This is a genomic window from Sphingomonas sp. Leaf33, from assembly GCF_001421785.1.
Lineage (GTDB): Bacteria > Pseudomonadota > Alphaproteobacteria > Sphingomonadales > Sphingomonadaceae > Sphingomonas.
Genome location: NZ_LMLB01000001.1, coordinates 1000507 through 1050102, shown reverse-complemented (window position 1 = coordinate 1050102; position 49596 = coordinate 1000507). Strand labels below are relative to the sequence as shown.

56 protein-coding genes (1 of these 56 only partly in view) are annotated in these 49596 nt (G+C 67.8%); 35 read left to right on the top strand and 21 right to left on the bottom strand.

Annotated features, from left to right (window positions below):
* Positions 1 to 1200, bottom strand: a 1200-nt coding sequence (gene glyS, locus ASE86_RS15645) for a glycine--tRNA ligase subunit beta (protein ID WP_082441686.1), incomplete at its 3' end; no start/stop codon positions are given.
* A 94-nt stretch (positions 1201 to 1294) separates the two neighbouring features.
* On the bottom strand, positions 1295 to 2134 hold the full coding sequence (locus tag ASE86_RS05280) for a glycine--tRNA ligase subunit alpha (protein ID WP_056423295.1): 840 nt from the start codon (positions 2132 to 2134) through the stop codon (positions 1295 to 1297).
* Between the two features lie 227 nt (positions 2135 to 2361).
* Here ASE86_RS05280 and ASE86_RS05275 point away from each other — a divergent pair, with 227 nt between their 5' ends.
* The 6 genes from ASE86_RS05275 to ASE86_RS05250 all read left to right on the top strand — a co-directional run bounded on the left by ASE86_RS05275 (position 2362) and on the right by ASE86_RS05250 (position 6265).
* Positions 2362 to 2565 carry a helix-turn-helix transcriptional regulator gene (locus tag ASE86_RS05275; protein ID WP_056423292.1) on the top strand — a complete coding sequence of 68 codons (204 nt, stop codon included), beginning with the start codon at positions 2362 to 2364 and terminating at the stop codon, positions 2563 to 2565.
* Complete coding sequence (locus ASE86_RS05270; RefSeq protein WP_056423289.1) at positions 2558 to 2995, top strand: hypothetical protein; 438 nt, start codon at positions 2558 to 2560, stop codon at positions 2993 to 2995. The genes ASE86_RS05275 and ASE86_RS05270 overlap by 8 nt, the downstream gene beginning before the upstream one ends.
* Positions 2996 to 3036: 41 nt before the next feature.
* Positions 3037 to 3942 carry a TraB/GumN family protein gene (locus ASE86_RS05265; protein WP_056423286.1) on the top strand — a complete coding sequence of 302 codons (906 nt, stop codon included), beginning with the start codon at positions 3037 to 3039 and terminating at the stop codon, positions 3940 to 3942.
* A gap of 338 nt (positions 3943 to 4280) precedes the next feature.
* The gene (locus tag ASE86_RS05260) at positions 4281 to 5021 is read left to right on the top strand and encodes a 50S ribosomal protein L25/general stress protein Ctc (protein WP_056423283.1); all 741 of its coding nucleotides are present in this window, start codon (positions 4281 to 4283) and stop codon (positions 5019 to 5021) included.
* A gap of 96 nt (positions 5022 to 5117) precedes the next feature.
* Complete coding sequence (pth, locus tag ASE86_RS05255; protein WP_056423280.1) at positions 5118 to 5687, top strand: aminoacyl-tRNA hydrolase; 570 nt, start codon at positions 5118 to 5120, stop codon at positions 5685 to 5687.
* Entirely contained in the window at positions 5687 to 6265 is a 579-nt protein-coding gene (locus tag ASE86_RS05250) for a TIGR02466 family protein (RefSeq protein WP_056423277.1), read from the top strand. The genes pth and ASE86_RS05250 overlap by 1 nt, the downstream gene beginning before the upstream one ends.
* Here ASE86_RS05250 and ASE86_RS05245 read toward each other — a convergent pair.
* From ASE86_RS05245 to ASE86_RS05230, 4 genes are all read right to left on the bottom strand, one after another.
* Entirely contained in the window at positions 6256 to 6924 is a 669-nt protein-coding gene (locus ASE86_RS05245) for a GntR family transcriptional regulator (RefSeq protein ID WP_056423274.1), read from the bottom strand. The two genes, ASE86_RS05250 and ASE86_RS05245, sit on opposite strands and share 10 nt — an antisense overlap.
* 73 nt (positions 6925 to 6997) lie before the next feature.
* Complete coding sequence (locus tag ASE86_RS05240; RefSeq protein WP_056423271.1) at positions 6998 to 7312, bottom strand: hypothetical protein; 315 nt, start codon at positions 7310 to 7312, stop codon at positions 6998 to 7000.
* Entirely contained in the window at positions 7309 to 7710 is a 402-nt protein-coding gene (locus tag ASE86_RS05235) for a cupin domain-containing protein (protein ID WP_414881259.1), read from the bottom strand. The genes ASE86_RS05240 and ASE86_RS05235 overlap by 4 nt, the downstream gene beginning before the upstream one ends.
* Positions 7707 to 9080, bottom strand: coding sequence for a polysaccharide lyase family 1 protein (locus ASE86_RS05230; RefSeq protein WP_156347030.1), 1374 nt, complete (start codon positions 9078 to 9080; stop codon positions 7707 to 7709). The genes ASE86_RS05235 and ASE86_RS05230 overlap by 4 nt, the downstream gene beginning before the upstream one ends.
* Positions 9081 to 9221: 141 nt before the next feature.
* Here ASE86_RS05230 and ASE86_RS05225 point away from each other — a divergent pair, with 141 nt between their 5' ends.
* The 3 genes from ASE86_RS05225 (at position 9222) to ASE86_RS05215 (ending at position 11387) form a co-directional block, all read left to right on the top strand.
* Positions 9222 to 10529 carry a UDP-glucose dehydrogenase family protein gene (locus ASE86_RS05225; protein WP_056423265.1) on the top strand — a complete coding sequence of 436 codons (1308 nt, stop codon included), beginning with the start codon at positions 9222 to 9224 and terminating at the stop codon, positions 10527 to 10529.
* Between the two features lie 95 nt (positions 10530 to 10624).
* A complete protein-coding gene (locus tag ASE86_RS05220) occupies positions 10625 to 11017 on the top strand; it encodes a hypothetical protein (RefSeq protein WP_056423262.1) in 393 nt (130 codons plus the stop codon).
* A gap of 79 nt (positions 11018 to 11096) precedes the next feature.
* Positions 11097 to 11387, top strand: a complete 291-nt coding sequence (locus tag ASE86_RS05215) for a hypothetical protein (protein WP_056423259.1) — start codon at positions 11097 to 11099, stop codon at positions 11385 to 11387.
* A gap of 39 nt (positions 11388 to 11426) precedes the next feature.
* Here the strand turns inward: ASE86_RS05215 and ASE86_RS05210 are convergent, their stop codons facing one another.
* The 6 genes from ASE86_RS05210 to ASE86_RS05185 all read right to left on the bottom strand — a co-directional run bounded on the left by ASE86_RS05210 (position 11427) and on the right by ASE86_RS05185 (position 17071).
* Positions 11427 to 12047, bottom strand: a complete 621-nt coding sequence (locus ASE86_RS05210; RefSeq protein WP_056423256.1) for a glutathione S-transferase family protein — start codon at positions 12045 to 12047, stop codon at positions 11427 to 11429.
* Positions 12048 to 12061: 14 nt separating this feature from the next.
* Positions 12062 to 12931 (bottom strand): dienelactone hydrolase family protein, encoded by an 870-nt coding sequence (locus ASE86_RS05205; RefSeq protein ID WP_056423253.1) that lies wholly within the window; start codon positions 12929 to 12931, stop codon positions 12062 to 12064.
* A 196-nt stretch (positions 12932 to 13127) separates the two neighbouring features.
* Positions 13128 to 13808: a DUF1013 domain-containing protein gene (locus ASE86_RS05200; protein ID WP_056423251.1), complete on the bottom strand. Its 681-nt coding sequence runs from the start codon at positions 13806 to 13808 to the stop codon at positions 13128 to 13130.
* 99 nt (positions 13809 to 13907) lie between these two features.
* Positions 13908 to 14927, bottom strand: coding sequence for a glycosyltransferase family 4 protein (locus tag ASE86_RS05195; protein WP_056423247.1), 1020 nt, complete (start codon positions 14925 to 14927; stop codon positions 13908 to 13910).
* 199 nt (positions 14928 to 15126) lie between these two features.
* Positions 15127 to 15990: a UDP-2,3-diacylglucosamine diphosphatase gene (locus ASE86_RS05190; RefSeq protein ID WP_056423243.1), complete on the bottom strand. Its 864-nt coding sequence runs from the start codon at positions 15988 to 15990 to the stop codon at positions 15127 to 15129.
* Positions 15991 to 16075: 85 nt separating this feature from the next.
* Complete coding sequence (locus ASE86_RS05185) at positions 16076 to 17071, bottom strand: NAD(P)H-quinone oxidoreductase (protein WP_235523993.1); 996 nt, start codon at positions 17069 to 17071, stop codon at positions 16076 to 16078.
* Between the two features lie 67 nt (positions 17072 to 17138).
* Between ASE86_RS05185 and ASE86_RS15640 the strand changes: the two genes are divergently transcribed.
* From ASE86_RS15640 to ASE86_RS05165, 5 genes are all read left to right on the top strand, one after another.
* Positions 17139 to 17333, top strand: a complete 195-nt coding sequence (locus ASE86_RS15640) for a DUF1192 domain-containing protein (RefSeq protein WP_082441684.1) — start codon at positions 17139 to 17141, stop codon at positions 17331 to 17333.
* A 132-nt stretch (positions 17334 to 17465) separates the two neighbouring features.
* Complete coding sequence (clpA, locus tag ASE86_RS05180) at positions 17466 to 19784, top strand: ATP-dependent Clp protease ATP-binding subunit ClpA (RefSeq protein WP_056423240.1); 2319 nt, start codon at positions 17466 to 17468, stop codon at positions 19782 to 19784.
* A 130-nt stretch (positions 19785 to 19914) separates the two neighbouring features.
* The gene (locus tag ASE86_RS05175; RefSeq protein WP_056423236.1) at positions 19915 to 21609 is read left to right on the top strand and encodes a sensor domain-containing diguanylate cyclase; all 1695 of its coding nucleotides are present in this window, start codon (positions 19915 to 19917) and stop codon (positions 21607 to 21609) included.
* Between the two features lie 33 nt (positions 21610 to 21642).
* Complete coding sequence (locus tag ASE86_RS05170; protein ID WP_056423233.1) at positions 21643 to 21840, top strand: hypothetical protein; 198 nt, start codon at positions 21643 to 21645, stop codon at positions 21838 to 21840.
* A gap of 37 nt (positions 21841 to 21877) precedes the next feature.
* Positions 21878 to 23578 carry an AMP-binding protein gene (locus ASE86_RS05165; RefSeq protein ID WP_056423230.1) on the top strand — a complete coding sequence of 567 codons (1701 nt, stop codon included), beginning with the start codon at positions 21878 to 21880 and terminating at the stop codon, positions 23576 to 23578.
* Here ASE86_RS05165 and ASE86_RS05160 read toward each other — a convergent pair.
* From ASE86_RS05160 to ASE86_RS05150, 3 genes are read right to left on the bottom strand one after another with little or no spacing between them, the layout of a single operon-like run.
* Positions 23558 to 23851 carry a type II toxin-antitoxin system RelE/ParE family toxin gene (locus tag ASE86_RS05160; RefSeq protein ID WP_056423227.1) on the bottom strand — a complete coding sequence of 98 codons (294 nt, stop codon included), beginning with the start codon at positions 23849 to 23851 and terminating at the stop codon, positions 23558 to 23560. The genes ASE86_RS05165 and ASE86_RS05160 overlap by 21 nt on opposite strands.
* Positions 23848 to 24102: a hypothetical protein gene (locus tag ASE86_RS05155; RefSeq protein ID WP_056423224.1), complete on the bottom strand. Its 255-nt coding sequence runs from the start codon at positions 24100 to 24102 to the stop codon at positions 23848 to 23850. The genes ASE86_RS05160 and ASE86_RS05155 overlap by 4 nt, the downstream gene beginning before the upstream one ends.
* Before the next feature lie 31 nt (positions 24103 to 24133).
* Positions 24134 to 25504 (bottom strand): NAD-dependent succinate-semialdehyde dehydrogenase, encoded by a 1371-nt coding sequence (locus tag ASE86_RS05150; protein WP_056423222.1) that lies wholly within the window; start codon positions 25502 to 25504, stop codon positions 24134 to 24136.
* A gap of 88 nt (positions 25505 to 25592) precedes the next feature.
* Here ASE86_RS05150 and ASE86_RS05145 point away from each other — a divergent pair, with 88 nt between their 5' ends.
* From ASE86_RS05145 to ASE86_RS05085, 13 genes are all read left to right on the top strand, one after another.
* Positions 25593 to 25838: an exodeoxyribonuclease VII small subunit gene (locus ASE86_RS05145; RefSeq protein ID WP_056423219.1), complete on the top strand. Its 246-nt coding sequence runs from the start codon at positions 25593 to 25595 to the stop codon at positions 25836 to 25838.
* On the top strand, positions 25838 to 26731 hold the full coding sequence (locus ASE86_RS05140; protein ID WP_056423216.1) for a polyprenyl synthetase family protein: 894 nt from the start codon (positions 25838 to 25840) through the stop codon (positions 26729 to 26731). Before ASE86_RS05145 ends, ASE86_RS05140 begins: the two co-directional genes overlap by 1 nt.
* Positions 26728 to 27240, top strand: coding sequence for a pantetheine-phosphate adenylyltransferase (coaD, locus tag ASE86_RS05135; protein WP_056423213.1), 513 nt, complete (start codon positions 26728 to 26730; stop codon positions 27238 to 27240). The genes ASE86_RS05140 and coaD overlap by 4 nt, the downstream gene beginning before the upstream one ends.
* Positions 27241 to 27327: 87 nt before the next feature.
* A complete protein-coding gene (locus ASE86_RS05130) occupies positions 27328 to 28032 on the top strand; it encodes a peptidylprolyl isomerase (RefSeq protein WP_056423211.1) in 705 nt (234 codons plus the stop codon).
* A gap of 99 nt (positions 28033 to 28131) precedes the next feature.
* Complete coding sequence (gene queA, locus ASE86_RS05125) at positions 28132 to 29169, top strand: tRNA preQ1(34) S-adenosylmethionine ribosyltransferase-isomerase QueA (protein WP_056423208.1); 1038 nt, start codon at positions 28132 to 28134, stop codon at positions 29167 to 29169.
* 59 nt (positions 29170 to 29228) lie between these two features.
* Entirely contained in the window at positions 29229 to 29639 is a 411-nt protein-coding gene (locus tag ASE86_RS05120) for a DUF2946 family protein (protein ID WP_162233309.1), read from the top strand.
* 124 nt (positions 29640 to 29763) lie between these two features.
* A complete protein-coding gene (locus ASE86_RS05115) occupies positions 29764 to 30870 on the top strand; it encodes a PepSY-associated TM helix domain-containing protein (RefSeq protein WP_056423205.1) in 1107 nt (368 codons plus the stop codon).
* A 9-nt stretch (positions 30871 to 30879) separates the two neighbouring features.
* A complete protein-coding gene (locus ASE86_RS05110; protein ID WP_056423202.1) occupies positions 30880 to 33000 on the top strand; it encodes a TonB-dependent receptor in 2121 nt (706 codons plus the stop codon).
* Between the two features lie 57 nt (positions 33001 to 33057).
* Positions 33058 to 33546, top strand: coding sequence for a hypothetical protein (locus tag ASE86_RS05105; RefSeq protein ID WP_056423199.1), 489 nt, complete (start codon positions 33058 to 33060; stop codon positions 33544 to 33546).
* Positions 33547 to 33587: 41 nt separating this feature from the next.
* On the top strand, positions 33588 to 34511 hold the full coding sequence (locus ASE86_RS05100; RefSeq protein WP_056423196.1) for a cation diffusion facilitator family transporter: 924 nt from the start codon (positions 33588 to 33590) through the stop codon (positions 34509 to 34511).
* A 163-nt stretch (positions 34512 to 34674) separates the two neighbouring features.
* Entirely contained in the window at positions 34675 to 35817 is a 1143-nt protein-coding gene (tgt, locus tag ASE86_RS05095; RefSeq protein WP_056423193.1) for a tRNA guanosine(34) transglycosylase Tgt, read from the top strand.
* A 2-nt stretch (positions 35818 to 35819) separates the two neighbouring features.
* A complete protein-coding gene (locus tag ASE86_RS05090) occupies positions 35820 to 36011 on the top strand; it encodes a hypothetical protein (RefSeq protein WP_056423190.1) in 192 nt (63 codons plus the stop codon).
* A gap of 96 nt (positions 36012 to 36107) precedes the next feature.
* Positions 36108 to 37127, top strand: coding sequence for a cell wall hydrolase (locus ASE86_RS05085; RefSeq protein WP_235523992.1), 1020 nt, complete (start codon positions 36108 to 36110; stop codon positions 37125 to 37127).
* Between the two features lie 39 nt (positions 37128 to 37166).
* Here ASE86_RS05085 and ASE86_RS05080 read toward each other — a convergent pair whose 3' ends face one another.
* From ASE86_RS05080 to ASE86_RS05060, 5 genes are all read right to left on the bottom strand, one after another.
* Positions 37167 to 37505 (bottom strand): hypothetical protein, encoded by a 339-nt coding sequence (locus ASE86_RS05080; RefSeq protein WP_056423184.1) that lies wholly within the window; start codon positions 37503 to 37505, stop codon positions 37167 to 37169.
* Between the two features lie 128 nt (positions 37506 to 37633).
* Positions 37634 to 39433, bottom strand: coding sequence for a DUF885 domain-containing protein (locus tag ASE86_RS05075; RefSeq protein ID WP_082441681.1), 1800 nt, complete (start codon positions 39431 to 39433; stop codon positions 37634 to 37636).
* Positions 39434 to 39533: 100 nt separating this feature from the next.
* Entirely contained in the window at positions 39534 to 40628 is a 1095-nt protein-coding gene (locus ASE86_RS05070) for a winged helix-turn-helix domain-containing protein (RefSeq protein ID WP_082441680.1), read from the bottom strand.
* 59 nt (positions 40629 to 40687) lie between these two features.
* Complete coding sequence (locus ASE86_RS05065) at positions 40688 to 41038, bottom strand: GntR family transcriptional regulator (RefSeq protein ID WP_056423177.1); 351 nt, start codon at positions 41036 to 41038, stop codon at positions 40688 to 40690.
* A gap of 30 nt (positions 41039 to 41068) precedes the next feature.
* Positions 41069 to 41647, bottom strand: coding sequence for a nitroreductase (locus ASE86_RS05060; protein ID WP_056423174.1), 579 nt, complete (start codon positions 41645 to 41647; stop codon positions 41069 to 41071).
* A gap of 135 nt (positions 41648 to 41782) precedes the next feature.
* Here ASE86_RS05060 and ASE86_RS05055 point away from each other — a divergent pair, with 135 nt between their 5' ends.
* From ASE86_RS05055 to ASE86_RS15635, 6 genes are read left to right on the top strand one after another with little or no spacing between them, the layout of a single operon-like run.
* Entirely contained in the window at positions 41783 to 43576 is a 1794-nt protein-coding gene (locus ASE86_RS05055) for a peptide MFS transporter (protein ID WP_056423172.1), read from the top strand.
* Between the two features lie 44 nt (positions 43577 to 43620).
* Entirely contained in the window at positions 43621 to 44304 is a 684-nt protein-coding gene (locus ASE86_RS05050; RefSeq protein ID WP_056423168.1) for an NnrU family protein, read from the top strand.
* Positions 44305 to 44344: 40 nt separating this feature from the next.
* The gene (locus ASE86_RS15910; protein ID WP_156347029.1) at positions 44345 to 44521 is read left to right on the top strand and encodes a hypothetical protein; all 177 of its coding nucleotides are present in this window, start codon (positions 44345 to 44347) and stop codon (positions 44519 to 44521) included.
* Positions 44511 to 45290 (top strand): MipA/OmpV family protein, encoded by a 780-nt coding sequence (locus ASE86_RS05045; RefSeq protein ID WP_162233308.1) that lies wholly within the window; start codon positions 44511 to 44513, stop codon positions 45288 to 45290. The genes ASE86_RS15910 and ASE86_RS05045 overlap by 11 nt, the downstream gene beginning before the upstream one ends.
* A gap of 56 nt (positions 45291 to 45346) precedes the next feature.
* Positions 45347 to 45604, top strand: coding sequence for a hypothetical protein (locus ASE86_RS05040; RefSeq protein ID WP_056423161.1), 258 nt, complete (start codon positions 45347 to 45349; stop codon positions 45602 to 45604).
* A complete protein-coding gene (locus ASE86_RS15635; RefSeq protein ID WP_162233307.1) occupies positions 45601 to 45900 on the top strand; it encodes a type II toxin-antitoxin system RelE/ParE family toxin in 300 nt (99 codons plus the stop codon). The genes ASE86_RS05040 and ASE86_RS15635 overlap by 4 nt, the downstream gene beginning before the upstream one ends.
* Position 45901: 1 nt before the next feature.
* Here ASE86_RS15635 and acs read toward each other — a convergent pair whose 3' ends face one another.
* A complete protein-coding gene (gene acs, locus ASE86_RS05035; RefSeq protein ID WP_056423158.1) occupies positions 45902 to 47833 on the bottom strand; it encodes an acetate--CoA ligase in 1932 nt (643 codons plus the stop codon).
* A 160-nt stretch (positions 47834 to 47993) separates the two neighbouring features.
* Between acs and ASE86_RS05030 the strand changes: the two genes are divergently transcribed.
* Together ASE86_RS05030 and ASE86_RS05025 are read left to right on the top strand one after the other, a co-directional pair.
* The gene (locus ASE86_RS05030; protein WP_235524070.1) at positions 47994 to 49439 is read left to right on the top strand and encodes an efflux transporter outer membrane subunit; all 1446 of its coding nucleotides are present in this window, start codon (positions 47994 to 47996) and stop codon (positions 49437 to 49439) included.
* A protein-coding gene (locus tag ASE86_RS05025) for an efflux RND transporter periplasmic adaptor subunit (RefSeq protein ID WP_056423152.1) crosses the window boundary here: on the top strand, positions 49439 to 49596 show its 5' end (the start). Its footprint extends 1234 nt past the window's final position; 158 of the gene's 1392 nt are visible here — the first part of the coding sequence; the start codon lies at positions 49439 to 49441; its stop codon lies off the right edge, out of view. Before ASE86_RS05030 ends, ASE86_RS05025 begins: the two co-directional genes overlap by 1 nt.

Genomic DNA, 49596 nt, shown 5'->3' with positions numbered 1-49596 from the left:
GGGCCGCGAGGGAGTCGCTTGCGGCGCCCCCCCTCCACCATGCTGCGCATGGTCCCCCTCCCCGCCTTGCGGGGAGGATTTTACGATCTCCTCTTCCGTCAGCCAGCGCGCGAGTTTCGCGACGCGGTCGACCTTGTCGGCGACCGTCCCCAGCTTCTCGTGGAAGACGATCTTTTCGAGCTTCGGCGTCAGGTCCTCGAGTTTCGTCCTGAGGTCCGTCTCGTAGAAGAAGCGCGCATCGCTCAGGCGCGCCGCCAGCACCTTGCGGTTGCCCTCGACGATCTTGTCACCGCCATCGGTCGCGTCGATGTTGGCGACGCAGACGAAGGCGTTGGCCAGCTTCCCCTCGCTGTCCTGACACACGAAATATTTCTGGTTCACCCGCGCGGTCAGCTGGATGACTTCCGGCGGCACGCTCAGGAATTCGGGGTCGAACCGGCCGAGCAGCGGCACCGGCCATTCGGTGAGGCCTGCGTTTTCCTCCAGAAGCCCTTCGTCGCGGATCAGCGTGAGCCCCGCCTTGGCGGTCAGCATCGTCGCGCCCATCGCGATGATGCCGGCGCGTTCGTCCTGATCGACGATGACATGGGCGTCGCGCAGGCGTTCGACATAATCGGCCGCCGAACGCAGCGTGATCGCGTCCGGGTGGTGGAAGCGATGGCCGACCGTCGTCGTCCCGCTCTTGATACCGGCGATCTCGCAGTCGATGACGGCGTCACCGAACAGCGCGACGATGCCCTGGAGCGGGCGGACCCAGCGCAGGCTCTCGGTCGAGGCCGACGCCGCGCCCCAGCGCATCGACTTGGGCCAGGGGAAGGCGCGGATGATCGCCGGGATCGCCTGGGCCAGTACGTCCGCCGTCGCGCGGCCGGGTTTATCGACCACCGCGAAATACACGCCGTCGCGATCGACCAGCTGGTCTCGGGTGAGCCCGGTCTTGCGCAGGAACCCCTCCAGCGCCTGCGGCGGGGCCGAGGTGCGCGGACCCTTCAGCTCCTCGCTGACAGCCTGCGTCGCCTCGGGCAGGTCGCGCGCGATCAGCGCCAGGCGGCGCGGGGTGGCATAAGTGACGACGTCACCCGCGGACAGCCCGGCCTTCGCCAGTTCGCCGGCGAACAGCTTCGCCAGATCCTCACGCGCCTTGCCCTGCATACGCGCCGGGATTTCCTCCGAGCGGAGTTCGAGGAGAAAGTGGGTCATGCTCGTGCTCCCGCGCAGGCGGGAGCCCAAGGCCGCACGCGATGTCCGTTGAAACTCTGGGCTCCCGCCTGCGCGGGAGCACGATGTGCGCGCGTCACGCCGTCCACCCGTTCTTCGCCATCCACGCCGCGCAGGAGCCCTTGGCCAGATCGCGCACGCGGCCGATGTACGCCTGGCGTTCCGCGACCGAGATCACGCCGCGGGCGTTCAGCAGGTTGAAGATGTGGCTCGCCTCGATCGCCTGTTCGTACGCCGGGATCGGCAGGCCCCGCCCAAGCGCATTCTCGCACTCCGCCGCGGCTTTCCGGAACAGGTCGAACAGCGCGTCGGTCTCCGCGACCTCGAAGTTCCAGGTCGACATCTGGCGCTCGTTCTCCAGGAACACGTCGCCGTACGTCACGCCTTCGTCGTTGAACGCCAGGTCGTACACGTTGTCCTTGTCCTGGATGTACATCGCGAGACGTTCGAGGCCGTAGGTCAGCTCGCCCGACACCGGCAGGCAGTCGAAGCCGCCCATCTGCTGGAAATAGGTGAACTGGGTGACTTCCATCCCGTCGCACCAGACTTCCCAGCCGAGACCCCAGGCGCCCAGCGTCGGCGATTCCCAATCGTCCTCGACGAAGCGGATGTCGTGTTTGGCCATATCGACGCCGATCGCCGCCAGGCTGCCGAGATACAGCTCCTGCAGGTCGGGCGGGCTAGGCTTCAGGATGACCTGATACTGGTAGTAATGCTGGAGGCGATTGGGGTTCTCGCCGTAGCGGCCGTCCGTCGGCCGGCGGCACGGCTGGACATAGGCCGCCTTCCACGGGTCCGGCCCCAGCGACTTTAGCGTCGTCGCCGGGTGGAACGTGCCCGCGCCCATCCGCATGTCATAGGGTTGCAGGATCACGCAACCCCGCGCCGCCCAATAGTCATGGAGCGTCAGGATCATGCGCTGGAAGGAGAGAGGCGCTGTATCGGTCACGTTTGCCGCACTGCCGCACGAGGCGCGGAGGGTCAAGCAAGCCTGCCGGACCCGCAGGGTTCACGACAGGGACGCACAACATTTTGTCAGGTCTTATTGACATAGTCGTGACTCGCTGTCATTTAGTCATGGTAACCTGACATTCGGTCAGGGGACGGTGACAAGGATCACAAGCCATGCAACAGGAGTGCGAGATGAAGAATCGCCTCAAGGTGCTGCGTGCCGAACGCGACTGGAGCCAGGCCGATCTGGCCGTCCGGCTCGACGTTTCGCGGCAAGCGGTCAACGCCATCGAGACAGGGAAGTACGATCCGTCCCTGCCGCTCGCTTTTCGGATCGGTCGTCTGTTCGACATGGCGATAGAGGAGGTGTTCGACGATGGTGACGGCAATGATTGAGTGGCGCGGCACACAGAAGAGCACGTCGGAACGCGCCAATCGCCGTCTGATTTTGACCTCGGGCGCGCTGGGCGGCGTCATGGGCCTTGCCCTCGCGGTGGCGACGCTCGGCGGGCATCGCAAGGGCGACGACCTGGTCGACCTGATGCTGACCGGCCCGCTGCCGGTGTGGCTGGTGCTGGTGCTGGTCTTCGCGTGGGGCGTCCTGCTCCCGATCATCTCCTGGCGCTGGCACCGCGTCGTCGACGAGCACGAGCGTGAAGCGTACCGCGACGGCGCAGTCGCCGGCCACTATCTGATGAGCATCGGCGCGCCGGTCTGGTGGCTGCTCGCCCGGGCCGATCTGGTCCGCCCGATCGATCCGGTCGCGTTCTTCGCCGCCTTCATCGTCGTCAGCGGCGTCGTGTGGTCCTGGCGCAAATATCGCTGATTTTCTCCGACTTTCCCTTTTCAATACGAAGGACGCTCTCCATGAACCGTTTGATGAAGACTTCGCTTTCGACCGCCGCCCTGTTTCTGGCGCTGCCCGCCTGTGCGCAGCAGGCGCCGGCTCCCGCCCCCGCCGCAAAGGATGCCGATCCCGCGCTGTGGGTGGTGAAGGACGCCGACACGACGATCTATCTGTTCGGCACGGTGCATGTGCTGAAACCGGGTCTCACGTGGTTCGACGAAGCGGTGAAGACCGCGTTCGACGGGTCGAAGGAACTGGTGCTCGAAATGGTCGAGCCCGATGCCGCGACGATGCAGAAGATCGTGCTGACCAAGGCGACGCAGCCCGCCGGCACGACGCTGACCGCCAGCCTGCCCGAGCCGACGCGCGGCAAATATGTGAAGGCGATGGGCGATCTCGGCCTGCCGGCGACCGCGTTCGACACGTACAAGCCGTGGTTCGCGGCGGTGAACCTCAGCCTTATCCCGCTGATGAAGGCGGGCTATGATCCCAACAGCGGCGCGGAGAAAACACTGACCCAGGCGGCTAATGCCGCCGGCAAGACGGTCAGCGGGCTGGAGACGGCCGAACAGCAGATCGGCTTCTTCGACGCGCTGTCGCCCAAGGCGCAGACCGAATTCCTGGGCGGAACGATCGATGAAATGCCCAAGATCGGCCAGACGATGGAAACGATGGTCACCGACTGGTCGGCCGGTGCGCCCGACAAGCTGGCCGCGACGCTGAACGAAAGCATGAAGGATTCGCCCGAGGTCGCGAAAACGATCCTCTACGACCGCAACGCGCGCTGGGCGACGTGGATTTCGGAACGGATGAAGCAGCCGGGCACCGTCTTCGTCGCGGTCGGCGCAGGCCACCTGGCCGGCAAGGACAGCGTGCAGGACAAGCTGGGCGCGTACAAGCTGAAGGCGGTGCGGGTCGAATATTGAGGGGCAGCCGCCTCTCGACCGCGCCTTCGTCGTCATTCCCGCACCTTTCCTTCGTCATTCCCGCGAAGGCGGGAATCAATTCTGGCTGGCCTCGCCGATAGTGCCGATAGATCAGCCAGAATTTACCCCCGCCTTCGCGGGGGTGACGGCCGTTAGGGGGCGGCGGCGACAGTGGCGGACGCTTCGGGGCGGGCGACGGCGGCTCTCCATCAGCTGCCCGGCAATTGCTTTCCCGCCCCATCCCCGCTAAGGGCGCGCGCTTGTCGCGGCAGGGTCATCCCTGGAGGCCTGCCGGGGCGAAACGAACATTAGCATCTAGCGAATCGGAAACTACGACAATGAGCGACACGCTTAACCTGTCGGCCGAGACGCGTGACCGGGCTGGCAAGGGAGCCTCCCGGGCACTGCGTCGCGACGGCCGCGTCCCCGCCGTCATCTATGGCCTGAAGCAGGACCCGCAGAGCATCAGCGTCAACGAGCGCGAGCTCATGAAGCTGCTGAACACCGGCCACTTCATGAACTCGGTCGTGATGGTCAGCGCCGGCGGCAAGGCCGTCCGCACGCTGCCGAAGGACGTGACCTTCGACGTCGTGACCGATCGCCCGCTGCACGTCGACTTCCTGCGCATCGCCGAGCATTCGACCGTCACGGTCGCGGTGCCGATCACCTTCACCGACGAGGAAGAGGCCCCCGGCATCAAGAAGGGCGGCGTGCTGAACATCGTCCGTCACGAGCTGGAGCTGGTCTGCGACGCGTCGGACATCCCGAGCGACATCACGATCTCGCTCGCAGGGCTCGAAGTCGGCGACACCATCCACATCTCCGACGTCAAGCTGCCCAAGGGCACCGAGACGGCGATCGACGACCGCGACTTCACCATCGCCACCGTCATCGCCCCGTCGGCGATGAAGGCGGACGTCCAGGAAGCGCTGGCTGAAGACGCCGCGCTGGCCGCCGAAGCCGCTGCCGAGCAGCAGGCCGAGGAAGCCGCGATCGAAGCCGGCGAGGAGCCCGAGGGCGACGAGCCGAACGACGACGACAACCACGACGACAAGATTTCGGTCCAGAAGAAGGACTGATCTTTCGCCGCAAGGTCGAAATCGGGGGCGGGCGAGCGTTACGGCGCTTTCCCGCCCCTTCTCGTTTCCCTCCACTTGTCGAATGGCGCACGCGCGATGCAACTCTGGGTCGGCCTGGGCAATCCGGGCCCCGAATACGCCCTGAACCGGCACAATGCCGGGTTCCAGGCGGTCGATGCGATCGCCGCGGTGCACGGCTTTTCCGCGCCGAAGAAGGCGTTCCAGGGCTGGACGCAGGACGGGCGCGTCGGTGGCGACAAGATCGTCATCCTGAAGCCCGGCACCTACATGAACGAAAGCGGCCGATCGGTGCGCGCGGCGATGGATTTCTTCAAGATCGACGCCGGCGCCATCACGGTGTTCCACGACGAACTCGATATCCTGGCTCTGACGCTCAAGGTGAAGACCGGCGGCGGCACCGCGGGGCAGAACGGCCTGAAGTCGATCGTCCAGCATATCGGCCCCGACTTCCGCCGCGTGCGCATCGGGATCGGCCATCCGGGGCACAAGGACCGGGTGACCGGCCATGTGCTGTCCAACTGGCACAAGACCGAAGTCGACCCCCTCTCCGATCTGCTCGGTGCGATCGCTGCGGAGGCCGACTGGCTGACCAAGGGCGACGACGTGCGGTTCATGAACGACGTCGCACTGAGGATGCAGGGCTGATGCCGACGCGCGCGCTGTTCCCCACGCATTTCTACGACGCCCTGCTCGGCGACGACGCGCTGGTCGCCGAGCTCGCCGACGCCTGCCGCGAACTGGCGAGCGAGGATCGTGCCGGTCGCGCGTGGTCGAAGCAGCACGGGTATCGCGGCTATACCAGCTATGCCTCGCTCGACGATCTGCCCTTACGCGATCCGCGGTTCGACGACCTCGCGCGGCTGCTCAACCGCCATGTCGCCGCGTTCGCCAGGGACTGCGGGTTCGAGCTTGGCAAGAAGCTCAAGCTCGACAGCCTGTGGGTCAACGTCCTGAAGCCCGGCGGCACGCACAGCGGGCATATCCACCCGCACAGCGTCGTGTCAGGCACCGTTTATGTCGCGGTGCCGCCGGGGTCGGGCGCGCTGAAGCTGGAAGACCCGCGCCTGCCGATGCTGATGGCGGCACCTGCGCGCCCCGACACATTCGTCTACGCCGAACCGCAGGCGGGCAGCGTGTTCCTGTGGGAAAGCTGGCTGCGGCACGAAGTGATGCCCAACGCGGCCAGGCAAGACCGCATCTCGATCAGCTTCAACTACCGCTGAGACCCAGCGCCGTCGTCGGGCGTCAGCTGGCGACGCAGGTCGATCAGCGTCGTTTCGATATGCGCGTGCATGTCACGGTGCAGCCGGTCGACATCGCGCGAGCGCCAGGCGTCGAGCAGGTCGGCGTGTTCGTCGTTCGCGCGGGCATCGCGGCCGGTGGGTTCCAGATGCTTGCCGACATAGCGTTCGCTCAGCACGTGCAGCCGTTCGAGCAGTTGCAGCGTGATCGCGCGACCGGCGGGGCGGATCAGTGCGATGTGGAAGGCGCGGTTGGCGGCCCCGACGTGGATGTCGTGCCGGTCGATCTTGGTATCGAGATCGGCGAGCGCCAGCGCGGCGCGGCGGTGATCGTGGTCAGTCGCGCGGGTCGCGGCGATCGCCACTGCTTCCGGTTCGATCTTCAGGCGGAGCGCGAACACCTCCTCCGCCTCGCCCGCGCTCAGGTCGCGTACGAAATAGCCATGGTTGGCCTGCGAGCGGACCAGTCCTTCCTGCTCCAGCCGGGTCAGCGCCTCGCGCAGCGGTATCTTGCTGACGCCCAGTTCGGCGGCGAGCGCATCCTGCCGGATCGCGACGTCGCTCCGGAGGGTCCCATCGAGAATGCGGTCGCGGACGATATCGACCAGACGGTCGGACAGGGTGCGGACGACGAGGCTCATGGGGACGGTGTCCGATCCAGTGATCGCCGCGGTACCGGAGTTCGGATCGTCAGCGAAACAAACCTCGCACGAATCACCCGCTCTGCCCAGCCCACCAGTCTGCATAGGGCGAGTTCGCGACCTTGTGCCGGGTGTAATCAGGGGCACCGTCGTCCCACCACACCGGCCCGCGTTCGCCCAGCGCGACCTTGGCGGCATCGACACCGTCGCGCGCAGCGCGTTCGTCGGCCGCCGTCTTCGCTTGCCCCACCGCGCGGCGGGCAGCCATCAGTTGCTTGACCAGCGCGGCCCGATCGGTCTCCGCAAGGTCGGGTCGCGTTGCGCGCCACAGGACATCGTCGACGACGATGTAGCGGCCATCGGGCGTATGGGGCGGCGTGTCGGTCATTCGGCCATAACGCGCGCCTTCAGCGGATAGGCCACGATCAGCGACAGCGGACGCGTGCCGGTCTGGCGGATACCGACGTTGGCGCCTTCGTAGAGGTAGGCGGTCATGCCTACCCCCAAGCGGCGACGCACCCCGTCGCTGTCGACCTCGCCCTCGCCGGCCAGCACATAATAGACCTCGTCATGGGCAAGGACGTGGAGGCCGATCGCGGCCCCCTTGTCGAGCGCACGGCGGCGGAATTCGAACGTGCGGCCCGGTACCGCATCGGTGATGCGCCACGCCGTGCTCATGCCGATCGCGCCGTGTGGGACGGCTTCGCGTTTCATCACGTCCTTTTCGTCGACGACAACCATCGGCGGGGCCGCCTGGAGCGACAGGGCGAGCAGAGCGGCGATCATTTCCGCATCGCCGCGTCGCGCACCGACAGATGTTCCTGCGGCACGTCGCGGGTCTGGCCGGGATAGCGGCCGGACTTCGGCTCCATCGTGTCGAGGTTCCATTCGGCCGCGACGAAGGGCGCGCGGGTCGGTGTGAACGCGGGGTAGGCGCTCACGTCCTTTTCGTCGTTGATGACACCGCCGCGCCCTTCGGCGACGAAGAAGAAGACGCGGATGTCGTCGGCATCGCGGTCCCACGGCCGGGCGCCGGCGTTGGCCAGCACGTGCGTCTCGACGTCCTTCGATGCCAGCACCGGCAGGCCGGGGACCCAGACCACCGGCTTGGCAACCTCGATCAGTCGCGCCTTGGTGTCGCCGTAGCGGCCGACCATCGGCAGCGGCTCGCCATATTTGTCGACCGCGACATTGTCGCGCCCGTGGTAGCGCAGGTCGCCGTCGCCGCCGAGCATCAGGAACGGCACCCGTCCCTCGGTCGACGGTCCGCCGCGATAGACGTTGCCGACCGCGCTCAGTTCGCCGGTGACATAGGGATGCCCCTCCCACTCCAGCGCCATCAGGTTGTAGTGGAGCGCGCGTCGCTGCGGATCATAGATCAGGTTGTTGACGAACACGCCCTGCGCGCCGCCCTTGAACAGCGCGTTGCGCTCGACATTGTGGGCGTAGAGGTTGCGCCAGATCGTGATGCCGGTGGCATTGTCGTGGATCAGCGACCCCTTCGAATGTTCGCCCTTGGGGTGCGAGCTGTCGGCCAGGCCTTCGTAAGCCGCGTTGTACGAAAAGGTGATGTCGTGGCTGGTCCCACGCCGCCAGTCCTCGACCGTCTTTCCGGTGAGGCGCGGGCCGCTGGCGGACATGTTCTCGTCGATCGCCCAGCTGAAGGTGCAATGATCGACGATGACGTTGTAGGCGCCGATCGTGGAGAAGCTGTCCGCCTCCCACCCCGATCGCTTGGCCTGACCGTCGGCGCCGGTACGCACGCGGATGTGACGCATCACGACATCGTGCGCCTTCACGTCCAGCCCGCCCTTGATGAGCGTGATGCCCGGCGACGGCGCGGTCTGGCCGGCGATGGTCACGAACGGTTCTGTGATCGTCCAGCTCTTCAGCCCCATGTCGATGACGCCGCCGACCTCGAACACGATGATTCGCGGGCCCTTGGCATCAAGCGCGGCCTTCAGGCTGCCGGGGCCGTCGGCGTTCAGCGTGGTCACGCGAATGATCCGCCCGCCGCGCCCGCCCGGCGTCCTGGCCGCCGGCCCGACCGCCCCGGGGAAGGCGATCTGCGGACCCGCCGCCGGCTCCTGCGCGGTGACCGGCACGCTCGCGGCCAGCATGGTGGCGGCCAGACCCAAGATCATCGGCTTAAGCATCCCACTCTCCTTTTTCACAGGACTGACACCGGTTTCCGCAAATGACAAGCATCGATCCGGCGCCCGCACCGCAGATGTCATTTCCTGGTTAATCATTGTCGGCTAGGGGCGGCACGGGATTACGTTGGGAAGGGTGTCGTCTTGCGCATCACGATGATCGGAACGGGCTATGTCGGGCTTGTGTCGGGCGCCTGTTTCTCGGACTTCGGGCACGAAGTCGTGTGCGTCGACAAGGACGCGAAGAAGATCGCTGCGCTGCATGACAATGTCATGCCGATCTACGAGCCGGGCCTGGGCGAGCTGGTGTCGGCCAACGTCCGCTCCGGACGGCTGAGCTTCACCACCGACCTGGCCGAGGGCGTCCGCAACGCCGACGCCGTCTTCATCGCGGTGGGCACGCCGAGCCGCCGCGGCGACGGGCACGCCGACCTGAGCTATGTCTTCGCCGCGGTGCGCGAAGTGGCCGAAGCGCTGACCGGCCCGGCGGTCATCGTCACCAAGTCGACCGTGCCGGTGGGCACCGGCGACGAAGTCGAGCGGATCATCGCCGAGGTCGCACCGGACAAGGGCATCACCGTCGCCAGCAATCCCGAGTTCCTGCGCGAAGGCGCCGCGATCGGCGATTTCAAGCGGCCCGACCGCGTGGTCGTGGGTGCAGAGGACGAGCGGTCGCGCGACGTGCTGCGCGAAATCTATCGCCCGCTGTCGCTCAACCAGTCGGCGCCGATCGTCTTCACCGGGCGTCGCACGGCGGAGATCATCAAATACGCGGCGAACGCGTTCCTGGCGGTCAAGATCACCTTCATCAACGAAATCGCCGACCTGTGCGAAAGCGTGGGCGGCGACGTGCAGGAAGTGGCGCGCGGCATCGGGCTCGACAACCGCATCGGGCGCAAGTTCCTGAATGCGGGCCCGGGCTATGGCGGGTCGTGCTTCCCCAAGGACACGCTGGCGCTGCTCCAGACCGCGGCCGACAACGACGTGCCGCTGCGCATCGTCGAGGCGACGGTCCAGGTCAACGACGCCCGCAAGCGCGCGATGGGACGCAAGGTCATCAAGGCGATGGGCGGCGAGGCGAGGGGCAAGACGGTCGGCGTGCTAGGCCTGACCTTCAAGCCCGACACCGACGACATGCGCGACGCCCCCAGCCTGGCGCTGATCCAGGCGTTGCAGGACGCGGGCGCGAGCGTGAAGGCGTACGACCCGGAGGGTGTCGAGCAGGCCCGGCCGTTGCTTAAGGACGTCGAGTTCGCCGCGTCTCCCTATGCCGCGGCCGAGGGTGCGGACGCACTGGTCATCGTGACCGAATGGGCCGCCTTCCGCGCGCTCGACCTGTCGCGGATCGCCAAGTCGATGGCCGACCCGGTGCTGGTCGACCTGCGCAACATCTACCCCCCCGAGGAAGCCGCGCGCGCAGGCCTCAAGCTGACCGGAATCGGCAAGGGCTGACGCGCAGACGGGAGCGCCGGGGCGGTTCGTGACGCGGTGCGGTCCGACGCAAAGTCTTGGTTTTTCGGCCATCGACCCGATATCGGAACGGATCGATGACCGCCGAGAAGTCTGAGCGCCCCGCCTTGCGGACGGCCTCGCAGCGTCTGTTCGCAGGCGTGCTGGCGTTGCTCTTCGCCTGGGCTTCGATGCCGGCGGCGGTTCCGGCTGCTACGAAAACGCCGGTCGTTCACATCGCGTTCGCCACCCCTGCGGCAACCAGCCTGCGCGACGGCGCGAAGATCGGTCGGCCGACCATCCGCCTGAGTGCGGCGCGTAGCCACGCCGGACCGGATGGCGCGCCGCCGCCCGCACTTCCGCCCCTGTCGTTCGGGATCGCCGCGCCACAGGCGGCATCGACCGCGGGTTGGGTCGCACGCGCCGCCCCCGCCCTGCCCCGCCGCACCGGCGACCTCTATTCCGCCCGCGCGCCCCCGACCCTGTCCTGATCCGCTGACCATTGACGACATTCGCGCCGCCCGCCCGCGGCGCCGAGCGCGTTCGCGCGCCCGATCAGGACCGACAGACATGCAAGACACCATCGACACCACCGCCCGCGACCGCGCGGCGGATCTACTCGCTCGCCACCCGCATCTGAATGCGGCGGAAACGGCGGAAATCGTGCAATTCCTGGCGAAAGGGCCGATCATCGATCGCGGGATGCTGCGCGGCGACCCCGCCTATGCCGCGACGATCGATGCGATACAGTCGGACCACGCACGGCACTTCCGCGCGTCGCTGCCGCAGATCGTCGGCGTCATCGCGCTGATGACCGTACCCATCGCGCTGATGCTGTGGGTCGCCATCCGCTACGGCTGAAGCGAACCGGGCGGCGGGGTATACCCGCCGCCCGGCAATTCATGCGCCGGCCTGCGCCATCAGCGCGTCATCCTTCTCAGCGCCGCGAATATAGGCGGGCCGTTCGACCAGCCGCGCCTTGTAGGCGTCGAACGCGTCGCGTTGGGGCAGCCAGCCGAACTGCGACCCCCACAGGATGTGCGATCCGACATAGACATCGGCCGCGGTGAAGCGGTCGCCGGCGATATAGTCGCGCCCCGCCACCGCCTGCTCCAGCGCGTCGATGACCGTATCGAAGCTGCCGTAGCCGACCATGCGCGACTGTTCGGGCGTGACGACGATGCCGCGCGCGCGCTCGGTCGCCGCGGCCTCCAGCGGGCCGGCGGCGAAGAACAGCCAGCGGTAATAGTCCGCCCTGTCGTCGGTCGCGGGCGCCAGCCCGGCGTCGGGGAACGCGTCAGCCAGATAGGCGCAGATCGCGGCGCATTCGGTGACGGTCCGCCCGCGGTGGACGATGGCGGGCACCTTCGCCATCGGGTTGATCGCGCGATAATCGTCCGACTTCATGGCCGTCGCATAGTCGAGCATGACGGTGTCATACTCCGCGCCGACCTCCTCCAGCATCCAGCGGGCGATGCGCCCGCGTGACCGGGGATTGGTGTAGAAGGTAAGTTCGCTCATCGCCTTCGCCCCCGTCACAGCGACTGTTTGAACAGCGCGAGCTGGCGCGCCCAGGCCTTTTCCGCCTGCTCGGCGTTGTAGACCTTGCTGTCGGGCACGGTCCAACCGTGCTGTGCCGGATAGACTTCGATCTCGGCGGGCAGCCCGGCCGCGGCAAAGGCGGCGCGGACCGTGTCCTTTTCCTGCGGGTTCCGCGCGTCGTCGTTCTGCGCGACCGCGATCAGATAGCCGCCCTTCATCTGCGCGATGCCGAGATGCGGGCTGTCGGGCTTGTCCGTCGCCAAGCCGCCACCGTGGAAGGTCGCGCCGGCGCGGATGCGCTTCGGGTGCGCCGCGGCGGTGTAGAGGACCATCGGCCCGCCCATGCAGTAGCCGGCGGTCGCCATGCCGCGCTTGGTGTCGGTCTGCGGCTGCCGGTCGATCCACGCGACGAAGGCGGCGGCATCGCGCCGGGTCGCATCGGCGGTCAGCAGCGTGCGCCACGGCATGATCTTTTCGCGCACGCCCGGCGTCTCCAGCGTCTCGCCCGGCTTGATGAAATCGGCCTTGGTCGAGCGGTAGAACTGGTTGACGACCAGCACGCTGTAGCCCGAGCTCGCCAGCCGGTCGGCCATCTGGCGGAAGGCGGGGCGGAGACCATAGATGTCGGGCCAGACCAGCACCGCGGGATGCCTGCCCTTGGCCGGCGCGACCCAATAGGCGTCGCAGGTGCCGTCGGGCGTCGTGATCGTCACGTTCCTGCCGCGGGTCGCCTGCGCATCGGCGGGGCGCGGCAGGACGGCGATGATTCCGGCCGCCCCGGCGATCGCGGCGAAGTGGCGGCGGCTGACCGCGCCGGTCGACAGATAGGCTTCGTTATCGGCTTCGGTCTGGTCGTCGCACATGGGGGAGCTCTCCTTCGCAGGGCCGCATGAGTCGCGGCTGGTTGCGATAGAAAGTAGTGCGTCCGGTCTTTACGGGGAATTTTTAAATTCCGTTCGTGCTGAGCTTGTCGAAGCACCGCTCTTTTGATCCGCACACACATCGCGCGCGGCAAGAAGGACGGTGCTTCGACAAGCTCAGCACGAACGGGGAGAGGCGTTACCGCTTAAAGAGAGTTTCCGCGGTGTGCTCGACTGGTGCGCTGGTGCCGGCGTCCTCGCCACCCTCGGCCTCGCGCGACGCGGCTTCGCGTTCGGCGCGCAGCTGGGTGAGCAGCGCTTCGCGGTCGCCCTCCAGCCGGGTGTCGGTCGGGGCTTCCTGGCCGCTCGCCTTGGCCGCCTTGGTCACCAGTGCGTCCAGCTCGCGCTGGCTGGTCAGGCCCAGCGTCACCGGGTCCTTCGCCACGATGTTGGCGATGTTCCAGTGGCTGCGGTCGCGGATCGCGGCGATCGTCGTGCGCGTGGTGCCGATCAGCTTGCCGATCGCGCCGTCGGTGATTTCCGGGTGGTTCTTGATGATCCACGCGATTCCGTCGGGCTTGTCCTGGCGCTTGCTGACCGGGGTGTAGCGCGGGCCCTTGGTGCGGCGGACCTGCTCGGGACCCTTCAGCATCTTCAGGCGGTAATCGGGGTCGTCCTGGCCCTTCTCGATCTCGTCCATCGTCAGTTCGTGCGCGCGGACCGGATCGCGGCCGGTCAGCTTGGTCGCGGCGGTGTCGTCGGCGATCGCCTGGATTTCCAGGATATGCAGGCCGCAGAAGTCGGCGATCTGCTCGAAGCTGAGCGCGGTATTGTCGACCAGCCAGCTGGCGGTCGCGTGGGGCATGAGCGGCTGGGTCACGGCCGTAGTCTCCAGAAACGATAAGGGCCGCCCCAACGAAGGAGCGGCCGCAGTGCCTGCCCGATCTAATGCACCTTGTCCGGAGAGGCAAGGCCACGATCAGGCGGCGCGTGCGCGGACCTGGGGCACGAGCGCGTCGAGGAACTGCCGCGCGCTCGCCTCCCACGTGAAACCGCGGGCATAGGCGGCACAGTCCGTGCGATCGCGCGTCAGCGCTTCCGCAATGGCGGTATCGAGGTCCTCGTCCATCGCCCCCGTCTGCGGCGTCAGCACATCGACCGGGCCGGTGACCGGATAGGCGGCGACCGGCGTGCCGCAGGCCAGCGCCTCGATCATCACCAGGCCGAACGTGTCGGTGCGGCTGGGAAAGACCATGACGTCGGCGGCGCGATAGGCGCCGGCGAGTTCTGCGCCGAACAGCGCGCCCATGAAGATGACGGTCGGGAACTCTGCTTCCAGACTGGCGCGCGCCGGCCCGTCGCCGACGACGATCCTGGTGCCCGGATGCTCGGTCGACAGAAAGGCGCGGACGTTCTTCTCGACCGCGACCCGCCCGACATAGAGCTGGATCGGCCGCGGCAGGTGGCCGAGCGCGGGGTGCGGCGGCACATCGGGATGGAACGCGGCCAGATCGACGCCGCGTCCCCAGTGGCGGACCTGCGGTAACCGGTGCTCGACCAGGGTCGCGCGGATCGACGGGGTCGAGGCGAGGATGGCCGCGGCCGGCGCGTGGAACCAGCGGATGTAGCGCCAGATCCATTCGGCCGGGATGCCGGTGCGCGCCGACACATAGTCGGGGAACTGCGTGTGATACGCGGTCGTGAACGGTCGCGCGCGAGCCAGGCACCAGGCGCGTGCGGCGAGGCACAGCGGGCCTTCGGTCGCGAGATGGATCGCGTCGGCGCCAAACTGGGCGAGCATCCCCCCGACGGTCGAGCGCCGCGCAAAGGCCAGCCGGATTTCGGGATAGGTCGGGCACGGGACCGACGCGAATAGGTCCGGCGAGACGATCAGCACGTCATGGCCCATGCGGATCAGCTCGTCGCGGACGGCGCCGAGCGTGCGGACGACGCCGTTGACCTGCGGCGCCCACGCGTCGGTGACGATGGCTATGCGCATGGCGGCACCCGGCTTGCCAGAGCCTCGCAGAGGCCTGTCCCCTCCCCGTTCGGGCTGAGCTTGTCGAAGCCCTGCCCTTCTTGTCCGCGGCACAGACTCCGGGGCACGAAGAAGGACAGCCCCCTTCGACTGCCTGCCTGCGGCAGTCGCTCAGGACAGGCTTCGACAAGCTCAGGGCGAACGGAAATGTGTGCGCTCGTCACGCCGCGATCGCCACGATGCGCCCGGCCTCACGCTTCGCCACCTCTTCCGCCCAGTCGAGCAGTTCCATCCGCCCGTCGAAATGCTCGACCAGCGCGTTGCAGCCCTCCACCCAGTCGCCGTCGTTGTAATAGGTGACGCCGGCGATCTCGCGGATTTCGGCGGTGTGGATGTGCCCCGCAATAACGCCGTCGACGCCGCGCAGGCCCGCTTCGTGCGCGACGATCTCCTCGAACTTCGAGATGAATTCGACCGATTTCTTGACCCGGTGCTTGGCGTGCTTGCTGAGCGACCAATAGGGCATCCCCATCCGCCGGCGGTACGCGTTGACCCAGCGGTTCGCCCACATCGCGAAGTGGTAGGCGGCGTCGCCTAGATACGCGAGCCAGCGGTGCGACAGCATGATCGCGTCGAATTCGTCGCCGTGGAGGACCAGCAGGCGGCGGCCGTCGGCGGTCTCGTGCACCGCCTGGCGCTTGATCGTCACCCCGCCGAAATGGAGGCCCGAGAACTGCCGGAACATCTCGTCGTGATTGCCCGGGATATAGACGATCCGCGTGCCGCGCTTGGCGCGCTTCAGGATGCGCCAGACGATGTCGTTGTGCGCGTCGGGCCAGTAGAATTTCTTCTTCAGCCGCCACCCGTCGATGATGTCGCCGACCAGGTACATCGTGTCGCTGTCGACATGGTCGAGGAAGTCGATCAGCAGTTCGGCGTTGCAGCCGCGGGTGCCGAGATGGACGTCCGAGATCCACACCGTCCGGTACCGCTGCCGCTCGACGATCCGTTCGGGGATCGCGGGGCGCGAATTGGCGAAATCGGCCAGATCGGCGATCTCGGCAAGCTTCAGGATTTCCGTCATGGCACTCCCCCACGCCGTTCGGCTGTCGGGCGCGTGCAATGGCGCGGCAATGTTACGGTTTCAGGGGAGCCGCGTCACGCAGCCGTCACATCGTCAGCACGATCTTCCCCACATGGTCGCCCGCTTCCATCCGGCGGTGCGCGTCGGCCGCTTGCGTCAGCGGGAAGGTCCGGTCCATCACCGGTTTCAGCCGCCCCTCCTCGACATGCGGCCAGACCGTGCGCGACAGTTCGTCGGCGACCAGGGTCTTGAACGCGACGTCGCGGTTGCGCAGCGTCGATCCGGTCAGCGTCAGGCGGCGGCGCATGATGTCGAAGATAGGAATGGTCGCGGTGGGTCCGCCCTGCACCGCGATCGAGACGTGGCGGCCGTCCTCGGCCAGGCATTGCAGGTTGCGCGGCACGTAATCGCCGCCGACCATGTCGAGCACCACCTGGACGCCCTTGCCGCCGGTGATCTCCTTCACCCGCGCGACGAAGTCCTCCGCCTTGTAGTCGATCGCGTGCGTGGCGCCCAACGCCTTGGCGGCGGCGATCTTGTCGGGCGAGCCTGCCGTCACGATGATGTCGATGCCGAAGAGGCCGCACAGCGTGATCGCCATCGTGCCGATGCCGCTGGTGCCGCCGTGGACTAGCACCGTGTCGCCGTCGCTGGCGAAGCCGCGTTCGAACAGGTTGGTCCAGACGGTGAAGAGCGTTTCGGGCAGTGCCGCGGCCTCGACCATCGTCAGCGCTTCGGGCACGGTCAGGCATTGCCCGGCGGGGGCGACGCAATATTCGGCATAGCCGCCGCCGGCGACCAGCGCGCAGACGGGTTGGCCGATCATCTCTCGCGGCACGTCGTCGCCAACGGCCACGACCTCGCCAGCGATCTCGAGGCCGGGGATGCTGGAGGCGCCCGGCGGCGGGGCATAGCCGCCCTTGCGTTGCAGTACGTCGGGGCGGTTCACGCCGGCGGCGGCGACGCGCACCAGCACGTCGCCCGGCCCCGGCTGCGGCACGGGGCGCGTCATCGGCACCAGTACCTCCGGCCCGCCGGCAGCCTCTGGGTCGATCGCCGTCATCGTCGCCGGTATCGTCATGCCGCCCGTCCCCCGTTTGATCGAAGGCTTATTGACACCGGCTCCCCCTGCGTCAACGATCTGCGTCATGGAAGCCGACGATCTTCCCCGCCGCGCCCGCGACATGGTCGCCGAGCTGGCCCGCCAGGACCTCGATCCGCTGTCGGTCGACGAACTGCACGGGCGCATCGCCGCACTGGAAGCGGAAATCGCCCGCGTCCGCCAGCGGATCGAACGCGCTGTTAACCATAGATCAAGCGCCGACGCGCTATTCCGATCATGAGCGCGGGCACCGGTTTGTCGCCGTCGGCGAAATCGGTGCCGTGGTCGTCGTGCTTGATGAGCGCCTTCCGACTTCCGACATACAGGAGGTCCGGGTCGCCCGTCCTCCCAAGCGGCCCGCTGGAGTAAGTACATGCCGTCTTTCGCTTCCGCCCTGGAAAACACCCTGCACGAGGCCCTGAAGGCCGCCTCGTCGCGCCGTCACGAATATGCGACGCTGGAGCATCTGCTGCTCGCGCTGATCGCCGACGAGCACGCGTCGAAGGTGATGGCGTCGTGCGGCGTGGACCTGGGCGACCTGCAGACCACGGTGGCGCATTACCTCGATACCGAGCTCGACGCGCTGAAGGTCGCGCAGGCGACCGATCCGTCGCCGACCAGCGGCTTTTCCCGCGTCATCCAGCGTGCGATCCTGCACGTCCAGTCGTCGGGCCGCGACGAAGTGACCGGCGCCAATGTGCTGGTCGCGCTGTTCAGCGAGCGCGAGAGCTATGCCGTCTATTTCCTGCAACAGCAGGACATGAGCCGGCTGGATGCCGTCAGCTTCATCAGCCACGGCGTCGGCAAGGGGTCGGCCCCGACCGAATCGACGCCGCCGAAGGGCGCCGATGACGAGAAGCCTGCCAAGGCCGACGGCAAGGGCAAGGCCGAGAGCGCGCTGAAGCAGTTCACCGTCGACCTCAACGAAAAGGCCAAGACCGGCAAGATCGATCCGCTGATCGGTCGCGGGCCCGAGGTCGACCGAACGGTCCAGATCCTGTGCCGCCGTAGCAAGAACAACCCGCTGTATGTGGGCGATCCGGGCGTCGGCAAGACCGCGATCGCGGAAGGGCTGGCGCGCAAGATCATCGAGGGCGACGTGCCCGAGGTGCTGAAGGATGCCGTCATCTATTCGCTCGACATGGGCGCGTTGCTCGCCGGCACGCGCTATCGCGGCGATTTCGAGGAGCGGCTGAAGCAGGTCGTCAACGAGCTGGAGAAACTGCCCCACGCGGTGCTGTTCATCGACGAGATCCACACCGTCATCGGTGCCGGCGCCACGTCTGGCGGCGCGATGGACGCGTCCAACCTGCTGAAGCCTGCGCTGTCGGGTGGCAGCATCCGCTGCATCGGATCGACCACCTACAAGGAATTTCGCAATCACTTCGAAAAGGACCGCGCGCTTCTCCGCCGGTTCCAGAAGATCGACGTGAACGAACCGACGATCGAGGATACGATCAAGATCCTGAGCGGCCTGCGCACCGCGTTCGAGGGGCATCACGGCGTCAAGTACACCCCCGACGCGATCAAGTCGGCGGTCGAGCTGTCGGCACGCTACATCAACGACCGCAAGCTGCCCGACAAGGCGATCGACGTGATCGACGAAGTGGGCGCGATGCAGATGCTGGTGCCGCCGAACAAGCGCAAGAAGACGATCACGCCCAAGGAGATCGAGCAGGTCATCGCGACGATGGCGCGCATCCCGCCGAAGACGGTGTCGACCGACGATACCAAGGCGCTCGCGAGCCTCGACACCGACCTGAAGCGCGTCGTGTTCGGCCAAGACAAGGCGATCGAGGTGCTGTCGTCCGCGATCAAGCTCAGCCGGGCGGGCCTGCGCGATCCGGACAAGCCGATCGGCAACTATCTGTTCAGCGGCCCGACCGGCGTCGGCAAGACCGAAGTCGCGCGGCGGCTGGCCGACATCTTAGGGATTCCGCTCCAGCGGTTCGACATGTCCGAATATATGGAGCGCCATTCGGTCAGCCGGCTGATCGGTGCGCCTCCGGGCTATGTCGGCTACGATCAGGGCGGGCTGCTGACCGATGCGGTCGACCAGAATCCGCACAGCGTGCTGCTGCTCGACGAGATCGAAAAGGCGCATCCCGACCTGTTCAACATCCTGTTGCAGGTGATGGACAACGGCAAGCTCACCGATCATCACGGCAAGACCGTCGATTTCCGCAATACCATCCTCATCATGACCACCAATGCCGGTGCGTCGGACATGGCGAAGGAGTCGCTGGGCTTCGGCAACATCGGCCGCGAAGACGTGCAGGAAGAGGCGGTCAAGAACCTCTTCACGCCGGAATTCCGCAATCGCCTGGATGCGATCGTGCCGTTCGGCTACCTGCCGCCAGAGGTCGTCAGCCGGGTCGTCGAGAAGTTCATCCTCCAGCTCGAACTGCAACTCGCCGACCGGGGCGTCCACATCAACCTGGACGAGGAAGCCAAGGCATGGCTGACCGAGCGCGGCTATGACAAGCTGTATGGTGCGCGGCCGATGGGTCGCCTGATCCAGGAAAAGATCAAGCAGCCGCTGGCCGAGGAACTGCTGTTCGGCAAGCTGGTCCATGGCGGCGAAGTGACGGTCAGGCTGAAGGACCACGCCCTGTCGTTCGCGATCGAGGCCGCTGCGCCGAAGAAGCCGAAGCCTAAGGGCAAGAAGGCCGCGCCCGCCGACGCCAAGTAACGCCAGATCCACGACCGACGCCGCGGCCCCGCATCCGATCGATGCGGGGCCGCGTTGCGTTTGGGCGGATCGCGGCGAAAGCCTCCGCTGGTTAACCCGATCTTAGCGCCGCCGCCGCCACAGTTACGCCATGTGGGGTTGGGGTTTGCTACGCGCCTTGGGCGTCGTGCTGGCGATGGCCGCCGCGTGCATCGCCCAGCCGGCGTTTGCACAGGCGGGCCTGGCGGGAACGCCGATCGGGGCCTGTGTGACGCGCGTGCAGCCGCGTGACACGCCTGCCGCGCTGTTCGCTGCCGCCCATCGCTTCGATTGCACCACGCGACAGACCGACTTCGGCCGGGGCGATTACTGGGTCAGGTCCGATCCGATCCCGGCACGCGAGACGCGCGACGGGCCGGTCCGCGCACGGATCGGCAGCCTGTGGCAAGCCGGCCTGTCCCTGCACGTCCTGTACGCCGACGGATCGATCGCGGCGCTGCACCGCACGAGCAAGACCCTGTCGCACGATGTCGAGCTGGGCGCGATCATCGAAATGGACGTGCCGCAGCGCGCCGCGCCGCCCGTGCGACTGCTGTGGCGTGTCACGCGCGCGGAGAATATCCGCGGGATCGTGATCGGCCAGCGGATCGCGACGGCCGGCGAAAGTGCCCGCGCCAACATGACGATGGCCGCGGTCTATGCCGGCTTCGGCGGTCTCGCCTTAGCGTTGCTGATCTACAACCTCTCGCTCTGGTGGGCGCTGCGCTATCGGTTCCAGGCCGCCTATTGCACGATGGTCACCTTGCTGGTCGCCTATGCGGTCACGTCGTCGGGCCTGCTCGCGTGGCTGGTGCCGGCGATCGACAACAACGACCGCATCCGCCTCAACCTGATACTGCTCGGCCTCACCGCCGCCGCCGCGATCCTGTTTGCCCGCAGCTTCTTCGAAAGGCGCGTCTTCGCCGGATGGATGACCCCGGCGAGCTGGGCGTCGGTGGCATTGCTCGCCGGCAGTGGTCCGATCTTTGCACTGGCATCGATGATCGACATGCGCTTCGCCGACCGCACGGCATCGCTGATGATAATCACCGGCCTGACCATCACCGGCCCGATCCTGTGGCGTGCGTGGCAGCGCGGCAGCCGCTACCTGCTGCTGTTCTCCATCGCCTGGGCCCTGCCGCTGGCATCGGCCGTCGCCCGGTTGCTGAGCGCGCTGCGCGTGCTGCCGGTCAGCTTCTGGCTCGACAATTCGACGATCCTGACGATGGCGTTCGAGGCCCTCGCCTCCAGCCTGGCCATCGCCTATCGCATCCAGGCGCTGAGCCGCGAGCGCGACGAGGCGATGGCGGCGGAACTGCGCGCCAGGGCACTCGCCGATACCGACCCGCTGACCGGATTGCTCAACCGCCGCGCCTTTCTCGACCGGGCGATCGGCCGGCCGGGGCGTTCGACGTTGCTGCTGATCGACATCGACCATTTCAAGCTGGTCAACGACACGCTGGGCCACGACGGCGGCGACGACGTGCTGCGCGTCTTTGCCCGCACGCTGCATGCGCTCGTAGCGTCGTCCGACGGGCTGGTCGCCCGGTTGGGTGGCGAGGAATTCGGCATCATCGTTCCCGCCATCGGCCGGCTGGAGCCCGAGATGGTGCTCGACGCACTGCGCGAGGCACGGATGCCGTTCGACCTGCGCGTCACCGCCAGCATCGGCTGCTGCACGGGCACGCTGGAAAGCGAGGCGCAGTGGAAGGCGCTGTACCGAATCGCCGACCGCACGCTGTTCGACGCGAAGCGCGCCGGCCGCGACCGCGCCCGCATCGCACCGGCGCTGTCCGTCGCCGCTTGAACCCGGGGCGGTCGTCGCATATCGTTGCCGCCCATGTGGAAACGTCGCGCCGAAATCGCCGTCCTGGCCCTGCTGGTCGTCCTCGCCGGTGCGACCGGGTCCCCGCGGCGCCCGCACCTCCAGATGACTGCCCCGACGATCGACCTGGCCGGTCTGGCGCCTGAGCGCATCGACACGCTGGGCGATGTCGGCCGCGTCACGCTCGCCGCCACGCTCCTGCTGCTGGACTGAGTTGCACTCGCCACGAGCCTAACTTACACTCGTGTCAATGAGCGATCCTGAGAGCCTCTGGCGCACCGCCTATCACCACCCGGGCGACTGGGATCGTACCTATCCCCCGGAATCGATGGTCGACCTGTTCGAGGCCGGCGCCGCCCGCCATCCGGACGCGCCGCTGCTCGATTTCCTCGGCCGCAAATATAGCTATGGCGAGACGCTGGACGGCGCCAACCGCGTCGCCTGCGGTCTGGCCAGGCTCGGCTATGGTCCGGGCGACCGGATCGGGCTGTTCCTGCCCAACGTGCCGCATTACGTCGCGGCGTATTACGGCATCCTCAAGCTCGGGGCGACCGTCGTCAATTTCTCGCCGCTCTACACGGTCGATGAACTGGCGCACCAGGTCGCCGATTCGGGCACCCGGCTGCTGTTCACGCTGTCGGCGACCGCACTCTTGCCGACCGCGCTGAAGGTGCTGGAGAAAAGCACGCTGGAGCGGCTGGTCGTCGGATCGATCGCCGGCGCACTGCCGCCGACCAAGTCGGTCCTCTACCGCCTGTTCCGCCGCAGCGAAGTCGCCAGCCGGCCCGACGATCCGCGGATGTCATCCTTTTCCGATCTGATCGCCAACGACGGTGCGTGTTCGACCCCGCCGCTCGATCCCGAAACGGATGTCGCGCTGATCCAGTATACCGGGGGCACGACCGGCGTGCCGAAGGGAGCGATGCTGACGCACGCGAACCTGTCGGCCAACGCACGACAGGTCGCCGACCTGAACCCGGCGTCGAACGATGTCGACCGGGTGATGGGCGTGCTCCCGTTCTTCCACGTCTTTGCCAACACCTGTGTCCTCAACCGCACCGTCGTCACCGGCGGCGAGATCGTGATGCTGCCGCGGTTCGAGGCGGGGCAGGTGCTCGACGCGATCGCCCGCACGCGGCCGAGCGCGATGCCCGGCGTGCCGACGATGTACCAGGCGCTGCTCGATCATCCGAAGCACGCCGGCACCGACTTCTCGTGCCTGCGCTACTGCATCTCGGGCGGCGCGCCGCTGTCGGCGGAACTGAAGGCGCGGTTCGAAGGCGACACCGGCGCAACGCTGATCGAGGGCTATGGCCTGTCGGAAACCTCGGGCGTGGTGTCCTGCAACCCCTATGCCGGGCCGCAGCGCCCCGGCACGATCGGCCAGCCGATCGCGGGGACGCGCGTGTCGCTCGTCGACAAGGAAGACCCCAGCCGCCTGCCTCCGCCCGGCGAGCCGGGCGAGATCGTGGTGGCGGGCCCGCAGATCATGAAGGGCTATTGGCAGCGCCCCGAAGCCGATGCCGAAGTCTTCGTGACCGACGCGGTCGGCACGCGCTGGCTGCGCACCGGCGACGTCGGCCAGATCGACGACGCAGGCTTCATCCGCATCGTCGATCGGCTGAAAGACATGATCGCGGTCGGCGGCTTCAAGGTCTTTCCCAGCCAGATCGAGGCGATCCTGCACCACCACCCGGCGGTGAAGGAATCCCTCGTTATCGGCCTGCCCGACCCGTACCGCGGCGAAGTCCCGCGCGCCTATGTGACCCTGTTGGAGGACGCCGACCCGGTCGATGCCAAGGCGCTGGCGGCCTGGCTCAACCCGCAACTGGGCAAGCACGAACGGGTCGACGAGGTCGTGATCCGCCTGACGCTGCCCAAGACGATGATCGGGAAACTCAGCCGCAAGGACCTGCTGGCCGAGGTGATGTCAGGGGGTCAGGTCAGATAGATCCTGCGCGCCGGCAACCACGCGGGTGACGAGCACACGATCGTCGGCGACACGATATAGGATCAGATACCGGCCTTCGAAATTGATCGACCGGACACCGTCACCGAACTCCGGTCGGTCGGTACCGCGGTTCGGGAAATCGACAAGTGTCGCGATCTTCGCTCGAATGCGGCGATCGTAGCCATCGGCAACGCTGCGATCCGCCATCCGCTCGACATAGACACTGATGCTGTCGAGATCTTCGAGCGCCTCGCGACGGAAGACGAGCATCATGCGCGTCGACGCGCCTTCCGCTCGTCCAGCCATCTAAACGCGTCATCAATCGGCACCGACGGCCGCGGATCGGCGTCGGCCTCGGCGATCTTGGCACGCACCATCGCGTTGAACGCCTCACGCCGCTTTTCCAGCAGTCGCAGGGCGTCGTCGAGCACCTCCTCGACCGATTCGTGGAAGCCATCGCCCAAGAACGCTTCGGCACGTTCGGTGAATTGCCCGAGGTTGAGGGCGGGGTCGCGGTCGGCCATGGCCGATCGTACCACAGCCGCAACTGGCCGCCTACTCCGCCCCGGGCAGCATCACCGCCTTCAGGTTCATGAACTCGTGAAGCCCCCACGGGCCCAGTTCGCGCCCGTGGCCCGACCGCTTCACGCCACCGAACGGCGCCTCCGGCACCGACGCGAGCATCGCGTTCACCGCGGTCATCCCGGCTTCGATATCGCGCGCGAACCGCTCCTGTTCAGCCGCGTCGTTCGTCCACACGCTGGAGCCGAGGCCGAACGGCACATCGTTGGCAAGCGTGATCGCCGCCTCGATGTCATCGACCTTGAACACCATCGCGACGGGTCCGAAAATTTCCTGCTTGGCGAACTTGCCCTCGGGCGGCACGTCGACGAGCACGCCGGCGGTCATCCAGGCGCCCGCCCGGTCGATCTTCTCCGCGCCGACCAGCACGCGCGCGCCTTCGCGCTTCGCTTCCTCGACCTGGTTCAGCACCGTGTCGCGGCCGTCCTCGCTCGACAGCGGGCCCATCGCGCTGTCCTGGTCCATCGGGTCGCCGATCACCAGATCGCGCATCCCCTGTTCGAAGACGTCCATGAACCGGTCGTAGACGTCGGCGTGGACGATCATCCGCTTGGCGCAGATGCACGACTGGCCGGCGTTCTGAGTCCGCGCGGTCACCGCGACCTTCGCTGCCTTCTCGACATCGGCCGAGGGCATGACGATGAACGGGTCCGATCCACCGAGTTCGAGCACGACCTTTTTCAGTTCGCGGCCCGCGGCTTCGGCGACCTTGATCCCGGCGCCTTCACTGCCGGTCAGCGTCACCGCGACGATGCGCGGGTCGGCGATCACCGGTTCGACCTTCGACGACGGGATGGCCAGGTTCTGGAACAACCCGTCCGGCGCGCCCGCTGTCACCACCATCTCCTCGATCAGCGCGGCACAACCTTGCGTCAGCGATGCGTGCTTCAGCAGGCCGACATTGCCGGCCATGATCGCCGGCGCGACGAAGCGCACGACCTGCCAATAGGGGAAGTTCCACGGCATGATCGCGAGCACCACGCCCATCGGCAGCCACCGCGCCACCGCGCGTCCGTTCGGCATCGCGACCTCGGTATCCGCGAGCAGGTCCGGGCCGTGGTCGGCATAATAGCGAAACGCGCTCGCGCATTTCTCGACCTCGGCGATCGCCGACTTCAGCGTCTTGCCCATCTCGCGCGTCGCCATTTCGGCCAGCCGCTGTTTGTTCGCATCGAACGCGTCAGCGATCTTTGCGAGCAGCGCGGTGCGCTCGTCGTACGATGTCGTCCGCCATTGCCGATAGGTCGCGGCCGCCCTGGCGATCTTCGCCTCGACCTCGTCCGCGGTCAGTTCGGGATGCTCGGCAACGGTTTCGCCGGTCGCGGGATTGATGCTCTTGAACATGGGGGTCAGCCGCCTTTCGTCGCGGTCCAAACGTCGTGCCTGTGCGCACGGTTGCATAACGCCCTGCCCCTGCCCCATAGCGCGTCGCATGGCTGAAGATTCCGCAATCGCCGCGCTGTCGTTCGAAGACGCGCTGAAAGAGCTCGAACGCATCGTCGGACGGTTGGAAAGCGGGGAGGCGTCGCTGGACGAGGCGATCACGCTCTACGAACGCGGCGATGCGTTGCGCCGTCAATGCGCTGCCCGACTGGACGCGGCGCAGGCGCGGATCGAGGCGATCCGTACGGATGCCGAGGGTCGCGCGACCGGCACCACCCCGTTCGCGGCTGGCTGATGCCCGCACCGCTGCTCCAGGACGCGCTGACCCAAGTCGCGGCCACGGTCGATCGCGAATTCGACCTGCTGCTCGCCGTGCCGGAAGATCCGCGCGCCGACCTGTATCACGCGATGCGCCATGCCGCGATCGGCGGCGGCAAGCGGTTGCGCCCGCTCCTCACCTTCGCCACCGCCGACCTGTTCGGCGTCGATCGCGCGCTGACCGCCCGCGTCGCGACCGCGATCGAGGCGATCCACGTCTATTCGCTGATCCACGACGATCTGCCGGCGATGGACGACGACGACATGCGTCGCGGCAAGCCGACGGTGCACAAGGTGTATGGCGAATCGACCGCGATCCTGGCCGGCGACTGCCTGCACGCGCTGGCCTTCGAATGGCTGGCCGAGCCCGAGGCGCATCCCGACCCCTTCGTCCGCGTCGAGCTGATCGGCTGTCTTGCGGCGTCGTCGGGCCCCAGCGGCATGGCCGGCGGGCAGATGATGGACCTGGAGGCGGAGAAGACCAGCTTTGATCTCGCGACCGTCACGCGATTGCAGGCGATGAAGACCGGCGCGCTGATCGCCTGCGCGGTGGAGTCAGGCGCGATCCTCGGCCGTGTCGCCCCCGAAGGCCGCCGTGCGCTCAGGGGCTATGCCCGCGACATCGGCCTCGCCTTTCAGATCGCCGACGACATCCTGGACGTCGAGGGTGACGAGGCGCTGGCCGGCAAGGCGCTGCGCAAGGACGAGGCGGCGGGCAAGGAAACCTTTCTCACCCTGCTCGGCCTGACCCGCGCCCGCGAGCAGGCGGCGATGCTGGTCGATCAGGCGATCGAGCATCTGCGTGGGTTCGGCCCCGAGGCCGACCTGTTGCGCGAGATCGCACGCTACATCACGGAGCGCGACCGATGACCCGGATCGGCGTCTATCCCGGCACCTTCGATCCCGTGACGCTTGGCCACATGGACATCATCCGCCGCGGTGCCAAGCTGGTCGACCGGCTGGTCGTCGGCGTAACCACCAACCCGTCCAAATCGCCGATGTTCTCGGTCGAGGAGCGGATGGCGACGGTCCGTCGCGAAGTGGCCGACGTCGATGGCGACATCACCGTCGTCGGATTCGATTCGCTGCTGATGGACTTCGCGACACGCGAACGGGCGAACATCATCGTTCGCGGCCTGCGCGCGGTCGCGGATTTCGAATATGAATATCAGATGGCGGGCATGAACCAGCAGCTCAATGCGCGGGTCGAGACGGTCTTCCTGATGGCCGACGTCTCGCTCCAGCCGATCGCCAGCCGCCTGGTCAAGGAAATCGCGATGTACGGCGGCGACATCACCCGCTTCGTGCCGCGCGCCGTCAAGGCCGAGGTCGATGCCCGCGTCCGCGAGATCGGACTGAAGGGCGATCAGCGGACATAAATCCGCCGCGAGCGTCGTTCATTTTGCCGTCAGCCGCGACCTCGTCTAAGGGGCGGGCACGATATCCGGGTTGGGGTTCTTTCACCTATGCGTCTGTTTTCCGCTCTCGTCGCCGCCGCCGCGGCGCTGTTTGCTCTGCCGGCGTCGGCGCAGTTGATCGACGTGCCCGGCCGCGCCGCGCCGCCGGCGACGACCGACAAGGAAAATCTGTGGTTGCTCGACCTGTCGAACGGCGGCCGCGTCACCATCTGGCTGCGCCCCGATGTCGCGCCGAAGATGGTCGAGCGGGTGAAGACGCTGACCCGCCGCAAGTTCTACGACAACACGCTGTTCCACCGCGTGATCGAAGGCTTCATGGCGCAGGGCGGCGACCCCAAGGGTGACGGCACCGGCGGCTCGGATCTGCCCGACCTGCCCAAGGAGTTCAATTACCTGCCCCACGTCCGCGGCGCGGTTTCGGCCGCGCGCGAAGGTGCGCCCGAACAGGCGACGCAGGAACAGAAGGACAAGGCGGAAGGCAGCGCCAATTCGCAGTTCTTCATCGTTTTCTCGCCGCGCCTGTCGCTCGACCAGAAGTACACGGTGTTCGGCCGCGTGCTCGACGGGATGCAATATGTCGATGCGATCGAACGCGGCGAGCCGCCGGCGAACCCGACGCGGATCGTCCATGCCTACATCGCCGCCGACAATCCCCCGGCCTATGCCGCGCCGGCCCCCGCCCCCGCACCGGTGATGGTCGCCCCCGAGACGCTGCCGCCGGGTCCTGGTCGCAAGACGCCGCCGGCGAAGTAAGCCCGCCTCGTCCCCGCGCCGGCGGGGACCCATCTCCCGGACCGGCCACCGGGCAAGCGCGGGAGATGGATCTCCGCCTGCGCGGGGATGAGGACAAGAATGAACGTCGACCTGTTCGATTTTACGCTGCCCAACGACAATATCGCGCTGCGTCCCGCCGCCCCGCGCGATTCGGCGCGGATGCTGGTGCTGGACGATGCCGGGACGCATGATCGCGTCGTGACCGATCTGCCCGCGTCGCTGCGCGCGGGCGACGTGCTGGTCTTCAACGACACTCGCGTCATCCCCGCGCAACTCGAAGGCACGCGTGGCGAAGCCAGGATCGGCGCGACGCTGCACAAGCGCGAAGGGCCGCGGCGCTGGCGCGCCTTCATCCGCAACGCCAAGCGGCTGCGTGACGGCGACACGATCGATTTCGGACACGGCGTGACCGCGACCGCCGGCGACCGTGGCGACGACGGCAGCTTCCTGCTCGACTTCGCCGGTGACGAGCCGGTCGAGCTTCTGCTGGAACGTGCCGGGCGGATGCCGTTGCCGCCCTACATCGCCGCGAAGCGCCCGGCCGACGCACGCGACGCGGACGATTACCAGACGATGTTCGCGAACGAACCCGGCGCGGTCGCGGCGCCCACTGCGGCGCTGCACTTCACGCCCGATCTGCTCGCGGCGCTCGGCGCGGCGGGGATCGGCCACGCGACGCTGACGCTCCACGTCGGCGCGGGCACCTTCCTGCCGGTGAAGGCCGACGACACGCAGGACCACAGGATGCACGCCGAATGGGGCCGCATCGACGCCGCCACCGCCGACCGCCTGAACGCGGTGCGCGCCGCCGGCGGCCGGGTGATCGCGGTCGGCACCACCAGCCTGCGCCTGATCGAGAGCGCGGCGGGCGACGACGACGTCATCCGCCCGTTCGACGGCGACACCGCGATCTTCATTACGCCGGGCTATCGCTTCAAGGGCATCGACGGCCTGATCACCAATTTCCACCTCCCACGATCGACGCTGTTCATGCTGGTATCGGCGCTGATGGGGCTGGAGCGGATGCAGGCAGCGTATGCGCACGCCATCGCGAGCGGATACCGCTTCTATTCCTACGGCGACGCGTCGCTGTTGCTGCCGGAGCGCCAAGGGTAGGACAATTTGTCCGGATCCCTGGCGATGACTTCTCTGCCGCTCGCCGTTAAAGCGACCGCGTGACCGCGCTGCGACGCCTCTTCCATGTCCGTCCGGGGCTCGCGTGTGCGATCGTCGCGCTGGCGCTTGCGATGAAATTGCTGGTGCCGGCCGGGTTCATGCCGACGGTGTCGCACGGGCGGATCGTGGTCAGCATCTGTAGCGGCACCGGTCCGATGACGATGGTCGTCGAGATGCCGGGCATGGCGCACCACGCCCCCACCGACGCGCCCAAGCATGACGAGGGGGCAAGCGCCCCCTGCGCCTATGCCGGGTTGATGGCGCCGTCGCTGGCGGCGACCGATCCGCTGCTGCTGGCGATCGCCCTGCTCGTCGCGATGGCGATGGCGTTGCGCCCGGTCGCGCTGCCGCTGGTTCCTGCCCCTGCCCGCCTGCGCCCCCCCTTGCGAGGACCACCGCGTCCGGCCTGATCGCCGGACGGTCCGCAGACTTCTGAAGACCTTCCGGCGCCGACGCCCGCGCCCCCGTGCGCGGCCGATTCCTGCCGACCGGAAGGACGATCATGTCCCCTCGCCTGCTTGCGGCGCGTTTTCGATGACGCGCGCGCGTATCCTTATCCGTCGTGTCCATCTTTGGCTTGGCCTGAGCGTGGGCGCTCTGTTCGTGCTGCTCGGGCTGACCGGGTCGGCGCTGGTCTTCTACGTCGAGATCGACGACCTGTTGCACCCGGAAACGCAGGTCGCCGCACCTGCACCGGCACCAGGCTGGGCATCGCCCGTCTGGGACCGCGCGCTGGCGACGGGCCGCGCACGGTTCCCCGACCCGGCCGGCAAATGGTCGTTCGAGGCGACCGATGCGGGCGGTGCCATCCCGGCGCGCTTCTATCCGTCCGCGTCGCACGCCGGGCATCACAGCGCGCCGCGAATGATGCTGTGGTTCTCGTCCGATGGCACCCGCATCCTGCGCACCGCCCCGTGGGGCGGATACCTGATGAGCTGGCTGTACGAGCTGCATATGCAATTGCTGGCGGCCGATACCGGGCGGCAGATCGTCGGCTGGTCGGGGGTCGCGATGCTGGTGCTGCTGACAAGCGGCGTCATTGCCTGGTGGCCGCGCGGCAGCTGGGCCAAGGCGCTGGCGTTCAAGCGGCGCGCGGTGTCGATCCGTCGCCTGCGCGACCTGCACAAGCATTTCGGGCTGTGGAGTGCGGGGCTGCCCGCTCTGTTGGTCGCGACCGGCGTGCTGCTCGCGCTCGACGACGTAAAGGCCTGGCTGCTCGCGCCGCCGCCCGTTCCCGCGCCGCATTCGGTGGCGACGGGCGGCCCGCCGATCAGCCTCGCCACCGCGCTTGCCGCGGCGCGACGCGCGGTTCCGCAAGCCCGACTGGTGTTCATCGACGTAACCGGCGCCGGAGACACGCCGATCCGCGTGCGCGTCGCGCTGCCCGGTGATGCGCACCGGCGCTTTCCCGGCAGCTATGTCTTCGTCGACCGCTTCTCCGGCCGCGTGCTGGCCGTCCACGACGGGCGGCGGGCGGGCGTCGTGTCCAACTGGATGCGGTCGATCCACGACGGCTCCATCGGCGGTCTGGCGACCCGCATCCTCGCCGTCCTGCTCGGCTTCGTTCCCCTCGCGCTGTTCGTCACCGGATGGCTCCACTGGCGCCGCCGCGTGCGCGCCGCTTCCCCCCTTTCCTGCTGAGATACGACCATGAAGACTTCGCTCATCACCCTCGCCCTCTGCCTGACCGCCACCGCTGCCCAGGCGCAGGATACCGTCGTCGTCACCGGCCAGCGCCAGCTGGAGGAGACGCCGGACGTCGCCGGCCGGCTGGGCCTGACCAACCGCGAGACGCCCGCGACCGTCGACTCCATCATGCAGGACCAGATGCAGGCGCAGGGCCTGCGCAGCGCGATCGAGGTGCTGAACGCCGCGCCCGGCGTCGCCGCGGGCAACCTGCCGGGATCGATCGGATCGGTGTCGATGCGCGGTTTCACCCGCGCGGTGAACTACCTCTACGACGGCGTCCGCATGGCCAATTCGGATGTCGGCGTGCGCAACTGGGACGCGTGGATGTTCGAGCGCGTCGAGGTCATCAAGGGCCCGGCATCGGTCACGTCGGGCGACGGCGCGCTGGCCGGTGCGATCAGTTTAGTGCCACGCCGCCCCGAGATCGGGCGGACCGTCGGCGAAGCGCTGGCGAGCTTCGGCAGCTTCGACACCGCGCGACTGGCGGCGGACGTCAACGTGCCGATCGGGCAGAGCGTCGCGGTGCGTGGCGATGTCGCCTGGTCGCGGACATCGGGCTGGGTCGACGATACCGATGCCCATACGCTGGCGGCCGCTGTCTCGCTGCTGTGGCAGCCGGCCCCGCGCCTGTCGCTGACGCTGTCGGCCGATTATACCGGCGATCGCCAGTCGAGCTTCTACTACGGCACGCCGATCGTGTCGCGCGCCGTCGCCCGCGATCCGTCGGACGCGGTGTCGGGCAGCGCCGGGCTGGTGCTCGACCGGGCGATGCGGCGGGTGAATTTCGACACGCTCGACGCGCGCGGAACATCGGACGCGGTCTGGCTGCGCGCGCGCGCCCGCTACGCGCTGTCGGACGCAGTCACACTGACCAGCGACACCAGCTGGTACGACGGCCAGCGGCGCTGGCGCGACGGCGACGAATATAGCTTCAACCCCGCGAGCCGGCGGATCGACCGCAGCGCGACGCGCATCACCCACGATCATCAGTTCTGGAACCAGCGCCTGCAATTGGCGGTCGACGCGCCGGTGGCGGGGCTGCGCAACCGCTTCGCGGCAGGCGCCGAATTCGGGCACACCGACTTCTTTACCCAGCGCCGGTTCGGGACGCTGCCCTCGGTCGATCCGTTCGCGCCCGATCGCGGCACCTTTCCGGCAGACACGCCCGCCAATTTCGCGACCCGGCAGGACGTGACGGCCGATGTCGATCAGCTGTCGCTCTTTGCCGAGGATGCGCTCAATCTGACGCCGGCATGGCTGGTCGTCGGCGGCGTCCGCTACGACCGCATCACGCTCGACCGCAGCGTGCTGAACGTGACCGCCGGCACGACGCTGGCGTACGGCCAGACGTACGATCCGGTCACCTGGCGGGTCGGCACCGTATACAGCGTGACTCCGCGCACGCAGCTGTTCGCACAATATACCCGCGCAGTGACACCGGTCAGCGGGCTGCTGTTCATCAGTGCCGCCAACGCGCGGTTCGATCTTACGACCGGGCGATCCTACGAAGCTGGCCTCAAGACCTCGCTGACCGGCAGCGGAGTCGAGTTGACCGCGTCGCTGTTCGATATCCGTCAGGACGACATCCTGACCCGCGATCCGGCCAACCCGGCGATCAGCGTCCAGGGTGGATCACTGCGATCGCGCGGGGGTGAGGTTTCGCTCAACGTGCCCGTCACGCGTGAACTGGGCGTCGCGCTGAGCGGCACGCTGCTCGATGCAAAATACCTGACACTGATCGAGGCCGGTGGCGCCGACCGCTCCGGCAACCGGCCGCCCAACGTCCCCGAACGGGTCGCCGACCTGACCGTCACCTATGCCCCGCGCGCCGCGCCCGTGACGCTCAGCGGCAGCGTGCGCCACACCGGCGACATGTACACGGCGAACGCCAACACGGTGCGGATCGCGCCGTTCACGACCGTGGAGGCGGCGGTCGCCTGGCGGACATCGGCGGGCACGCTGACCCTGCGCGGCCGCAACCTGACCAACGCGTTCTACGCCGACTGGTCGGGCTATGCGTCGGGCCTGGTCTTCGTCGGCGCGCCGCGCAGTGTCGACCTGGCCTTCACGCGCCGGTTCTGACCGCGTAGACCTGTGCGGGAGCGGCCGGTACCGCTCCCGTACGAAAGGTGTCGATCCATGCTCCTCGCGCTTCTGTTGCTCGCCACCGCGCAGGATGCCGCGCCGCCGCCTGCCGGAGACCCATTTCGCCCCGCCCCGGCGACGATCGTGGCGGAACCGGTCGCGCTGTTCCTGGCCGCCGCGGACCGCGATCGCGACGGGCGGACGACACTGGCGGAACTGACCCAGACGCTGACGGATACGACCGCGAGTGACCCGGCGTGGAACGCCGGCGTCGGCTTCATCGCCTATTCCGACTGGGCGGAACGCTGGCTGGGCGATCGCAACGGGGTGCCGACGCCGTTCGACCTCGACCGCAACGGCGACCAGAGGGTGACGGAGGGCGAACTCGTCACGCGGTTCGAGACGCTCTTCGCGCGGTTCGATGCGAACAGCGACGGCGCCGTCAGCCGCGCCGAACTGCTGACCGTTCGCACCAGCCCCTATGGCCGCCCCGAGCGCGAGGGCCGCGGACGGCGCGGAGGCGGACGCCCCGGCGAGCGATGAAACCCTGGCCTATCCCGCCGGCGAGCGGCTAAGCGCGCACCATGGGCGCGCATCACGATCATGGCCACGGCCACAGCCATTCCCACGGCCACTCGCACGCGCCGGCGGATTTCGGCCGTGCCTTTGCGATCGGCACGGCGCTCAACCTGGGCTTCGTCATCGTCGAGGCGGCGTTCGGCATCTGGGCCGATTCGGTCGCGCTGCTGGCGGATGCCGGGCACAATCTGTCCGACGTCCTGGGCCTGCTGATCGCCTGGGGTGCCGCGACGCTCGCCAAGCGCCCGGCGTCGCAGCGCTATACCTATGGCCTGAAAAGTTCGTCGATCCTGGCCGCACTCGCCAATGCGGTCCTGCTGATGGTCGCGGTCGGCGCGATCCTGCTGGAGACGGTGCAGCGCCTCGGCTCGCCGCCGCCGGTGCAGGGCACGACGATGGTGTGGGTCGCCGCGGTCGGCATCGCGATCAACCTGGGCACAGCGCTGCTGTTCGCGCGCGGGCGGCACGGCGACATTAACATCCGCGGCGCGTACCTGCACATGGCGGCGGATGCGGCGGTGTCGGCGGGCGTCGTCGTCGCAGGACTCGTCATCCTGGCGACCGGATGGGCGTGGGTCGATCCACTGGTCAGCCTGGCGATCGTTGCGGTGATCCTGTGGAGCAGCTGGGGGCTGCTGCGCGATTCGATCGGCATGGCGCTGCTCGCGGTGCCGCCGGGGATCGATCCGGCGAAGGTGTCTGCCTTCCTGTCCGCTCTGCCCGGCGTCGCGCGCGTCCACGATCTCCACATCTGGCCGATGTCGACCACCGAAAGCGCGCTGACCGCGCATCTGGTCATGCCCGGCGGCCATCCCGGCGACGCGTTCCTGACCGATCTGCAACACCGGCTCGACCATGATTTCGAGATCGGCCACGCGACGGTGCAGATCGAGATCGGCGAGGACGGCTGCGCGGTCCACGCGCACTAACGTGAAATCCTCCCCTGCAAGGCGAGGTGGCAGGCCGAAAGCCTGACGGACGGGTGTTCGGCTATCCGGATGGGGCGACACCCCTCCGTCGCGCTGACGCGCGCCGCCTTCCCTTTCAGGGGAGGATTTGCGCGGAGACGCCATATCCCTATGAGGCGAGCCCATGTCCCGTTTCACCTTCACCATCGCCGCGACAGACGGTCGCGCGCGGACCGGCGTCATCGCGATGGAGCGCGGCGAGATCCGCACGCCCGCCTTCATGCCGGTCGGCACCGCCGCCACCGTCAAGGCGGTGAAGCCCGCCGATGTCCGCGCGGCGGGCGCCGACATCATCCTCGGCAACACCTATCACCTGATGCTGCGCCCGACCGCCGAGCGGATGGCGAGGCTGGGGGGCTTGCACAGCTTCATGGGCTGGGACCGGCCGATCCTGACCGACAGCGGCGGGTATCAGGTCATGAGTCTCGCCGACCTGACGAAGCGCAGCGAGGATGGCGTCACGTTCAAGTCGCACCTGGACGGCACGCGCCACATGCTGTCGCCCGAGCGATCGATCGAGATCCAGCGGCTGCTCGGCTCGAACATCACCATGGCGTTCGACGAACTGGTGCCGACGACCAGCTCGCGCGAGGTGCAGGCCGCGGCGATGGAGCGGTCGATGCGCTGGGCGCGCCGCAGCCGCGACGCGTTCTTCGCCGCGGAGGACCACGCCGCGCACAACGCGATCTTCGGCATCCAGCAGGGCGCGCTCGACGAAGGCTTGCGGAAAGCATCGGCCGATGCGCTGATCGACATCGGCTTCGACGGCTATGCGGTCGGCGGCCTCGCGGTCGGCGAGGGGCAGGAGGCGATGTTCGGCTGCCTCGACTTCGCGCCCGCCCAGCTGCCCGCGGACAAGCCACGCTACCTGATGGGCGTCGGCAAGCCCGACGACATCGTCGGCGCGGTCGAGCGCGGGATCGACATGTTCGACTGCGTATTGCCGACCCGGTCAGGGCGCACGGGGCAGGCCTTCACGCGCGAAGGGCCGATCAACATCCGCAACGCGAAGTTCGCCGAGGATACCGGGCCGCTCGACCCGGCCTGCGCCTGCCCGGTGTGCGGGACGTGGAGCCGTGCGTACATTCATCACCTCGTCCGCGCGCAGGAGATTCTGGGCGCGATGCTGATGACCGAGCATAATCTGTGGTTCTATCAGGCGCTGATGGCCGATCTGCGCGCAGCCATCGCGGCCGGCGGACTCACCACGTTTGCCAATGGCTTCCGCGCCGCATACCGTGGCGGAAACAAGAGTTCGGGAGAGTAAGCGTGTCCGAAGACATCACCAACGAGATCGTCGCCGCGGCGAAGGACGCGAAAGAGCGGACCGAAAAGGCGATCGCAAAGGTCAAGCCGAAGGACGGCTGGCCGCTGAAGGCGATCGGCCTGGGGGTCGGGATCGGCTCAGCCGCGGTCGCCGCCGCGATGCTCTACGCCAATCGCGACAGGAGCGACGATTGAGCCACCGTTTCTTAGCTTAACCATGTAGCGTTTCACGGCGGGACAGGCCCAAATTTGCTGGCGAAATCGTCAACGTTCACCGCTATCTGACATGCCGTGATCGCACGGTGGTTCTCAATGCAGGGGCGCGGGGCGCTGGCTGCGCTGGCGGTGTCGCTGGCAGGTGCCGGCTTCTCCGCTCACGCCGGGCGTACGGTCGAGGGCCAGCCGCTGGCGATCCCGATGCCCCCTGCCCACCCCATCGGCTTCGATGCGCAGGAGCATTTCCCCGGCGCCGCGCTGCTGTACGTCGATGAGCAAAAGGATCTGCCGGTGACCGGTGCGACCGGTACCGTCGCGCTGCCCGCCGCCCCCGTGCCCGATGGCGGAACCGAGGGCGATGCCTCGATCCGTGCGGCCCAGCCGTTCGTCCTGCGCGGATCGATACTCGACAAGGCGCGCGCGGTGCAGTGCCTGACGACCGCGATCTATTACGAGGCCGCGACCGAGCCCGACGACGGACAGGCCGCGGTCGCGCAGGTGATCCTGAACCGGGTGCGCCACCCGACCTTCCCCGCGACCGTCTGCGGCGTCGTCTATCAGGGGTCGGAGCGGCGCGGGTGCCAGTTCAGCTTCGCCTGCGATGGCGCAATGGCGCGCGCGCCGATGCCGTCGGCGTGGGACCGCGCACGGCGGGTCGCGGCGCGGGCGCTGGCGGGCTACGTCTTCGCGCCCGTCGGCATGGCGACGCATTACCACACCTACGCGGTCACCCCGTCGTGGAACCGCAGCCTGGTGATGACGGGCATGTTCGGCGCGCATCTGTTCCACCGGTGGAAGGGCTATTGGGGTACTCCGCTGGCGTTTCGCCAGGCGTATCTGGGCGGCGAGCCGATGCCGGGGCCGCATGTGCCGGTCGAGACGCCGCTGGTGCTGGCGACCACGACGCCGACTTTGGTCACGCCGGCCATCGCGAGTGCCGCCGCGGCACTGATCGCACAGGCGACACCACCCGCACCCACGCCTGCTGCCGTCATCCAGACACCGCATGTCGCGAGCGGCGTGGTGCAGGAGCGCTATGCCGACGATTCGCAGATCCTCGATAAGTGGAAGGATTCGGGCAAGCCGCTGAAATGAGGAGGCCCCGCCGTCGCCGGCGAGGCCCCTCTGTTTTGCTTAGCGATAGCGACGATCCTGGCGATCGTTGCGCTCCCAGCGAACCTGGCGCGACAGCGCGTCGAAGCGGCGGTCGAGATCGCGGCGTTCCCATTGCGACAGGCCACCGGCACGGTAGCGCTGTTCGAGGCGGACGACCTGGCGGAATTCGCCACGCAGACGGACGGCTTCACCACGGGTCAGCGCGCCGCTGCGGATGCCCTGGTCGATGCGGCGGTCGAGGTTCGCCACGCGGGCGTTGATCGGATGCCAGTTGTTGTAGCCCTGCGCGCTCGCGACGGCCGGAACCGTGGCGGTGGCGATGCCGAGACCGGCGAGCATCAGTGTGAGCTTCTTCATGATACGCACTCCTCTTGAACCAACCCTGTTCGGGCATGAGAGGATAATGGAACGCAGCTGTCGCAACACCGTGCCGCAGACCTGCGAAAAGTGTCGCAGATATGTGTCAGGCTAACGACTTCGTTCAGTTATCCGGCGTTCATCTGCACCGCAATCCAGGCGATCACGTGCGCGTCGAGCACATCGAGCGGGACCGATCCCTGCTCCAGCACCGTGTCGTTGAAGGCGGCGAGATCGAACTTCGCACCCAGCGCAGCCTCCGCCTTGCGCCTGAGCTCCAGGATCTTCAGCTCGCCCAGCTTATACCCCAACGCCTGCCCCGGCCAGGCGATGTAGCGATTGACCTCGGCATCGATGTTCGCCGCCGACAGCGCGGTATTGTCGCGCATGAAGGCGACCGCACGGTCCTTCGTCCAGCCCTTGGCATGGATGCCGGTGTCGACGACCAGCCGGCAGGCGCGCCACATGTCGTAGCTCAACCGCCCCATCGCCTTTTCGGGCGTGTCGTACAGCCCCATCTCGTTGCCGAGCGTCTCGGCATAGAGCCCCCACCCTTCGGTGAAGGCGGTGAAGTGCGCGAGGCGGGCGCGCAGCGGCGGCAGGTCAAGCTCCTGCTGCATCGCGATCTGCATATGGTGGCCCGGCACCGCTTCGTGCGCGGTCAGCGACGGCAGTTCCCATAAGGGTCGCTGGTCGAGCTTCGAGGTGTTGACGTAATAGGTGCCCGCGATCCGGTTCTGCGGGCTACCCTGGCTGTAATAGGCGGTCGTCGTGCCTTCGGCGATCTCGGCCGGGATCGCACGGACGCCGTAGGGCAGGCGCGGCAGACGGTTGAACAGCGTCGGCATCTTGCCGTCGATGATTTTCGCGACGCGCGAGGCGGCGGCGAGCAGCTCCTCGGGGGTCTTCGCATAATATTTCGGGTTGGTCCGCAGTTCCGCCACGAACGCCTCGCGCGTCGCGAAGCCGGCACTCTTTGCGACCTTGTCCATCTCGGCACGGATGCGCGCGACTTCGCTCAAACCGATCTGATGGATCGCTTCCGGGTCCAGGTCGGTCGTCGTCTGCTGGCGCACGGCGAAGCGGTAATAGGCCGCCCCGCCCGGCTGCGCCGACACGCTCGCGACCTTCGCGCAGGCCGGCAGGTAGCGCGTGCGGATATAGTCGGCTGCCTTGGTGTAGGCGGGATTGACCTGCCCCCCGATCACCGTCTTGGCGCGCGTCTGGAGCGCGGTCCATTCGGCCTCGCTCGCATCGCGCGGCTTGTATTTGACGAAGGGCGTATAGAAGCGTGACGCGGTCGCGTCCGTCGTCACCACGCCGCGGATCGCCTGCTCGACGCCGCCCATCGACACGCAGGGCTGCGCATAGCCGGCTTTCACTGCCTGCTGGGTGATCGCCAGCCACGTGTCATTGACCGCCGGCAGCTTCTCCAGCCGCGTCAGGTAATTGGCGTAGTCCTGCTTCCCCCGGAAGTTCAGCCGCTCGCCCATCCCGGCCATGCCCTGCCAGGGCGAGGAATAGCTGGTGAACAGGATCATCCGCTGGCCGAAGCGATTGCCCTCGATCGTCTCGGCCAGCATCCGGCGCAGGATCGCCTTGTTCGTGCGATCGGCGGGCGTCAGGGCGGCATCGGGGATTGCATCGAGGCGCTTTAGAAACGCCCCGGCCTGTGCGGCGCGGCGGTCCTCGGCGGCGAGCGAGGGGTCACCCAGTTCGGTATCGTAATCGCGCACCCCGACCGACGAGGCGAAGGTCGGGCTCTCGCGCAGGGTCCAGGCATAGTGATCGGCCAGCAGCGTCTTCAGATCGTCGGTCGGTGCGGCCGCGACCGGGCCGGCGAGCGCCATCGCGGCGGCGACGCCGCCAAACTTCACGAAGCTTGCCCATGCCGCACGATTTCGCGGCGTGAAGTTCTGGCGAAGCATGGCGTTCGTTTTCCCTGGTTGAAGACCGGCCGCGACACCGGCCGTTGGGGCCGAAGGTGCGCAGGAAAAATCCAACTTTGCAATCCGGGTGCGAGCCGGCTTAGGCCCCCACCGTCCGCTCCCGCCGGCCCGCCGCCAGCGTCCGCTCGGCCAGCGTGATCGCCGCGACCAGGCAGGCGGCAAACAGCCCGCCTTCGAATGCGCCGGTGAGGGCGAGGCCCAGGCGGTCGCCGGTCAGCGCGAGCAGCCCGTCGAAGCGCATCCGCGATCCCGGAAACGCATCCGACAACAGCATCAGGCTGCCCGCGAACATCCGCCCGCCGGTGAGCACGATCGCCGCGCCGGCGATGCCGCCGATCACGCCCGCCGCCAGGATCGCGCGGCGCAGCGCCGTGCGGGTCGCCAGCCACGCCGCCAGACCGACCGCCGCACCCAGCGCCAGCCCCTCCGCCGCGCCGGTGACGTTCCCCGGCGGTCGCCCGAACAGCAGCGTGATCGCATCGATCCCGAGCAGCTTCACGACCGCGCCGACGACCATCCCACCAGCCGCGCCGCCGGCGACCCTCCACCGCGGATCACCCAGCCGCGTAGCGACCGCGATCCCGAACGCGACGCCGACCCCGCCCAGCACCGCGATCAGGATGGTCAGGCACAGCATGACGACCAGCACGGACGCCGCACCGGGGCCGGCCTGTCCCGGCTGCACGGCGCCGGCAAAACCATAGATCAGCCCGCCGATCAGCCCCGCCATCCCCGCCCCGACGGTGCCCGCCGCGCCGAGCAGCAGCGTGTCGCGTCGCCGCTCGCCGATCGCGGCGGCGGTGATCGATACGGGCGGAACGACGACATCAGCGTCGGCCGTCGGATCGGCCACGGCCGCGACGAAGCGATACCCATGTTTCGGTACCGTCTCGATAAAGCGCGGACGGCTGGCATCGTCGCCCAGCACGCGGCGCAACGTGCGGATGCACTGGGTCAGCGCTTCGTCGGTGACCGGCACGCCGTGCCAGACCTCGTCAAGGAACCGGTCCTTGGTCACCAGCCGGCCGTTCTCGCGCACCAGCAGCACCAGCGCATCGAGATAGCGCGCGTTGACATCCACCGCCGCCCCGTCGCGCGTCAGGCGCCGGTCGGCGGCGTCGAGATGCCAGGCGTCGAAGCGGAAGCTGTCGGTCATGCCGCGCGGAGGAAGCATGGGCGGCACGCGATGGCAAGGCGATTGGGGGGGGGGCAGCCGGTCGCCCCCGGCCGGACTCAGGCGGTCTCGCGGTCCAGCAGTTCCGCCGGGTCCAGTCCCAGCAGGTCGATATGTTCGCGCACGCGCGGCCACATGCCGGTCAGGAAGCGGTCACGCTCGGCGGTGCGCAGGCGTTCGACCGCGCCGGGCAGGACGAACATGCCGACGCCGCGACGGACCTCGACATAGCCGTCGTCCTGAAAGCTCTGATAGGCCTTGGCGACGGTCAGTGGATTGGCGCCCTGGTCGGCGGCATAGGCCCGCACCGATGGCAGCTGGTCGCCGGCGCGATATTCGCCGCGCAGGATCGCCGCGGCGATTCCGGCGCGAAGCTTCAGATAGACCGGGCTTTCGTCAGATACTGCCATGCTGTCATAATACAGCGTTCCGCCGGAGCGTCAATCCTGCCAGAATGACAGTATCTGCCCCATGTCCGGTCGCGGACGTTCGTCGAGCGGGCGGGCGGGCGAGCCGATGAAGACGAAGCCGGCGATGCGCTCGTCCTCGGTTCCGAACGCGTCGCGCACGGTCGGCGAGAACGCCGCCCACCCGGTCAGCCAGCCGCCGACGAAGCCGTGCGCGCCCGCCGCATTCAGCAGCTGCATACAGGCGGCACCGGCGGACAATTCCTGTTCCCACAGCGGGATCTTGCTGTCGCGCCTCGGGCTCGACAGCACGACGACCAGTGTCGGCGCCTGGTGCGCGAACTGGTCGATCGCGTCGGTTTCCGCCCGCCCGGCGTCGGGCTTGTCGATGCGGTACGCCGCCTGCAGCAGAGCGGCGAACGCGTCGCGCCGGTCCGGTCCGACGACGACGAACCGCCAGGGAGCCAGCTTGCCGTGGTCGGGCACGCGGCCGGCCAGTGAAACGATGGCCCGCAACTGGTCCGCGTCCGGCCCCGGCGCGATCATGTCGCGCGGTTTGCCCGAGCGGCGGGTGGCGAGGAACGACAGCGGCGTGGTCAGGTCGTTGAACATGGGCGCAGCCTCTAGCAGACCCGCGACTGCGACTGCACCCGCTTTACACCCGCCGATTTCTGCCTAGGGTCCGGCACCATAAGCACGGACGGCGCGTGTGTTCGCAGCCGTCCCGGTATCCAGGGAGACTCCATTTTGGTCGACAGCCCGACGGCGGACAGCCGCCAAGAGCCCGACATCAGCCACGTCGATCCGACCGACCAGAAGGCCTGGTTCGGTCACCCGCGCCAGCTGGCGCGGCTGTTCTCGACCGAGATGTGGGAGCGGTTCGGCTATTACGGCATGCGCGCGCTGCTGATGCTGTACCTCACGCAGCATTTCCTGTTCGGCGACCGGCAGGCGGCCGGGCTGTACGGCGGCTATACCGCGCTCGTCTATCTGACGCCGCTGATCGGCGGGTATCTGGCCGACCAGTATCTGGGGTCCAAGCGCGCAGTGAAATTCGGCGCGGTGCTGATGGCGCTCGGCTATTTCACGCTGTGCTTTGGCGGCGAGACGGCCAAGCCGTTCGCGACGATCGATGGCCAGCGCTATGAAGTGACGGTCGAAAAGGGCGCGGACGGCGCCGAGACGCGCTACATCACGCAAGGCGCCGAGCGGCTGACGATCAAGGGCAACGACGACAAGTCGGTGTCTCTGCTCAGCCCCGACGGCTCCGAAGCGCAGCGCGTCGCACCGGGCGCGTTCGTGTCGGACGGCGCGCGCAGCCCGTTCTACGTGACGGTCATGCTGATCGCCTTGTGCATGGTCAGCGTCGGCAACGGCTTCTTCAAGCCCAATATCTCGACGATGGTGGGCGAGCTGTACGCGCAGGGCGACCGCCGCCGCGATGCAGGCTTCACGATCTTCTACATGGGCATCAACCTCGGCTCGCTGCTCAGCCAGTTCTTCTGTCCGCTGCTGGCGGTCACGGTCGGCTGGTGGGCGGGCTTCGGCCTGGCCGCGATCGGGATGCTCGCGTCGTGGGCGCTGATCCAGTTCGACGGCGGCAAGCTGAGCGGTTATGGCGAGCCGCCCAAGCGCGCCGGCGCCGACCGGGCGCTCGGCATCTATGCTGCCGCGACGCTCGGCATCCCGCTCTTCTACCTGCTGTTCGTCAACCTGATGAACGCGACCGCCGCGGCGGAAGGATCGGGCATCGTCGGATACGTCATCGCGCTGCCGCTGATGGGCAAGCTGCTGTTCGGCACCTTCCTGCTGTCGGTCCCGGGCATCCTGATCTGGTCGTGGATGAGCGGCAACCGCGCCGAATTCCAGATGATGGTCGTGGCGATGGTGCTCATCACCTTCAACACCGTGTTCTGGACGCTGTTCGAACAGGCCGGGTCCAGCCTGACGCTGTTCGCCGACCGCAATACCGAGTTGAACATCCTCGGTTACCAGATGCCGGCGGCGCAGACGCAGACGTTCAACGCGCTGTTCATCGTCCTCTTCGCGCCGATCATGGCGTGGCTGTGGGCGAGTCTCGCCAAGCGCGGCCTGGAGCCGTCGATCCCGGTGAAGTTCGCCATCGCGCTGATGGGCGTCGGCCTGGGCTTCCTGTTCCTCGTCTGGGGCGGGCAGTTCGCGGGGCCGGACTTCAAGGTGGCGCTGGGCTGGCTGGCCGGGCTTTACCTGATCCATTCGCTGGCCGAGCTCTGCATCTCGCCGGTCGGGCTCAGCATGATTACCAAGCTGTCGATCGCCCGCATCGTCGGCCTGATGATGGGCCTGTGGTTCCTGTCGATTTCGGTCGCGCAATATGTCGCGGGCGTCGTCGCGCAGGTCGCGTCGGTCGAGACGGTCGGCGGGCAGGTGACCAACCTGAAGGTCAGCCTGGACACCTACAACGGCGTATTCTGGACGATCGGGCTGGTGTCGGTCGGCATCGGCATCGTCCTGCTGCTGCTGTCGCCGGTGCTCAAGAAGTGGATGCACGGCGTCCAGTGATGGCGTAGCCTCCCCCGGCGACCACGCGTCGGAGGAGGCTTGTCATGGCGTCGATCACCTGGGTTGCCATTGCCGCCACCGCGTTCGTCGGCACCCATTTCCTCCTGTCGCATCCGCTGCGCGCAGCCATCGTCGCGCGGATCGGCGAGCGCGGGTTCCTGGGGGTCTACAGCCTCGTCGCCTTTGCCACGCTCGGCTGGCTGGTCGCCGCCTATCGCGCCGCGCCCGCGGAGGCACCGTTCTGGAGCGTCGGCGACGGCCTGTGGGCGATCGCTACCGTACTGATGCTGCTGGCGAGCATCCTGTTCATGGGCTCCCTGATCGGCAATCCGGCGCTGCCCGACCCGAACGGAGCAGCGAAGCCCGCCCCGACCCCGCGCGGTGTCTTCACCATCACGCGTCACCCGATGATGTGGGCGTTCGCGGTCTGGGGCGTCGTCCATATCCTGGTGCTGCCGACGCCGGCCAACACCGTGCTGGCGGCTGCGATCATCGTGCTGGCACTGGTCGGCGCGCATCTGCAGGACATCAAGAAGGCGCGGTTGCAGCCCGACCTGTGGCCGGCGTGGGAAGCGCGGACCAGCTACTGGCCGTTCGCGGCGCGCGGGCGGATCGGGGGCTTTCGCGGACACGATATCGGCGGCGGCGTGGTGCTGTGGCTGGCCGCGACCTGGGCGCATATCCCGCTCGCCGGCTGGGCGGCCGGGGTGTGGCGATGGATCGTGTGACCCGCGGGATCGTTACGCCGCTGTGACAAGGAGAGCCGCGATGGCGCACGAGCATACCGAGACGCAGCTTAAGGCCAACGTCTCGACCGAACCCGACGCCAAGCCGATCGCGGACCGGCCTGCCACGGAAACGCAGCCGAGCCCGAACCTGTCGACCGAACACCAGAAGGATGGCGATGCCCGCAGCCCCAGCGATACGCTCGATCGTGGTCAATAAGGCCCTCGTCGCGGCGATGCTCGCCGCACTCGCCCTCCCCGCTTATGCGCAGGACGCCAATACCGACGAACCCCGCCGCACGCGCGTGATCCTGGGCCCGCAGTTGGTCCCCCGCTACCCCGGCGCGGACGGCATGGCGGTGCGGCCGTACATCGACGTCTCGCGCGCACGCGGCGACGCCGATTTCCGGTTCGAGGCGCCCGACGAAAGCACCGGCTTCTCGCTCTACGACCGCGACGGGCTGGCGTTCGGCCCCGCGCTCAATTTCGAAGGCAAGCGCCGCCGCAGCGATGCCGGCGGGCTGGACGAAGTCGGCTTCTCGGTCGAGCTGGGAGGGGCCGCCTCGCTGGCGCTGACCCCGTCGATCCGCGCGCGGGTCGAGGCGCGCAAGGGCGTGAGCGGACACAAGGGCCTGATCGGCATGGCGGGCCTCGACTACGTCGTGCGAGACGGTAACCGCTGGCTGTGGTCGGTCGGCCCGCGCGTGACGCTGGCCGATGCCCGCTACGCACGCGCATACTTCGGCGTGACCCCGCGCGAGACGCTGGCGACCGGCATCGCCAGCTATAGGCCGGGCTCGATGGTGATGGTCGGCGCGACCGGCAGCGCACTGCGCCAGCTGACGACGCGTTGGGGCCTGTTCGGCTACGCCAAGTACGACCGGATCGTCGGCGATGCCGCGGACTCCCCGGTGACGCGCCGCTTCGGCGACCGCAATCAGTGGTCGGCGGGTGCAGGCGTCAGCTATACCTTCGGGCGGGGGCTGTAGGGACACCTCGACGACGACGCTTGCCGCGCGTATATTCGTCGCGAGGAGTAGAGCCCATGACTACCACGGAACGTTTTGTCGTCGATGTCCCAAGCAGCCTTGCTTCGGTCGTGCGCGATCAAGTAAGTTCGGGACGGTTCGACAGCCTGAGCGACGCGGTGACGGCAGGACTGGAAGCGGTGACCGACGAGGATCCGGAGTTAGAGGCGTGGATTGCCGGCCCTCTGGCTGCTGCTTATGATGCGGTCGAGGCACGCAGAACGACATTCTACTCGTCGGACGAGGTCAAGGCGCGTCTCGGCATTCGCGGTTGAAGAGGGTTCGCTACTCCGACGAGGCTCTGGCACGAATTGAAGAAATACATGCTTGGCTTGTCGAACAGGCCGGTAGCAACACCGCTGACAGAGTCGTCGCCGCGCTGACCGAAAGGTGCGATAGCCTTGCCACGTTCCCTCATCGGGGAACACCGCGCCCCGAAAGCCGTCCCTATCTGCGAACAATTCCTTACAAGCGGCGCTACGTGATCGGCTACCGCGTGGACGATGGCCAGGTCACGATCCTCGGCATCCTGGGAGCCGGCCAGGACCTAGACGTCCTGACCGACGACTGACCTACCCCACCCGGTTCGCCACCAGATCATCGACCACCGCCGGATCGGCCAGTGTCGACGTATCGCCCAGCGACGACACGTCGCCTTCCGCGATCTTGCGCAGGATCCGGCGCATGATCTTGCCCGAGCGGGTCTTGGGCAGGCCCGGCGCGAACTGGATGGCGTCGGGGGTCGCGATCGGGCCGATTTCGCTGCGGACCCATTGGCGCAGCTCGGCACGCAGATCGTCGGACGAGTCCACGCCCGCGTTCAGCGTCACATAGGCGTAGATGCCCTGCCCCTTCACATCGTGCGGCATCCCGACGACTGCGGCCTCGGCGACCTTTGCGTGGAGCACCAGCGCGCTCTCGACCTCGGCGGTGCCCATGCGGTGGCCGCTGACGTTGATGACATCGTCGACGCGGCCGGTGATCCAGTAATAGCCGTCCGCGTCGCGCCGGCAGCCGTCGCCGGTGAAGTATTTGCCCGGATAAGTGGTGAAATACGTCTGGAAGAATCGCGCATGGTCGCCCCAGACGGTGCGCATCTGCCCCGGCCAGCTGCGCGTGATGCACAGGTTGCCGCTGACGGCACCGTCGAGAACCTGGCCCGTCTCGTCGACCAACTCGGGGTGGACACCCGGCAACGGCTTCGTCGCGGAGCCGGGCTTCAGGTCGGTCGCGCCGGGCAACGGGGCGATCATCGCAGCCCCTGTCTCGGTCTGCCACCAGGTATCGACGATCGGGCAGCGCCCTTCGCCGACCACGTCGTGATACCAGCGCCAGGCCTCCGGATTGATCGGCTCGCCGACCGTGCCGAGCAGCTTCAGGCTCGACCGGTCGGTCCTGCCGACAAAGTCGTCGCCGTCCTTCATCAGCGCGCGCAAGGCGGTCGGCGCGGTAAAGATCGTGTGCACCTTGTGCCGGTCGACCACCTGCCAGATGCGGCTCGCGTCGGGCCAGTTGGGCAAACCTTCGTACATCAACGTCGTCGCGCCGTTCGCCAGCGGGCCGTAGAGGATGTAGCTGTGGCCGGTCACCCAGCCGATGTCGGCCGCGCACCACCACACGTCGCCGGAGCGATAGTCGAAGCACCAGTGGTGCGTCAGGCTGGCCCACAACAGGTAGCCGGCAGACGAATGCAGCACGCCCTTCGGTTTACCGGTCGACCCGCTGGTGTAGAGGATGAACAGCGGATCCTCCGCGTCCATTGGCTCGGCCGGACAGTCGGCGGAGACGGTGTCCGCGGCCTCGTGATACCACACATCGCGCGGCGTCATCGGCACGTCGGCGCCGGTCGCCCTGACGATGATGACGCGTTCCAGGCTCGGCGCGCGTTCGGCGGCCGCGTCGACATTGGCCTTCAGCGGAATGGTCTTGCCGCCGCGACGGCCGCAGTCGGCGGTGACCACGATTCTGGAATCGCAATCCACGATCCGGCCGGCCAGCGCATCGGGCGAGAAGCCGCCGAACACCACCGAATGGATCGCGCCGATCCGCGCGCAGGCCAGCACCGCGAACGCCGCTTCCGGAATCATCGGCATGTAGATGGTAACGCGGTCGCCCTTCGCGACGCCTTCAGCCTTCAGCACATTGGCGAAGCGGCAGACGTGCTGGAACAGCTCCAGATAGGTGAAGCGCTTCGGCTCTTCCTCGGGCGCGTCGGGTTCCCAGATCAGCGCGATGGCGTTGCCGCGGCTCGCCAGATGCCGGTCGAGGCAGTTGGCAGCGACGTTCAGCCGCCCGTCGGCGAACCAGCGCACGCCGAAATCGGCCTCGTCGAACGAGCTTTCGTCGGCGACCGTCGGCGGCACGATCCAGTCGAGCCGCTGCGCCTGGTCGAGCCAGAAACGGTCAGGATCGCTCGCCGCCGCGTCATACAGCGCGGCATATCTGTCCGCATCGACATGCGCGTGGCGCGCCCAGTCCTCAGGTACGCGGTAAACGTCGGACACTCGCCTCTCCTAGCTGTCGACGGGCTTTTGCGGCAGCATGATTGCGGGAGCAAGTCCTCAGACAATTCGAAAATGTCCATGCGACAAACCGCGACAGTTTCGTGCTGGACGCCGCTCGCCCCGCCCGGCACATCTGTCGGCGATGAAGCGTAGCATGACCATGGCCCTGCTCGCGGCGAGCGTTTCCGCGTGTACCGTGGGCCCCGACTATCGCCCACGCACCGCAGAACAGCTCGGCGTGCCGGCGGCCTTTTCCGTGGCGACGACTCCGGTGCGCGAGGATCTGACGCAGTGGTGGACGCGGTTTGACGATCCGCTGCTCCAGCGGCTGGTCGCATCCGCCGCCGACACCAACCTGGACGTGGCGCAGGCCGTCGCGCGGCTGCGGCAGGCGCGCGAGGCGCTGGTCCAGTCGCGCGCGCAACTGCTGCCCAACGTCAACGGATCGGGCGGGTACACGCGCAACCAGAATGTGATCGGCGGATCATCGACGATCGTGCTACCAGACGGTACCGTCACCAACATCTCGCGCGGCAATTCGAACAATTTCCAGCTTGGTGCCAGTGTGTCCTACCAGCTCGGCCTGTTCGGCGAGATCCGCCGGACGGTCGAGGCGAGCGGCGCGGAGTATCAGGCGTCGGGCTACAACCTGGCGACCGTCATCCTGTCGACGCAGGGCGAGATCGCGCGCAACTATATCCTCGCGCGCGCGGCACAGGCGCAGCTGGCGAACGCGCGCGCCAGCCTGGGGCTGCAGGACGACAATCTGGAGATCGCGGGCTTCCGCGTGCAGGCGGGGCTCGTCTCCAGCCTCGACCGCGAACAGGCGCGATCGCAACGCGCACAGACCGCCGCGACCATCCCGACGCTGGAGGCGAATTACAACAGCACGGTGTCGCGGCTGGGGGTGCTGACCGGCCAGGCACCGAGCGCGCTGAAGGCGGACATGGCGGCGGTGCGGGCGATCCCGAAGGGGCCGGCGATCGTCGGCGCGGGCATCCCCGCTGACGTGCTGCGCCAGCGGCCCGATGTGCTGGCGGCCGAGCGCAGCCTGGCCGCCGCCACCGCGCGGATCGGCGTCGCGGCGGCCGAACTGTATCCGGCGCTGGCGATCAGCGGGAACATCAGCACCAACGCATCCGGCATCGGCGGGCTGTTCGACACGGTCATCGGGTCGGTGTTCGCCGGGATTACCCAGTTGATCTTCGATGGCGGCCGCGCCCGCGCGCAGGTGCGATCGAACGAAGCCGCCGCCGACGCCGCATTTGCCGCCTACAAGGGCACGGTGCTGACCGCGCTGGAGGATGTCGAGACCGCCGTCGTCGCGCTCGACACCGCGCGGGCGCGGCAGCGCGAGTTCACGACCGCGCTGGATGCGGCCAATTCGACCGCGCTGCTCGCGCGGCTGCAATATCGCTCCGGCCTGACCGACTTCATCACGCTGACGCAGGCGGAAACCGCGTTGCTCAGCGCGCGCAACGGCCTGACGCAGGCGCAGTCGGACGAAGCGACCGCGCTCGTCCAGCTCTACCTCGCGCTCGGCGGCGGCTGGGATGCCGCGGCCGGTGCACCCCAAGCACCCGAACGCATACGGCAGGACCGCTGATGGCCACGACCACCGAGACGACTGACGATTTCCTGGGCGTGAAGCCGGTGAAGCCGTGGCGGCGCTATGCCAAATGGGCGGCGATCATCGTCGGCATCGTGCTGCTCGGCCTGCTGGTCAGCCGCTGCTTCAAGGGTGACGCCGCGCCCGAATATTC

Excerpts from the sequence above, each read along its gene's own strand:
- ASE86_RS05280 (WP_056423295.1), bottom strand. The coding sequence starts at position 2,134 with ATGATCCTGACGCTCCATGACTATTGGGCGGCGCGGGGTTGCGTGATC.
- ASE86_RS05275 (WP_056423292.1), top strand. The coding sequence starts at position 2,362 with ATGAAGAATCGCCTCAAGGTGCTGCGTGCCGAACGCGACTGGAGCCAG.
- ASE86_RS05270 (WP_056423289.1), top strand. The coding sequence starts at position 2,558 with ATGATTGAGTGGCGCGGCACACAGAAGAGCACGTCGGAACGCGCCAAT.
- ASE86_RS05265 (WP_056423286.1), top strand. The coding sequence starts at position 3,037 with ATGAACCGTTTGATGAAGACTTCGCTTTCGACCGCCGCCCTGTTTCTG.
- ASE86_RS05260 (WP_056423283.1), top strand. The coding sequence starts at position 4,281 with ATGAGCGACACGCTTAACCTGTCGGCCGAGACGCGTGACCGGGCTGGC.
- pth (WP_056423280.1), top strand. The coding sequence starts at position 5,118 with ATGCAACTCTGGGTCGGCCTGGGCAATCCGGGCCCCGAATACGCCCTG.
- ASE86_RS05250 (WP_056423277.1), top strand. The coding sequence starts at position 5,687 with ATGCCGACGCGCGCGCTGTTCCCCACGCATTTCTACGACGCCCTGCTC.
- ASE86_RS05245 (WP_056423274.1), bottom strand. The coding sequence starts at position 6,924 with ATGAGCCTCGTCGTCCGCACCCTGTCCGACCGTCTGGTCGATATCGTC.
- ASE86_RS05240 (WP_056423271.1), bottom strand. The coding sequence starts at position 7,312 with ATGACCGACACGCCGCCCCATACGCCCGATGGCCGCTACATCGTCGTC.
- ASE86_RS05235 (WP_414881259.1), bottom strand. The coding sequence starts at position 7,710 with ATGATCGCCGCTCTGCTCGCCCTGTCGCTCCAGGCGGCCCCGCCGATG.
- ASE86_RS05230 (WP_156347030.1), bottom strand. The coding sequence starts at position 9,080 with ATGCTTAAGCCGATGATCTTGGGTCTGGCCGCCACCATGCTGGCCGCG.
- ASE86_RS05220 (WP_056423262.1), top strand. The coding sequence starts at position 10,625 with ATGACCGCCGAGAAGTCTGAGCGCCCCGCCTTGCGGACGGCCTCGCAG.
- ASE86_RS05215 (WP_056423259.1), top strand. The coding sequence starts at position 11,097 with ATGCAAGACACCATCGACACCACCGCCCGCGACCGCGCGGCGGATCTA.
- ASE86_RS05210 (WP_056423256.1), bottom strand. The coding sequence starts at position 12,047 with ATGAGCGAACTTACCTTCTACACCAATCCCCGGTCACGCGGGCGCATC.
- ASE86_RS05205 (WP_056423253.1), bottom strand. The coding sequence starts at position 12,931 with ATGTGCGACGACCAGACCGAAGCCGATAACGAAGCCTATCTGTCGACC.
- ASE86_RS05195 (WP_056423247.1), bottom strand. The coding sequence starts at position 14,927 with ATGCGCATAGCCATCGTCACCGACGCGTGGGCGCCGCAGGTCAACGGC.
- ASE86_RS05190 (WP_056423243.1), bottom strand. The coding sequence starts at position 15,990 with ATGACGGAAATCCTGAAGCTTGCCGAGATCGCCGATCTGGCCGATTTC.
- ASE86_RS05185 (WP_235523993.1), bottom strand. The coding sequence starts at position 17,071 with ATGACGATACCGGCGACGATGACGGCGATCGACCCAGAGGCTGCCGGC.
- ASE86_RS15640 (WP_082441684.1), top strand. The coding sequence starts at position 17,139 with ATGGAAGCCGACGATCTTCCCCGCCGCGCCCGCGACATGGTCGCCGAG.
- clpA (WP_056423240.1), top strand. The coding sequence starts at position 17,466 with ATGCCGTCTTTCGCTTCCGCCCTGGAAAACACCCTGCACGAGGCCCTG.
- ASE86_RS05175 (WP_056423236.1), top strand. The coding sequence starts at position 19,915 with ATGTGGGGTTGGGGTTTGCTACGCGCCTTGGGCGTCGTGCTGGCGATG.
- ASE86_RS05170 (WP_056423233.1), top strand. The coding sequence starts at position 21,643 with ATGTGGAAACGTCGCGCCGAAATCGCCGTCCTGGCCCTGCTGGTCGTC.
- ASE86_RS05165 (WP_056423230.1), top strand. The coding sequence starts at position 21,878 with ATGAGCGATCCTGAGAGCCTCTGGCGCACCGCCTATCACCACCCGGGC.
- ASE86_RS05160 (WP_056423227.1), bottom strand. The coding sequence starts at position 23,851 with ATGATGCTCGTCTTCCGTCGCGAGGCGCTCGAAGATCTCGACAGCATC.
- ASE86_RS05155 (WP_056423224.1), bottom strand. The coding sequence starts at position 24,102 with ATGGCCGACCGCGACCCCGCCCTCAACCTCGGGCAATTCACCGAACGT.
- ASE86_RS05150 (WP_056423222.1), bottom strand. The coding sequence starts at position 25,504 with ATGTTCAAGAGCATCAATCCCGCGACCGGCGAAACCGTTGCCGAGCAT.
- ASE86_RS05145 (WP_056423219.1), top strand. The coding sequence starts at position 25,593 with ATGGCTGAAGATTCCGCAATCGCCGCGCTGTCGTTCGAAGACGCGCTG.
- ASE86_RS05140 (WP_056423216.1), top strand. The coding sequence starts at position 25,838 with ATGCCCGCACCGCTGCTCCAGGACGCGCTGACCCAAGTCGCGGCCACG.
- coaD (WP_056423213.1), top strand. The coding sequence starts at position 26,728 with ATGACCCGGATCGGCGTCTATCCCGGCACCTTCGATCCCGTGACGCTT.
- ASE86_RS05130 (WP_056423211.1), top strand. The coding sequence starts at position 27,328 with ATGCGTCTGTTTTCCGCTCTCGTCGCCGCCGCCGCGGCGCTGTTTGCT.
- queA (WP_056423208.1), top strand. The coding sequence starts at position 28,132 with ATGAACGTCGACCTGTTCGATTTTACGCTGCCCAACGACAATATCGCG.
- ASE86_RS05115 (WP_056423205.1), top strand. The coding sequence starts at position 29,764 with ATGACGCGCGCGCGTATCCTTATCCGTCGTGTCCATCTTTGGCTTGGC.
- ASE86_RS05110 (WP_056423202.1), top strand. The coding sequence starts at position 30,880 with ATGAAGACTTCGCTCATCACCCTCGCCCTCTGCCTGACCGCCACCGCT.
- ASE86_RS05105 (WP_056423199.1), top strand. The coding sequence starts at position 33,058 with ATGCTCCTCGCGCTTCTGTTGCTCGCCACCGCGCAGGATGCCGCGCCG.
- ASE86_RS05100 (WP_056423196.1), top strand. The coding sequence starts at position 33,588 with ATGGGCGCGCATCACGATCATGGCCACGGCCACAGCCATTCCCACGGC.
- tgt (WP_056423193.1), top strand. The coding sequence starts at position 34,675 with ATGTCCCGTTTCACCTTCACCATCGCCGCGACAGACGGTCGCGCGCGG.
- ASE86_RS05080 (WP_056423184.1), bottom strand. The coding sequence starts at position 37,505 with ATGAAGAAGCTCACACTGATGCTCGCCGGTCTCGGCATCGCCACCGCC.
- ASE86_RS05075 (WP_082441681.1), bottom strand. The coding sequence starts at position 39,433 with ATGCTTCGCCAGAACTTCACGCCGCGAAATCGTGCGGCATGGGCAAGC.
- ASE86_RS05070 (WP_082441680.1), bottom strand. The coding sequence starts at position 40,628 with ATGCTTCCTCCGCGCGGCATGACCGACAGCTTCCGCTTCGACGCCTGG.
- ASE86_RS05065 (WP_056423177.1), bottom strand. The coding sequence starts at position 41,038 with ATGGCAGTATCTGACGAAAGCCCGGTCTATCTGAAGCTTCGCGCCGGA.
- ASE86_RS05060 (WP_056423174.1), bottom strand. The coding sequence starts at position 41,647 with ATGTTCAACGACCTGACCACGCCGCTGTCGTTCCTCGCCACCCGCCGC.
- ASE86_RS05050 (WP_056423168.1), top strand. The coding sequence starts at position 43,621 with ATGGCGTCGATCACCTGGGTTGCCATTGCCGCCACCGCGTTCGTCGGC.
- ASE86_RS15910 (WP_156347029.1), top strand. The coding sequence starts at position 44,345 with ATGGCGCACGAGCATACCGAGACGCAGCTTAAGGCCAACGTCTCGACC.
- ASE86_RS05040 (WP_056423161.1), top strand. The coding sequence starts at position 45,347 with ATGACTACCACGGAACGTTTTGTCGTCGATGTCCCAAGCAGCCTTGCT.
- ASE86_RS05030 (WP_235524070.1), top strand. The coding sequence starts at position 47,994 with ATGGCCCTGCTCGCGGCGAGCGTTTCCGCGTGTACCGTGGGCCCCGAC.